The organism is Fischerella thermalis PCC 7521, assembly GCF_000317225.1.
GTDB classification, from domain to species: Bacteria; Cyanobacteriota; Cyanobacteriia; order Cyanobacteriales; family Nostocaceae; genus Fischerella; species Fischerella thermalis.
Window position 1 is genome coordinate 1 of record NZ_AJLL01000048.1, and the last position, 57,671, is coordinate 57,671.

The window sequence follows — 57,671 nt, forward strand, 5'->3', positions numbered from 1 at the left end:
CCCTCCCCTTTACAAGGGGAAGGAACTGGATCTTTTGTTTCTCCCCGAATATCGGGGGGATTAAGGGGGGTAAATCCAACTTGTTTATACACGGTAGCTTAGCTAGGGAGGATTTAAGGGGGTCTTTCAGTGATTTGTGTAAGAGATTTACTAAAATAACTAATCACTGCAATACCTATGTATTCTATTTTCGCTCTTTGATTTTGTAGCCACCACATCCAGATTTGGAGGATATGAGTTATGCAAAATTGCCAAAAAGCTTCATTTGTTTAACCGCCATGACGCCAAGAACGCTGAGGACTGTAGAGTGTGCGTCAGACTTAAGCAGTATGTAGACAAGGGTTACAGCTGATTCTCTGGTTTATGCATCAACATATCTTTATGGTAGTTTAAAGATAAGTACACATTTTGCAACAAATTACTCTGACCCTGATGACTGGAGAATAAAACCTTGGGAGTAGAACTACGCAGTTTCGTATTTCTGGATAGCTTGCAACCTCAACACGCAGCATATATGGGAACGGTAGCTCAAGGTTTTTTGCCATTACCTGGGGATACATCGCTGTGGGTGGAAATCTCGCCTGGGATTGAGATTAATCGGATTACAGATGTGGCGCTGAAAGCTGCTTCTGTTCGTCCGGGAGTACAGGTAGTTGAACGACTATACGGTTTACTGGAAGTTCATTCTGCTTCCCAAGGGGAAACACGAGCAGCTGGTCAAGCAATTTTAGCAACACTAGGAGTCACAAGAGAAGAATGTCTCAAACCGCGTGTTGTTTCTAGCCAGATTATCCGCAACATTGATGCTTACCAAACGCAATTAATTAATCGCACGCGTCGCGGACAATTGTTACTGGCAGGACAAACGCTGTATGTGTTGGAAGTTGAGCCTGCTGCTTACGCCGCCCTCGCTGCGAATGAAGCTGAGAAAGCAGCAGCGATTAATATTTTGGAAGTGCAAGCGGTGGGTAGTTTTGGACGGCTGTATTTGGGTGGACAAGAACGGGACATTCTTGCAGGTGCAGCCGGAGCATTAACGGCAATTGAAAGTGTAGCAGGTAGGATCAATCCCCTGGCAGTGCGTCAGGAATAAAGGAGACAACATGGCAAATCAAGAGCATCTGGCTTTGCTGAAAGCTGGTGCAATCACGTGGATGGAGTGGAGAGAAAAAAACCCCGATATTGAACCAGATTTGAGTGGTGTTGATCTCTATGAAGCAAATTTGGCTGAAGCTAACTTGAGTTTTGTTAATTTTAGTGTTGCTAATTTAAGTTTTGCCAAACTTACCCAGGCAAATTTGAGCTATGCCAATTTGATTGGGGTTAACTTGAGTCAAGCCAATCTCAAAAACGCTGTGCTTGCTGATGCTAATTTAATTGGGGCTGAGTTAAAAGGTGCAAACTTGAGAGGTGCTGATTTGGGTACAGCCAAGCTGCACCGCACTAATCTCTGTTTTGCCAACCTCATCGAAGCTAATTTGATAGGGGCAGATTTGAGCAAAGCAAACCTGCACGAGACGGAATTAATAGGAGCTAATCTTTATAAGGCTGATCTTTATCAAGTAAATCTCAGTAAAGCTCATTTGAGTAGTGCTTATTTGTTACGGGCTAACCTGAGTGGAGCTGACTTGCGAGGTGCTGACTTACGATGGAGTAACCTTAAAGGGGCAAATTTAGCAGGTGCTAACCTCACAGGAGCGAAGTTAGCGGGGGCTAATTTGAATGGTGCGAATCTTCAGGATGCGATTATGCCTGATTATTAGTAAGGCTTTGCGTAAACTTATAATTTTTTTTAAACGCAGAGAGAAGTTTGAGCGGAGGTTTCCTCCGTTCGCGTAGCGTCCCGGAGGGAACTTCAAAGCTTCGGTGGGGGCGCAGAGTTTTTCAAAGTACATCGGTGTTTATCGGTGTGCATCGGTGTACCCTGCGGGAAGCCGCTTGCGCGTCTACGATTTATAAAAAGACTATCTTTTATGGGCATTCCTACACCCCTTTCCAAGTACCGTGAAAACTATGGGGAATCACACTTGGTAGTTCCAGCTTACACACAGGTTCTTCATTTAACCGATGGGCGTCAAAAACCCAAACTTGACTACGATCGCAATTGCCATCATAGACAACAGTTAAAATCCAAGCTTGTTCTGGGTTGTCGGCGTCTGTAGCGTAGATGGGTTCACTAGGATAGCGATTTTCACCCAAGTCTGCTTCGGTGAGAGTTTCGGTTTTGTGATCGTAGCAGGCGATCGCATTTAATATTTCTTGGCTAATGTCTGTTTCTTGTCGAGAGATGGAAAAATAAGTGTAGCGCGAGGCTTGTCCGACGTTTTCAGGTGGGACGCTGGGGAATTCACAATGGCGATCTAATATTTTTTGAATGTTTGTTACTGCACCGGTTTGAGGATTTATGCGAACTCGCGTCAGTGTACTCTTGGCTGGTGTGTGAGTCTCACCAAACGCTACTTCTTGCAGAAACAGGTTTGTCTGAAAGTCCTGATAGCGGGCAATATCTACAACGACTTCACCGCTAGCATCTAGATAACCATTGGCAAAATGCCACTGGAACCAAGGTTCTGTTTCTCCCCGACTTACCAAGGAAAGTGTTTGACGATCAAAGATTAAAATTTGCGTTCCTACCTGGGGTTGCCATTGGATACACTCACTATAAGTATTTATCCCAAGGACAACGGGAAGAATATTCAACCGGACAGCAGGAACAAAAAAGACAAGATATGGCCCTGCTAGGACAAAATCATGTATGACAGGCAATCCTTCTAGGGGAAACTGCGCTTTTTGGATAATCTTACCTGTCCAGTCACTTTTAAAAAGATTGAGTGTGCCATTATTGCCAATGGAGACACCAAAGTTAAAAATTTCTTTGGTGTGTAAATCTACACTAGGATGAGCAGAATAGGGCAAGGCTTTGTCAAGTCCGCCCAAATTGTCTGAACCTTTGGTTTCTAGTGTTTCTAGGTCTAAGGCATAGGGATGACCACCTTCCCACAGAGCCAATAATTTATCAGGTAATGCTAGTACTGAGGTATTGGCAACATTTTTAATTGGCTTTAACCATCGATTCCAAAATGCTCCCGGTGCTGTCATACCGTAGTTGCCGTAGAGCATTTTACCTGCTACTGTTTCTTCTTTGTAACCATCTGTTTGGACGTAGCGATACACAGCAGTAGCACCCCCCCTGTCCCCTCCTTGGTAAGGGGGGGTAAGAGAAGAGGAGTTGAAGTGTACTCCCAGAATTGCACCATCTCCATCAAACCAGTGTCCCACATGAATCCCGCCCCGCTCTAGTCGTGCCGGACCATTGCGATATAATGTGCCGCGTAAACCAGGTGGGATTGTGCCAGAGATTACAGATAGGGGGGTAAGTGGGAATTCTTGGGCGGGTTTAGCGATCGCATTTGCCCAAGGTTTTTTTCTTAACTTTTCGTTAATTAAAGCCATAGAAAATTTACCGAAGAAAGAGTGTAAGGAGGTAAGGCTGTAAGGGTGTAAGGAGGTAGGAAAATAGCTTGAATTATACTCCTACATCCCTATACCCCCACACCCCTACACCCCGGATCCTATATCCCGATTCAACATATGCTTAAGCTATTTAATAACAAAATAATTGCCTTTACTGTCACTGTCTTAGTAGCTATATTAGTAGCCTGCAATTCCCAAAATCTAGTTAAAATAAACTCCCGCCAAGGGAACGTGATCTTTATCCATCCGGATGGGACAAGTGCATCTCACTGGGGAGCAGCGCGGATGCTTTACCTTGGCCCTGATGGTAGACTCAATTGGGATAAAATGTCTCACCTGGCTGTGTATTTGGGACACATGAAAAACCAACTCACTGCTACTTCTAACGCTGGTGCGGTCACTCACGCTACAGGAGTGAAAGTCAATGCTGACTCTTTCGGATTGAATGAAGCTTTGCAACCCATAGTAGCCTTTTCTGGTCAACCTCAAACGATTATGGAAGAAGCGATCGCTAAAGGCAAGGGAACGGCGATCATAAACTCTGGAATGATTCACGAACCGGGAACAGGTGCGTTTGTTGCCAAAGCAGCCAATCGTCGCGAATTTACCGAAATTACCAAGCAAATTGTTCTGTCTGGAGTCGATGTGATCATGGGTGGTGGCGAGATGTGGTATCTACCCAAAGGTACAGCCGGAAGACACGCCACTGCTGAACAAACTCAACGCCGAGATGGCATAAATTTGATCGAAGAGGCTAAAAAAAAGGGTTATACCGTGGTTTATACCCGCGATGAACTTTTGCAATTACCAGCAAATACTAAGAAAGTATTAGGTATTTTTGCTGCCGACGATACCTATAATGACGCGCCAGAAGAAGAATTGAAACAGCAGAATTTGCCCTTGTATGTACCGACAGCACCGACAGTTGCGGAAATGCTGGATGCAACTTTAAAGATAGTGTCGCAAAACTCAAATGGTTTTTTTGTGGTTGTGGAAGAAGAGGGTAGCGATAACTTTTGTAATTTTAATCACGCAGCTGGTTGCATAGAAGCAGTCAAACACGCTGATGATGCTGTGGGCGTGGCGATGAAATTTATTGAGAAAAATCCGCATACTTTGTTGGTGACAGCCGCAGATAGCGATGCTGGAGGATTGGAAGTAGTAGGAGTCACACAGAAGGATTTCCCTTTAGATAAACCTTTGCCAGAAAAAGGCGAAAACGGTTCACCTTGGGATGGAAAAGATGGAACTGCTACTTTACCGTTTGTTTCTGCACCAGACAAAGAAGGTAAACGCTTTCCGTTCGCGATCGCTTGGGCTGGTTTAGGTGATTTTACAGGTGCTATCGTAGCAAAAGCACATGGGTATAATGCTGATTTGCTACCCAATACTGTAGATAATACAGATATTTATAAGTTGATGTACCGGACATTGTTTGGTAAAAGTTAAAACTTTTGGCTTGATAATAAGACAGAAGGCAAGATAACCAGCATCCTCCCCGATCTCGCTTAGGGTTGGGGAGGGGTTTCATATTATTCATGTGTTGCATTCTTTTTTCAAACTCTTGCTTGTTTAAGACAGTTAAGCCATAGCATCAAAAGCGATCGCCCAAATTAGTTAACCTAGACAATAAGATTAAATCTACCCCAAGTCAGATGCGAGCAAGTACTTGGAAGCTTTACCTGGGGTGTGGTCAAATAAATAGATTAATACATTTAAGGAATGTTGCCACTTATGAAACGAACTATGACTTGGACAACAGCATTCTTAGCTTCTTGTACTCTCCTACTTGCAGCCTGTGGTGGTGGGAATACTGATACAAGTAATACCGGTACAAATACAGCCACCAACACCTCAACAACAAGTATATCTGGCCCCATACCCATTGGTATTGCCTTTGCCCAAACCAGCAACGTCGCATTACTTGGTCAAGAAGGGGTGGCGGGTGCAAAAATTGCTGAGAAATATTTTAATGACCAAGGAGGAATTAACGGTAAGAAAATTAAGCTGATATTTCAAGATGCAGGTGGCGATGAAGCTGGAGCAATTAACGCTTTTCAAACTTTGATTAATAAAGATAAAGTTGTCGGTATTATCGGCCCGACTTTATCACAACAAGCCTTTAGTGCTGCTCCGATTGCTGAACGGGCAAAAACACCAGTAATTGGTGCATCTACTACAGCTAAAGGTGTTCCTGAAATTGGTGATTATATTGCTCGTGTATCTGCATCAGTTTCTGTTGTTGCACCTAATTCTGTGAAAGCTGCACTGAAGCAAAATCCTAATATTAAAAAAGTAGCAGTTTTTTATGCTCAAAATGATGCTTTTAACAAATCAGAAACAGAAATTTTTCAGAAAACAGTTAAAGATCAAGGACTAGAATTAGTAACAGTCCAAAAATTTCAAACTACTGATACCGATTTTCAAGCCCAAGCTACCAACGCCCTAAATTTAAAACCAGATTTAATCATTATTTCTGGTTTAGCTGCTGATGGTGGTAACTTAGTACGGCAGTTGCGAGAATTGGGTTACAAAGGCACTATTATTGGTGGCAATGGTTTAAATTCATCAAATGTATTGTCTGTGTGTAAAGCTCTCTGTGATGGTGTTATGATTGCTCAAGCTTATAGTCCAGAACATCCAGGGGAAATTAACGCTGCATTTCGCAAAGCATACGTAGAGCAATACAAAAAAGAACCACCCCAATTTAGCGCTCAAGCTTTTACAGCAGTGCAGGTGTATGTAGAAGCTTTGAAAGCTTTAGATCAAAAAACCAAAATTAACACCCTTCCTATAGATAAACTGCGGACAGAATTAAACAAACAAATACTGGCAGGTAAATACAAAACACCTCTTGGTGAAATTTCATTTACTCCAGAAGGCGAAATTGTGCAAAAAGACTTTTATGTTGCTCAAATTAAAATGGAAAAAGATGGCAACAATGGAAAATTTGCATTTTTAAAATAAGTCACGCCTAATGTGAATTCAAACAATGGCAAAAATCTTGTTTTTAGAATCGTAGACGCGCAAGCGTCTTTCCGCAGGGTACACACATGCACACCGATAATCTATCTGTGTTCATCTGTGTTCATCGGTGTTCGTTAATTAAAACTAATTACAAACACCACAAACTTTATGTGGTTAATTCCTAGCCTCTCACTTCTAACTTGCAGTGAATATCACTCTATTTTTACAACAGTTTTTAAACGGTTTATCTATTGGCAGTGTCTACGCCATCTTTGCTTTAGGATATACCCTGGTTTACTCAATTTTGGGCATCATTAATTTAGCTCATGGTGCAATTTTTACACTAGGTGCATATTTCACCTATACACTCGTTGGTGGCAGATTTGGATTTAATGGTTTGCTAGCAAATGCAGCCTTACCTGTACAATTACCTTTTGCTTTAGCCTTGATTTTGGGAAGTATCTTGGCAGGATTAGTAGGGGTAGTGGTCGAACGCATTGCCTTTTTACCCTTGCGCCAGAGGGGTTCCGATCCTCTTTTAACCGTTGTTTCTAGCTTGGGTGTGGCAGTGGTAATTGTCAATTTAATTCAATATCTAGTTGGTGCAGAAAGTTATACTTATCCAGCAGATACTTATGGTAATCTACCACCTGCAATTAACTTCGGTACAGCAGCAAACCCAATTCCCATCCGTACTGTACAGGTGGTAATTTTTGTAGTTTCAATGGTATTTGTTGCTATCCTGACTTATTTTATTAGTCGCACAAAATATGGTAAGGCTATGCAGGCGATCGCAGAAGATGAAACTACTGCCAGTTTATTAGGAATTAACTGCGATCGCTTTATTATTTTGACGTTTTTTATCAGCAGCTTTTTAGCAGGAGTGGCGGGAACTTTAGTCGCCTCCAGTGTGAGTATAGCCGGGCCATACTTTGGCATTGGTTTTGGGTTAAGGGGTTTAGCAGTAATTGTCTTGGGTGGTTTAGGTAGTATTCCCGGTGCAGTACTGGGGGGTTTGGTAATTGGCTTAGTGGAAGCGTTCGTTCCAGCAGAATACTCTGGCTACAAAGATGCTGTTGCTTTTGGAATTCTGTTTATTATGCTTTTAGTTAGACCACAGGGTTTGTTAGGAAGGAAGTTTATTCAGAAGGTTTAAATCAGTGAACAGTGAACAAGGTATTAACAGTTTGAGTTGTGAATTGAGGTGGTGACAGTGGTTATATTTTTTAGGAGTCGAACACCGATGCACACTTATGGAACACGGATGGACACAGAGATATTTGGCGTAGGATTTGTAGTTAATTGATTATGATTATTGATCCTGAACAAGTTGCATTAGAAACGGGTTCTAATTACCCTGATGAATTTAAATCGATGGTTGCTGGAAGGATACGCCAACGGCTAGGTAATTTTGCTGGATTGAAGAACTTTGGGGTAAATTTGGTGAAGTTAGAACCAGGAAGTTCTTCTGCTTTGCGACATTGGCATTTTCGTCAAGATGAATTTATCTATGTTTTGGAAGGTGAGTTGACATTAATTACAGATGCAGGTGCAGAAGTTCTCAAACCAGGAATGGCGGCGGGATTTCCAGCAGGTGAAGCCAATGGACATCATTTGGTAAATCGTACATCAACAGTTGCAGTTTATTTGGAAGTAGGCGATCGCACTCCCAATGATGAAGTGATTTATCCTGATGATGATTTAATCACCAAAGCCAGTCCTGATGGTAAATCTAGAATTTTTGCACATAAAGATGGAACACTGTATTAAGGGATCAGGGTGTGGGGAGTAGCGAACAACTAACTACTAACTACTAACTACTAACTACTAACTACTAACAAATGGCTGATTTTATTGGTACTTATGGTGCTTTAATTGTCTCTATGGTTTTGGGGGCGCTGCTAGGACTATCCCTGTATTTGCCATTAATGGCTGGGCAATTGTCTTTAGCTAGCCCTGGATTTTATGCTTTGGGTGGATATATAGCAGCGATTCTTTCCACAACAGTTTTTACTTCTAGCGATAATCTTTTTCCGATTCCATTACTGTTGTTGGAAATGTTGATTGCTGGGATAGTTTCGGGATTGTTGGGTGTAGCAGTAGGAATTCCTGCTTTACGGTTGCGGGGAATTTATTTAGCGATCGCCACTATTGCTTTTGTAGAAGTTTTACGGGTTCTTTCCCTGAATTTGGAAATTACAGGCGGCGCTGTGGGAATTTTTGGTATTCCCCAACCTTTCCAAACACCTATTGAATATTTGTGGATTGCCCTACCATTACTAATCATTAGTATGGTGTTAATTTACCGTTTAGAACGTATTCGTGTGGGTAGGGCTTTAACTGCGATTCGTGAAGATGAATTAGCAGCAAGTGCTATGGGAATTAACCCCACCTACTATAAAGTTTTAGCTTTTACACTCGGGGCAATTTTAGCTGGAGTAGTTGGTGCAATTAGCGCTCATTTTCTCAATACCTGGAATGCGCGCCAAGGTACATTTGATGCCAGTATTATTTATCTAACTTTTGTCTTAATTGGTGGTTCGAGAACTTTTTTAGGTGCGGTAGTAGGAGGTATGTTATTTACAGCTTTACCAGAAGTTTTAAGAAGCATCGCAGATACAGGTGGTTTACCAACTTGGTTAGCACAATTTTTAAGAGATGGCAGATTAATAATCTTTGGTTTACTAATAGTTTTGGGAACCATCTTTTTCCCCCAAGGACTTGTCACTCCAGATATTTTTAAAAGACGTAAATTTAATCAGACAAAAGATATAATTCAGCAAACAAAATAAACAAATTTTTTTTCTAAAACCTTTATCAATGACCAATGACCAATGACATTATTTTAGAAGCAAAAGCCTTGACACGCCGCTTTGGTGGCTTAGTGGCAGTCAATAATGTATCTTTTCCTGTTAAAAAACATGAAATATTTGGATTAATCGGCCCCAATGGTGCTGGAAAAACCACATTATTTAATTTGATAACAGGCTTAATTCCACCCTCAAGTGGACAATTAACTTTTGATCATCAAGAAATTTCTCAACTACGTCCCCACCAAATTGCTGCTTTAGGTATTGCCCGAACTTTTCAAAATATTCGCTTATTTGGTGAACTTTCAGCCCTAGAAAATGTAATTATTGCCCGACATTTGCATATTCACAGCAATATATTTACAGGTGTAATCGGAGTACCACCAGCATCCACAGAAGAACGTAAAAGTCAGCAGAAAGCTTTGGAATTATTAGAACTAGTTGGTTTACAACAGCGCGCGGAAGAAAAAGCGAAAAATTTTGCCTATGGTGATCAGCGGCGGCTAGAAATTGCCCGTGCTTTAGCCCTAGAACCGCAAATTTTGCTCCTTGATGAACCCGCAGCCGGAATGAACCCTAGTGAGAAGCAAAAATTGAGTGAGTTTATTCGCAACCTGCGCGATCGCTTTGATTTGACGATTATTTTGATTGAACATCACGTACCCTTAGTCATGGGGTTGTGCGATCGCATTGCTGTTTTAGATTTTGGTCAATTAATTGCTTTAGGAGAACCTGCTGTGGTTAAAAATAATCCAGCGGTAATAGAGGCATATTTGGGAAATGATTAATTCATATCATCTTTGTGTCTTAGTATCTTTGTGTTTTATTAACCACCAAGACACTAAGAAGACATACCGAATGTTTGAACAACCACAGATGCACACCGATGAACACAGAGAATCAAAAAAGCTACCCAATTTTGGAAATAAAAAATCTATATGTTAATTATGGTAGTATTCAAGCACTGCAAAATATTAATTTAGTTGTCAATAATGGTGAAGTAGTCACTCTCATCGGTGCTAACGGTGCAGGTAAAACTACTATTCTTCGGGCTATATCTAAAATTATCAATCCTAAAAGTGGTGAAATTATTTATAGTGGCCGCAATATTACCCGCCGTCAACCTCATGAAGTTGTACAATTGGGTATTGCCCATTGTCCAGAAGGACGTAGAGTATTAGCGCGACAAACTGTTTATGATAATTTGCTTTTGGGTGCATATGTTCGTTCTCAGCAAGCAGAGATAAAAAACGATATTCAGCACCAATTTGAGCTGTTTCCACGTTTAGCACAAAGACGCAATCAACTAGCGGGGACTCTGAGTGGCGGTGAACAACAAATGTTAGCGATCGCCCGTGCTTTGATGAGTAGACCAAAAATTTTATTATTGGATGAACCAAGTTTAGGTCTAGCACCAGCAATAGTTAGGGAAATATTTAGTATTATTGAGAATTTACGTGCCACAGGCGTGACTATTTTATTAGTTGAACAGAACGCCAATTTAGCATTACAGATTGCAGATCGGGGATATGTTTTAGAAGCTGGTTGTATTACTCTTACTGGTGCAGCTTCCCAATTAATTACTGACGAACGAGTGAAAAAAGCTTATTTAGGATGATTTAGTAACTAAAGATTTGGGAGACTAAGACATATGGTATAGTTACCAACAAAAACCCTAAGTTTGGATATGAGCTGAACAACTAATCCCCACTTCCCCACTCTCCAATTCTCAATTCGGCAATTTGGCAAGTCACAGCTTCTTAATACTGATATTTTTTTGATTGTGCAAGAGGTGTAGTAAAAAGTCGCCCCGGCTACTAAGTCGGGGTTTTAGTCTTTCAAATGATATAAATCAATCATTGTAAACTCAGGCGTGCAGGAGTGAGTGTTGTCAAGAAATTACAGGTCAAAGTCTTTTTCCCGCGATTACAATCAAACAACAGTTTGTAATTAGGTAGATTCATTTGATGATTCCATCTGTGCAACTACCCTTATACGGTAAGCGTATTCTTGTCACCGCACCCCGCAACTACGCCGCTAGATTAACATCACAACTTATCAATCAAGGTGCTTTACCTGTGTTAATGCCAACCATAGAAACTTGTGCATTAGCAGATTTTACAGAATTAGATACTGCACTGATGCAAATAGATACATTTGATTGGATTGCTTTTAGTAGCAGAAATGGCATTGATGCATTTTTTCAACGTTTAGAAGCTTTGGGAATAAGTGTTTCGGTGCTGAAAAATTGTCGAATTTCTGCGATCGGCAAAGATGCGGAAAGATTATCTGATTTTGGCATCAAAGTAGATTTAATTCCCCAAGAACCTAGTCCCAAAGGAATTATTGCTGAACTGGCTAAAGTTCCAAATATCAACAAGCAAACTGTACTAGTACCGGTTCCAGAGGTAGTTGGGATTGCAGAACCGAATGTTATTCCTGGGTTTGTGGCTGGTTTAAAAAAATTGCGTATGAGTGTTACCCGTGTACCAACCTATACAACACGCTGTTTAGACAAAAGTTTATACGAGGTGGAGTTAAATTTAATTCGTCAAGGCAAGATAGATGTGATTGCCTTTAGTAGCACTGCTGAGATATCTGGCTTCTTGCAAATGGTCACTTCAAAAGCAGATTATCAGCAGTGTGTAATTGCTTGTTTTGGCCCCTACACAGCAGCTAATGGCAGAAAACTAGGTTTGAACGTCTCTATTGTTGCCGAAAACTACAGTTCATTCGCGGGTTTTGCAGAAGCGATCGCTAACTTCATGCTCTTGCTTTCTTCTAAGTAATAACACTAGTGACAATGTTACCATTACAGGATAAAACAGAGAAACAATACTCATATGTGTGTTACTGGAACTAATAGATTTTTCCCAGAAAACCGCAATAAAAGAGCAATAATTTTTACAAAAATTACAACCTAGAGTTGATTCAGTAAATATTATTGTCTCTGAATATATTGATATTCCGGCTTAAGCGTTTGCTTTGGCTGGGAAATTTGTGTTTAAAAACATACTTTCTTCCATCACATCTTTAAAAAGAACCATGTTTTCACTTTCACATCTACCAAATGTCTTTTCTCCCTCACCTAAAACAGCTGGTTCTAGCTTGGAATACCAACTTGAAGAGGTAGGTACATTCAGAAGTTCCGGTGCTTCTGCTTTATTACAGTCTCTGGAACAAAATTCTCATGATGTAGAAGTCTTAACAGATGCTAGTGCTGTATTCAAAAGCGCTTCATTACTCAAATCTCAAAAGTGGAAGTGTATACATACCTTCACAGGAAATTCCCAAGCTATTGCCCTCAGCCCAGATGGTAAACTCCTGGCAAGCGGTAGTTCGTTTATTAAACTGTGGAATCTGGAAACGGGACGAGTAATTTGCACCTTAAAGGGAAATACAGGTATTCTCAAGTCTGTTGCTTTCAGCCCTGATCGCAAAACACTCGCTAGTTGCGGTCTAAGTCAGACTATCGAATTGTGGGATCTAGAAACAGGACAGATAATTCGCCAATTCACTGGCAAATCCTACGGTGTTAATTCTATTAGCTTCAGTCCAGACGGACAAATTCTTGCCAGTGGCGATCGCGGTAGATCTGTTCAACTATGGAATCTCAAAACAGGAAAAACAGTTCGCACTCCCTCTGGAAATATCCCAGTCATGGAACATGGAGATTGGGTTAATTCTGTAGCCATTAGCCAAGGGGAACTAGGAGGAACTGTAGCCAGTGGTAGTCACGACAAAACTATCAAACTGTGGGGTCTCCAAACCAAAGAAGCAATTGCTACCCTCAAAGGACATTTATCCCTAGTTTATGCGGTAGCCTTTAGCCCAGATGGACAGATTCTTGCTAGTGGTAGCGCGGACGAAACTATTAAACTGTGGGATATTCAAACAAAAGAGGAAATTTGTACTCTCACTGGACATACGGATGAAGTTTATTCTCTAGCCTTTAGTCCAGATGGACAGATTCTTGCTAGTGGTAGTGCTGACGGAACTATTAAACTGTGGAATATTCAAACAAAAGAGGAAATTTGTACTCTCACTGGACATACGGATGAAGTTTATTCTCTAGCCTTTAGTCCAGATGGACAAATTCTTGCTAGTGGTAGTGCTGACGGAAGCATCAGGATTTGGTTGGTTGAATACCAAGTAGAACGAGGTGAAAAACCCAAACTATGTCAAGATAAGTAAAGAAACTGATAGCTGATGACCAAGATGATGGGATATAAGCCTCGCCCTAGAAGGGCGAGTTTTTAATTGTTCAAACATAGACACCATCACTGATCAAGTTGGTACTAACTCGCCAGGACGTAACTTAGACCACTTACCCTGTTCTCGTTTAAAACTGAGACATCCTACCACATCCCATTCCATTTCTATCACGTCGCCTCGGGGACGGATGTTGACATTGATCGATGGCTCATTTGGCTCAAAATCTGGTGTGTCAGTCAAATTGGGCTGTTGGTGTTGGTTTTCTACCGCGTGGTAGGTGACACAACGGTCTACATAATGACAATTTACACAAATGCACATAATATCAACCTACTCCAGTGCCTTTATAGTTAATCTAGCTTAAGCTAAAGCATTATTCATTAGCTGCTGGATTTATTTTTATTACATGGCGATAAATCATTTGGTTCTTTCGACCTTAGCTCCTGAAAATTGGCCTTTTAGCATAGAATCTTTACCGCAACCAGCTTATCTAGTGGGTGGTGCTGTCAGAGATGCCATTTTGGGAAGAACTCGCGAATATTTGGATTTAGATTTTGTTTTGCCAGCGAATGCTGTCAGTGTAGCGCGTCAAATCGCCAAGCAATATAAAGCTGGTTTTGTTCTCCTTGATTCCGAAAGACAAATTGCGCGGGTGGTGTTTGCTGATGCTACTGCTGACTTTGCTCAACAAGAAGGAATTAGCCTGGAAACTGACTTACATAGGCGAGACTTTACAATCAATGCGATCGCCTACAACCCCCACACCCAAGAAATCATCGATCCTCTGCAAGGTTGTGCAGATATAGAAAAGCAGTTGTTGAGGATGGTATCAGCAAAAAACTTGGAAGACGACCCCTTACGATTACTGCGGGCTTATCGTCAAGCTTCCCAACTAGACTTTACCATAGAACCAGATACGCAAGCTGCTATTCGTGGTTTGGCATCACACATAAACAGGGTTGCAGCAGAACGAGTCCGGGTAGAATTGGGCTACATGTTAGCAAATTCTCAGGGTAGCGTTTGGTTAATTAATGCAGGGAAAGACGGTTTACTGACACCTTTTTTCAAAAATGCAACAGAAGAAAACTTGCAGAAACTATCGGCGGTTGACACAGCAGCTACTCAACTCACACATTTCTGGCCACAACTCGGTGAACAACTGCAAAATCCTGTGCGCGATACCGTTAAAACTACTTGGCTAGGTATTGCTAAGCTTGCTTGTTTAGTTAACCCCAACCCAGAGATAGCAGAAATAGAACTGCAAGAACTAACTTACAGCCGCGCTGAAACCAAAGCCATCACCACCGCCCTGAAACTGTTCCCACAGTTACAAGCACCCCTGATGACATTGCGAGAACAGTATTTTTTCTTTCAGGAAGCGGGGACTGTATTTATATCTACAGCAGTCTTATCCGTAGTACACGGTCAGTCAGTAAAAGCGATCGCACCTTTAGTCAATCGCTATCTTAACCCTAATGATCTGGTCGCGCATCCTACCCCTTTAGTGAGTGGGAAGGACATAATGTTAGCACTAAACATTCCTGCTTCGCCAGTAGTAGGAAAGTTGCTAACAGAAATAGCGATCGCTCAAATTGAAGGTAAAATTTATACAGCAGCACAAGCAATAGAATTAGCAGCGCAATTAATTAATACTTAATTTCATTTGAACAACAATTTCGCCATCTTCTACTTCACCTGTTAGTACAAATCCGAAATACAATACAAAATGAAATAAATACCTATTGAGACGAATTTCGGATTTTTTTGTCGATTAACAAATTATGTGAGTCAGAGAAGATTAACTAAACCCAAATCTCAGTAAACAAGACTATTTTCTTCTTTGTGTCTTTGTGTCTTAGTGTTTCAAAAAAGATTTTTTACCACAAAGACACCAAGACGCGGACTGGGAACCCCACAAAGAAATCATAAAATTTCAATCTCATCGAGTTGATTAATCACCACATCCGCACCTGCAACATTTTCTGGTTTACCTATCCAAGTAATACCAACACAACCAGCTGCATTAGCGTTACGTGCCATTTGCATGTCACCCGCAGAATCTCCTACCATTAGTGTCACGCCAGGTTCTACTCCCAGTTTTTCACAAGCTTGTAAAAATAACACTGGATCTGGTTTACTTGGCCCTTCATCTACTCCCATTTCTAGCTGAATATAATCACTCAATTGGTGATTTTCCACAAATGTTCGGACTTCAGCAGTTGTTGCTGCTGAAAGAATGCCAAGTTTTAATCCTGCTCGTGATAAATACTGGAGGACTTCCAAGCTACCAACAAATAAAGGTGAGGGAGTTTTACCAACGTATTTTTCTGCTTCTGCTAAAGCTTGCTGTGCTAACTTCAATGACTCAAACCATCCCCGTCCAGTTTCGGCTATATATGCGGCGGCGGCTATTTCTGTTTCTCGACGACTTGCGACTGATACCAAACCTGCTGGATCGAGAGTGTCACCATTCACACCAAACGCCATTAACAATGGTTCCCCGATTCCGGGAAATTGTGCGTCTATGATTCTTGCTGCTTTTTGAGCAAGCGATCGCAAGAACACTTCTGAGTCTTCGAGAGTACCATTTTTATCAAATAAAATAGCTTGGATATCGGAGAATGTGAAGTTTTTACACTTAATAGTTACCAAAAGACTACTCCTAATTTGTTGTTTGTTATTGGTTGTTTGTTGGTTGGACAAAAGACCTATTAACTGATACAAAAAAAGAGGGAAAATCAATCCCTCTTTGCCCGATAACTTTTTATCTTTATAACATCGTTGCTAATAACTACGACGAGAAATACATTACTCTTCAATAGCGGCGGGAATTTCTTCTTCAATAGCGGCGGGAATTTCTTCTTCAACAGCAGCTACAGGAACTTCAACAGCTTCATTAGGTGCAGCAGTATTACCCTGCTGTTTAGCTAATAGTTGTTCGCGATATTTAGCAGCCATTTCTTCGGCTTTGTCATAAACTAGATCGCGGTTCTTAATCATATCACCCGGTTCGGGTTCCAGTTGCTTTGTAGACAAAGATATCCGACCCCGTTCAGCATCTAAGTCAATGATCATAACTTTCACTTCATCATTGACGTTAAAAACGCTGTGAGGTGTATCAATATGTTCGTGGGATATCTCAGAAATATGCAATAGACCACTGACGCCGCCAATATCAATAAAGGCGCCATAAGGCTTAATACCACGCACAGTACCGATTACTACCTCACCAACTTCGAGGCGATTCATCTTACGCTCAACCAAAGCACGGCGGTGAGATAATACCAAGCGGTTACGTTCTTCGTCTACCTCTAAAAACTTCAGTGGTAGTTCTTCACCTACTAAATCTTCTTTGGGCTTGCGAGTGCTGATATGAGAACCGGGAATAAACCCACGTAATCCCTCGATCCTCACTAAAGCTCCACCACGGTTGGTAGCAAATACACCAGAACGAACAGTAGCATCTTCTGCTTGCAACTGCCGCACTCGCTCCCAGGCTCGCATATACTCTATACGACGAATGGAAAGAGTTAATTGTCCCTCTTCATTTTCATCGCTGAGTATGTAAAATTCCCGTGTTTCGTTTGATTGTAAAACTTCTTCCGGGCTGTCTACCCGGTTGATAGACATTTCTTGTATCGGTATATATGCTGCGGTTTTGGCACCTATGTCAATCAGAGCGCCGCGTGGCTCTATACTGAAAACCGTACCGGGTACAATATCACCAGGGCTAAAATGATAATCGTATTTGTCCAGTAAAGCTGCGAATTCTTCGTGAGTAAACCCAATCTCGGTAATAGCGGTTGATTTCTGATTGACCATGCTGATTGTTTCCTGGTTTTTAGTCTCCGTAATCGTTTTGCCACAAGCGCGATGTATGTGCAAGGGTGACATAGGATGTCTACACCTACATCCTTAACCATCCTAGCGCAGAAAAGCTGACTTAGCGCACATTAGTTCACAGATAGCAAATTATATCAGATATCAAATGTTTTTATGTAAAAGTTGGGGAAGAAGGGGGAACTCACCGGTCCCCGGTCGGGGATTAGGGGGCGAAGGAGGACTAGGGAGAATTATTTTGTATCGAGATTTTCCTTCTTCCCTTTCCCTGTTTCCTGTTCCCCTATTGTCAAAATAGTTCTAAATAAATAACCGCCGCTACTGAATAAGTAACAGCGGTTATTTGTTTCTAAGGATCGATATCAAAAATTTGGCAACAAAAAATTAATCCTCTTTCTTTTCAATGCGAGGAGGTTCGCGGAATGCGATCGCAAAGAAAAGAGTTCCAATTGCCAAAGTCAAAATTAAGATATATGCCACGCTTTCCATATCACAAGCCCCTGCATATCTAGAAATTTGACATTCTCATAGCACCATACCTATGAGATTCTTGCTTCACTGGGAGTCAATTGACTGTACCCTTTACAAGCATCCACCGTGTGTCTCACGGCAGTAATTTATAGTATACACTCAGGTAGGGATTAGGAAATTACCTAGTCCCTAATCCCTAATCTTCTCAAGCTTTAGACAGCTTCCTTCTTGCGGGTGGACAAGTCACCCACTTTCGCAAACACACCAAATTCGACTTGTTCTTCCAAATCTGGGTCGATACCAGCAAACACGTCTCGGTAAATTGTCCGAGCGCCATGCCAGATATGACCGAAGAAGAACAATAATGCAAAGCAGGCATGTCCGAAGGTAAACCAACCTCTGGGACTGGTGCGGAATACACCATCAGAGTTTAAGGTTTCTCTGTCAAATTCAAAGACTTCGCCCAATTGAGCTTTACGGGCCCACTTCTTCACATCAGCAGGGTCTGTGAAAGTTTGACCATCTAAGTTACCACCGTAGAAGGAAACTGTCACACCAGTTTGCTCAAAGCTGTTTTGAGATTCTGCCCGACGGAAGGGAATGTCAGCGCGGACGATACCATCTTTATCAGTCAGAATTACAGGGAAGGTTTCAAAGAAATTAGGCAAACGACGTACTTCTAATTCCCGACCTTCAGCATCTTTGAATACTGGATGACCATCCCAAGACTGAGCAATCCCATCACCCTTCACCATTGGGCCTGTACGGAATAAACCACCTTTAGCGGGGCTATTACCGACATAATCGTAGAATGCCAATTTTTCAGGGATTTGTGACCAGGCTTCTGAGAGATTAGCACCAGAAGCAAGGCTTGCCTGTACGCGACGCTGAATCTCTTGCTTAAAGTAACCTTGATCCCACTGATAACGAGTAGGGCCAAATAATTCGATTGGAGTAGTGGCACTACCGTACCACATGGTTCCAGCAACGACAAAAGCAGCAAAGAATACAGCAGCAATACTACTAGAAAGTACGGTTTCTATATTACCCATCCGCAGAGCTTTGTAGAGCCTTTCGGGTGGTCGTACTGACAAGTGGAATAAACCAGCAATAATGCCTACGATCCCGGCGGCAATATGGTGAGCTACAACACCACCAGGATTAAACGGATTAAAGCCATCTGGCCCCCACTCCGGCGCAACTGGTGCGATGTGACCAGTCAAGCCGTAGGCATCGGAAACCCACATTCCAGGCCCCCACAATCCTGTGAGGTGGAAAGCACCAAAACCGAAGCAAAGAAGACCAGATAAGAACAAGTGAATACCAAACATTTTTGGCAGGTCAAGAGCAGGTTCGCCTGTACGGGGATCTTGAAACAGTTCTAAGTCCCAGTAAACCCAGTGCCAAACAGCAGCTAGGAATAATAGACCAGACAGAACAATATGAGCGGCGGCTACACCTTCAAATGACCAAAAACCAGGGTCGTAGTTGGCAGCGCCAGTTACGTTCCAGCCACCCCAAGAGCCTACGACACCCAAGCGTGCCATGAATGGCAGCACAAACATACCTTGACGCCACATGGGATTGAGAACTGGGTCACTGGGGTCATAAATAGCCAGTTCGTATAGAGCCATTGAACCAGCCCAGCCGGCCACCAACGCTGTGTGCATCAAGTGTACAGAAATCAGTCGTCCTGGATCATTCAGAACGACTGTGTGTACTCGGTACCAAGGTAGTCCCATCGACTACGCTCCTCCTCGATGAGTTTGTTTACAAAGCAATTTTTCTGTGTTTTTTTTATTGCCAGAGCTTGAATTTTCCACAGCTTGGTCTTAAAAGTCAGACAGCGTGGTTACTTAAGCAATCAACAACATTTGGGGGCGTTTGATCCCAAGGTCGCGATCGCCAAGCAAAAATGAGAATGTTTAAAAAAGTGTAACTATTGATGGAGCTGTTTGCAAGGGTATAAAGGCATTTAGGGTTAGTAACTGGTTAGTGGATAGTAGTTATTTGTTGGTTGTTGGTTGTTGGTTATAATTTGTAACAAAAAATTAACACTTCAAAAATATCTTGGATATAACCACAAAGGCTAAGGGCAAAAGGAAAATTCCATCCCCTTACCCTTTTACCTTTTCCCCCTAATAATTACTGCACCACTGATTCATGACTTTGTAGCTGACATCTAGCTGAAGCAGTCTCCAAGCGCTCTATTACTTGCTCTGCACTCATTAACCGCCTCAGTATAACTTGACCGATCGCTTGACTAGATACACCTGTTTGGGGTGATGTGATTGGCTTCACTTCTACGGTGATCACAGCATCTTCTACTCGGTAGAGCCACATGACTTCGCCTTCTTCTAACAGACAAATATTCATACGTTGAATATCTGGTTGGCGTCGCCATGCAGTTATCTGCCAAAGTCCTTCAGATGCCCAAACTCTACCAATTGTCCATCCTTCAGATAAAAAGAAGTACTTCACACTTTTTGTCTCGCTGTTAGATTCTTCAAGATTAGTTATTAGCAATACCGTGAAAACCTCAGTTATATATGTATAAATTGAGGTTTGTACATTATAGCTATTGGATCAAAAAAGAGTGGAAACTACAAAGAGGACACATAAATCTGACATGCAAAGTCATAGAGTTTGGAGCAAGGAGTAAAGTTGATTAAAAGTTCCTACTCCCTCTGTGCCCCTTTGCCTGTTACTTCCTCCTCAATCATTTCTACATTTGCGAAGATGCACGATCAAGCTGTTCTACTAAGACCTAACAAACCTCTTCTTCTATCAAATCCGAATTTAAGACTAGCTTTTGTTATTTTGTAATTTTAATTAAATTAAACATTGTCTTTTATTAAGAGATGTTAAGCAATGTGTTTTTTATCTAATTTTAAAAAAGCTAATAAAATTCAAAATTAGGCAATAGGGAATAGGGAATAAGGAATAGTGAAAATATTTGTGTACTTAATTAAGTAGCTATCATCAACTGTACATATCAATAACGAATGGAAAAACTTTCTTCCCTTCTCTTGTGATCTTTTTCAAGTTAGTCAATCATGGGACAATCCCGCAACCAAGTATGAAAATTTAACTGCTCCTACAACCCCTATACCCTTACACTCCCACACCCATTTTCCAGTGTGATTGTGCGTGATGATAATGGAAGTTCACATCCAAAAAGCCAAACCGTAACATTATTTTGGAAGTTATGTAGTAAAATTACAAACCATTCATACCAAAATTTCATATTATCCATAATTATGCATTGGTCTTTTTTGTCTGCTAGACGATGGGTGCAGATAACACAAGTACTTACTGTTTGTTTGTGTTTATTTGTAGTTGTAAGTTGTAGTACTAATCCACAGACAACCACATTAACATCTGGTGATGGTCGTATTACTGTTGGTACAACACTAAAACCACGTACTCTAGATCCAGCTGATGCCTATGAATTGGCATCACTATCACTGGTTTATAACATGAGCGATCGCCTCTACACTTATGAACCAGGAAGCACAGAAATTAAACCGCAGTTAGCTACCGCCTTCCCAAAAGTCAGCCCAGATGGTTTGACTTATACCATCCCCCTACGTCAAGGAGTGGTATTTCACGATGGAACTCCCTTTAACGCCGAAGCCATGGCTTTTACTATACGCCGCTTTATCGAAAATAAGGGTAAACCTGCTTTCTTGCTGGGAGATGTGGTAGAGTCGGCAAAAGCTACAAGCGAATACGAATTAACAATAAAGCTGAAAAAGCCATTTGCAGCATTCCCATCATTGCTGGCTTTTGCTGGTGTTTGTCCTGTATCGCCAAAAGCTTATGAAATTGGCGAAGGAAAATTTACCCCAAATATTTTTATTGGTACTGGCCCTTACAAATTAGCAAAATTCGGCCCTGACTCATTGCAGTTTGATGTATTTGACAAATATTGGGGAGAAAAACCATTAAATCAAGGTATTAATGTCCAAATTCTTAGCAGTGGTGTGAATTTATATAACGCCTTCCGTAAAAAAGCTGTGGATGTGGCTGGCTTAAGTATGGATCCAGATCAAGTTCGCAGTTTGGAAGCGAGTGCAAAAAAAGGGTTTTGGCAAGCGATTCCTAATCAAGGTAATGTGGTCAGTTATCTGGCTATCAACCGCAATCAAAAGCCAGTAGATAATCCAGCAGTCAGAAGTGCGATCGCGGCAATGATTAATCGACCAATAATATACGAGCGAGTCTTGTATGGTCAAGCAGAAGCACTTTATAGTTTAATCCCCAAAGCATTCAGTGATTATCAACCAGTTTTTCAACAGCAATATGGTGATGGAAATATTCAAAAAGCCAAAGAATTGCTGCTCAAAGCTGGCTTTTCCCAAGATAATCCAGCTAAAGTCGAAATTTGGTATCCCTCTGGTTCTCCAACTCGGAGTTTAGCAGCAATAGTCATCAAAGCTCTTGCTAAAAAAACAATGGATGGTATTCTTCAATTTGAAATTAATACTGTAGAGTCTACCACTGCTTTTAAAAACATTGCCAAGGGCTTATATCCAACATTTTTACTTGATTGGTATCCTGATTTTTTGGACGCAGATAATTATATTCAGCCATTTCTATCTTGTAATCAAGGTTCACCAGAAAAGGGATGTGAAGATGGGGGAAGCCAATCTCAAGGTTCTTTTTACTATAATCCCCAGATGAATCAATTGATTGACAAACAACGTCAAGAACAAAATCTCGAAGCACGCAAGCAAATATTTGCAGAAATCCAAAATATTTTGGTACGAGATATCCCTTACATTCCCCTATGGCAAAGTAAAGATTATGTATTTGCTCAAACAGGTATAAGTGGTGTACAACTAGATCCCACTCAAATTTTGATATACAGGAATCTCAAAAAATAAAACATTGGTAATTGGTAATTGGTAATTGGTAATTGAGGATGGTATGGGGAGACCTGATTTTGAAGAGTTGCAGGTTTATAAATTAGCAGAAAAGCTGGCTAATAAAATCTGGGAAATTGTTATTAGATGGGACGATTTTGCTAAAGATACTATTGGCAAGCAAATTGTGCGTGCTGTCGATAGTATTGGAGCTAATATAGCAGAAGGTAGGGGTCGTTATAATTATCAAGACAATAAACGTTTTGTCAAAATGGCCAGGGGTTCTATGAATGAAACAATTCACTGGATGAGACTAGCGTATGCTCGTAATCTACTAAAAAGTGAACAAGTAGACATCATTAAACCAATTATTGATGAATTATCTCCCAAGCTAAATGCCTACTTAAATTCCATTGGTAACAGTGATAAATAATAAGTAATATCTAATGTTTAATAAATAATAAAATTACCCATTACCCATTACCAATTACCCATTACCCATTACCCATTACCCATTACCCATTACCCATTACCCATTACCCATTACCCATTACCAAAATTATTATGTCCCGTTCCAAAGCATTAACATATTACATCACAGCCCGTTTATTGTTGGCTCCGCTTCAGTTATTAACGATCATTACTATCGTATTTCTTTTACTAAGAGCAACACCTGGAGATCCTGTTGATGCAATTTTGGGTGCGCGGGCTCCAGAAAGTGCTAAGGAAGAAATGCGAAAACAGCTAGGTTTAAATTTACCTTTGTGGTTACAGTACTTCAAGTACATAGGCGACTTACTGCGCTTCGATATGGGTAAATCTATTTCTAGTCGCGGACAACAAGTTTGGGATATTATTTGGCAATATTTTCCAGCGACAGCAGAATTAGCAATATATAGTATTGCGATCGCTTTAATTGTTGGGATTGCAGTTGGTGTGATTTCTGCTTCCCGTCCTGGTACAGCTTTGGATTTAGGAGGAAGATTATTTGGAATTATTACCTATGCACTGCCAATATTTTGGGCAGGAATGATATTACAATTAATTTTTGCTGTTCAGTTCGATTTATTACCTTTAGGAACCCGCTACCCTGCAACTATTTCTGCACCGGATACTATTACCGGATTGTATAGCATAGATAGTCTTTTAAAAGGTAATTTCACGCAATTCTTGACTGCTGTACAATATCTCATTCTTCCTTGTTTTACCTTGGGAATTTTGCTGAGTGGCATTTTTGAGCGTATTGTACGTGTAAATTTAAAGCAAACGATGAAAGCAGATTATGTAGAAGCCGCCAGAGCAAGAGGTATTCCTGAGAAGACAATTTTATTTTCTCATGCTTTTAAAAATGCTTTGATCCCAGTTATTACTGTCTTGGGATTAACTTTTGCTTCTCTATTAGGTGGAGCAATTTTGACAGAAGTAACTTTTTCTTGGCCAGGTTTAGCAAATAGATTATATCAAGGAATTTCAGAGCGAGATTACCCTGTAGTCCAAGGAATCATGGTATTTTTTGGAGCAATAGTTGTGGGTGCAAGCATTTTAATTGACATTTTAAATGCCTACGTAGATCCACGCATTCGATATTAGTTTGTCTTTATTGCAATCAAAAGCCAGCGGCTTTTCTTCCACTGGCAAATATAAAGCAAAAGGTGAAAGCGTATTATGCTTATTTTTTTGAAAATTTAAGCATAATGAACTAAAGTCGAGCATTACAGGAAATGACTATTTTGTCAATTGAGATGCAACTTTCATACAACACCATGCAACATAGTTGTGACCTATCAATATTCGTTTATTTTGACACTTATTTTTGATTTTATTCAGGGATTACAATTTTGTTGCATATGAGTTGCAGTTTAGTATCTCATTGGCATAAAATGCGTATCAATACAAGTTAGAAGAAAGAAACTTGAAAAATGTAATAAATTAGTTTTTTTGAAGCTTGTATAAGCAATTTATTTTTTGGTTCAAAAGCTTGGGATAGTTTAAATATTTTAGACCTAATAAATACTAATTTTGTGTAGACAATTATTCATTTATTTTTGATAGGTTATGCTGATTTTGCTTAATGATGCAGATTGCAAGAGTGAGGCGAAATTGCTGCACTGATAAACAATTGAAGCAAGAGAAAGATTGTTATTGCGTCAACTTTTTGTCCTTTGCATTGTCACTTATCCTAGCAGAATTAATGCTTTGAAATCACTGTGTCAATAAAGTAATCAAGGCTAAATACGAGGATTTTTTATTTTTCTGCTGAAAGCGATTAAAGAATTTTAATGAGTTTGAGGTAAACCAATGAACGAGTTAGCGATCGCTATTTTTGGAGTTTTGGTAGTTTTTGTGGTTCTTCAGACATTTTATGTACTGGCTTTTATATCATCATTCTACTTGCCAAGCTTGAAAACTATCAAAGACGAGTTGTTACCTAAAGCGGCAGTTATCCTTTCCTTACGAGGTGCCGATCCATTCTTAAGCGATTGTGTGCGTGCCTTGCTCCACCAAAACTATCCACAATACAACTTGCACATCATCGTTGATAGTCAGCAAGATCCAGCCTGGAATATAGTTAACAAAACGATCCAGCAAGAGAGAGCAACACATGTTCAAGTCAGCCCTTTAATTACTCGGCACAACACTTGTAGTCTCAAAGGCAGTGCATTGGTGCAAGCTATCGATGTACTAGACGATTCTTATGAAGTAGTGGCTTTTATAGATGCTGATGTCATCGCCCATCCGAACTGGCTGCGTGAACTAGTTGTACCCCTAATAGATGAGCGGGTAGGAGCCACTACAGGAAATCGTTGGTATATGCCGCAAACTGGACAGTGGGGTTCGCTGGTTCGATATCTATGGAACACAGTAGCCGTGGTTTTTATGTGTATCCACCAAGCCCCTTGGGGAGGCTCAATGGCAATGAGGCTTTCTGTTTTGCAGCGAGCGCGCCTGTTGGAGATATGGAAACAAAGCGTTTCCGTCGATGTCCCCATCCATAAAGCGTTACAAGCAATGAACTTAAAAGTAAAATTTGTACCCACAGTTATAATGCCCAATCGCGAGGAATGCAATTTAGCTCGATGCTTGTGCTTTATTACACGCCAATTACTAGTTGCACGGCTATACAATCCTCAGTGGCCACTCATTGTCACGCAAGTATTCACGTCCACATTAGCTATTGTACTGACAATAGCGTTACTACTGATTGCGTTAATTAACAGCAATATGGGTACTGCAATTGGGATAACAGGTGGGCTCATCTGCTACATCTTAGCAATGGCTGTGCAACTAGTATTGGTGGAGCATGTTGTGCGGCGAGTGGTTCGGGCGCGGGGTGAATCGATGACACGATTTTCAGCCCAAATGATGGCAAAAACTCTGGTGGCAATTCCATTGACACAGTTAGTTTATGCAGTCACGGTGGTATCGGCGATATTGATGCGAAAAGTAGAATGGCGCGGCATTATGTATCAGATCAAAGGGCCTTGGAACATTCGATTAATTGAATACCGACCTTATCAACTTTCAAGCCAGTCAGTTGGCAGTAATGCTTCACTTTAACAAAATTTAGACAACTCTAAAACTCACCTTACTAACCTGAGTTGCTCTACTTGTAGGCTCTGCAATTTAAATCTTTATCAAATCCCGCTTTAATCACTCAATGCTAAAACTTCAGTTCACTAATTTAACAAAAATCTAATCATGAATTCGACAACTATCAACTTAGGTACTATTCAAGAGACCCTGCTGATTACACTATGGGCACGGGCGGTTGAGATGAAGCAACTCGATCCCATCCTAACTGATCCAAAAGCTGCCGAACTCTTGACTCAAATTGACTATGACTTCCAGAAATTCTTCCAGGAGAAAAGCTCTCAAACTGCGGTGTGTATTCGAGGCAAAGCATTTGACAAGATAGTTAGCGAGTTTCTGCAAAAGTATCCCCAAACTCCTGTTGTAGAAATTGGCGCGGGTTTAAATACCCGATTTGAGCGATTAGATAATGGCAGCCTGCGCTGGTTTGATTTAGATTTACCAGATGCAATGACAGTAAGAAAAAGCTTTTTTGAGGAAAGCGATCGCCGTCAGTTCATCTCAGCTTCAGTGTTGGAAACAGGGTGGATAGAGTCAGTCAAAGCTTCAACAGATGGGCCAATCTTGTTCATTGCCGAAGGAGTGCTACTTTTTTTTTCTGAGCAACAGGTCAAGACTCTGTTTGCTACATTAGCAGAACAATTTCCGGGTTCTTGGATTGTGTTTGATGCAATTTCCCGACTCTTGCTAGCAGTTCGACACAGATTTGATGCAGTCAAACATACGAGTGCTAAATTCCAGTGGGGAATTTGGAACATTCAGGAAATAGAGACTTGGGACTCTAGATATCAGTTGTGTCGATCACTATATATTCCAGGAGACTTTAACCAATACTTGACGAGATTTCCCTGGATGGAATATGTATTGATGAAGCTATTTCCTGGCTTCCAACGTATGTCTGGAGTTCATCTAGTTAAATTAAGCTCAAAGAACAAAGGCAAAGGGCAGTCCCAAGCATGAAAAAAACTCACAAGAGATACCCCTCTCCAAACCCACGGAGAGGGGTGTCCTTTATCCTAAAGGCTGAACTTTTTGCTGTTGATAACGTTCTTTAAACATCTTTTGCTGTAGTTTATGATCCACAATTGGAGCAGGATAACCAACAGCCTGACGTTCTAAAGGTGTAATTTTACCAGTAACTAAATACTCGGTATCAAACGAACGCAACTCAGGAACCCATTGCCGAATATATTCAGCTTCTGGATCAAACTTTTGTGCTTGACTGGCGGGGTTAAAAATACGTACTGGTTTGGGATCCATACCACTAGAAGCACTCCATTGCCAACCACCATTATTTGCAGATAAATCACCATCAATTAGTTTCTGCATGAAGTATCTTTCCCCCATTTGGGGATTAATGAGCAAATCTTTAGTCAAGAAACTGGCAACAATCATCCGACAACGATTGTGCATCCAGCCAATTTCATTCATCTGACGCATTGCTGCATCAACGATAGGATAACCAGTTTTACCCTCACACCAAGCTTGGAAATGTTCGTGGTTAATCTCCCAAGGAAAATTTTTGAAGGCGTCGCGGTAAGCACCCGCTGCTAATTCGGGAAAATTGTACATAGCGTGTTGATAAAATTCCCGCCATGCTAATTCTTGTTGCCAAGTACGGATATTGCTTTGTGTTTCTTCGCTGCGACTGTTTTCCCAGACTTGTTGTGTAGCTTGCCAAACTCTGCGAATGCCGATCGCACCAAATTTTAATGCTGCACTCAAGCGAGATGTACCGTCAACTGCTGGGAAATTTCGCTGTTCTTGATATTCGTTAATCGCGCGATCGCAAAATTCTTCTAAGCGTTCTTGTGCTGCTTGTTCTCCTGGGGCAATAATTAATTCTCCATCCCAGACAAATCCTAAATCTTTAGCTGAGGGTAGTGCAATAACTCCAGCACTTTTAGCAATTTCTTTTTCTTTTTCTGTTAAACCCTCAGCATTTTCTAGAGTTGCTACTGGTTCTGCCTTTGGTTTGCTAATCCAATTTTTCCAAAAGGGTGTGTAAACAGTGTAGGGTTGATTGGAACCAGTGCGAATATCTTCTGGTGCGTGCAATACTTGATCCCAGTTATTTTCCAGGAACTCAATACCTTTTTCTTTGAGTGCAGATATTATAGTGCGATCGCGTTCTTGAGAATAGGGTTCTACATCCCAATTCCAGAATACAGCCTTTGCACCTAATGCCACCGCCAGTGCTGGAATTGCTTGTGTCGGATGAGCGTGGAGTATCAATAACTGGCTACCAGCTTGTGCATATCGTTTTTGTAGTGCTTGCAAACAACCAATCATATAAGTCACTCGCACAGGGGCGACATCATCCCGTTCCAGAATATTTGGATCAAGGCAAAATACACCGACAACTTTTGCACTACGTTGTCGTGCGGTGGCAAGCCCGGTATTATCAGAAATGCGTAAATCGCGACGATGCCAAAACAGAATTAAGTCAGACATTCACTCATCTAAATAGTTCGCCTGTACTAGATTAGACCTAATAGTGCTAATTAGCATCAGTCTGCGGAAAAATTCTGCTGTTTGTGGAAGGGGAGGGTTAGGGTGGGGTAAATTTTCCACCTCTGTGCTGCCAAGGTATAAAGTAGGGGTGGGTGATTCATAAACTTGAGGAAAAATCTGTATGGCAACTTACCAACCAAATCCGGAAGCGATCGCAACTGAAGAACTGATCAATGAATTGGTCACAGATACCGCAACGATCAACCATGTAGAAGTAATTGAAAACGTGATTGATTCGCTGGAACAAAATGACAGTGCTATGGTTAGCCAGTCTCCAGAGGGTAATTATCTCTGGAAATTTACTTATGGCAGTGTAGAAGTTTTTGTCCAGCTTACTGGGACAACAGATGAGGATACGATCACAGTGTGGTCTCCCGTACTAAAGCTACCTGCTAAAGATGAACCTAAACTAATGCGGCAATTATTGGAAATGAACTGCTCTAGTACTTTTGAGTCTCGTTTTGGCATTATTGAAAATCAAGTAGTTGTACTGGCTACGCGCACATTAGCAGAGTTGTCTGCTAGCGAAGTCTCACGCCTGATCACTGTTGTGGCAACAATCGCCGATACTAACGACGAAACTTTACACTCAGAATTTAGTATAGCTTAAGTAATTATATGGGGATTTGCTGTATAAATGCATAACAAGCAGATTTGGCGACTAATTCCTTTACTAGAAGCCAGTGGCAATATGCAGATGGCTATTGATCATTGGTTATTAGAAAAGCACTTATCGGGACAGCATCCCCCTTCTTTGCGATTTTATACATGGTCGCCAGTCGCTATTTCCCTTGGCTATCATCAACACAAGTATCCTCAACATTGGCAGAATTTAACTTGGCAAGGTCAAAAAGTAGATTTGGTAAGGCGTCCCACTGGCGGACGGGCAGTTTTGCACCAAGGTGATTTAACTTACGCTGTCGTCACATCTGGACTCAGTGGTAATCGCATTGAAGCGTACCAAAAAATTTGTGAGTTTTTAATTCAAGGATGGCGTCAGCTTGGCATAGATTTACACTACGGTAGCGCTGGTCGGGGTTACATCCACAACCCAAACTGTTTCGGTACTACTACTGGTGCAGATTTAATCACAAAAGATGGTTATAAACTCATTGGTAGCGCCCAGTTACGACGTGGTAAGGCTATCTTGCAACATGGTTCAATGCGTTTGCAACCAGATGTAGAATTATTTGCCGAAGTATTTGGCAGTGAGTCATTTAGTTGTCTGCAAATTCCGCAAAATTTGAGCATGGAAAAGATTATTGCAGTTTTGCTCACTACTGCTAGTGATTGCTTTGATATGCAGTTTTCTGTGCAACCACTTTCTGAAGATGAATGGCAAGCCATTTTGGCGCTAAGTCAACCAACAGAATAATTCCTATTCAAGCTTATTCCATATCCTTTCTAACATTTCAATTTGCTTTTTCCTTTCAATACCAATCTGTTCCTCAGTATTAGAGATCATCTTTTGTTGATTTTTCAAGTTTTCAAATTCTTTGAGGATCTGAGTCATTTGCTGTTCACGCTGCTTTTTATACCTATTGGACTGATATTTTCCTAAAATAAAACCCAAGATTAAAGAACTAATGAAAACTACTGCAAACAAGCCGATATTGTCATTTGTTTGCTTAACAGAGGTTCCTTGATTAGGCTTTTCTGTTGCAGAAGGGACTGTAACAGAAACAGCTTGTATATTTTTAGCGGCTTTTGCAATCAGCATAATTACAGCATTATTTTCAGTTATCAGTTATCAGTTTGCAAATTCTATTACTTACTGTTAACTGTTCTACTCACCTCTTAATTTTAGGCGTTGCTGAATCAAAATATGAATTTACGGCGTTGCAGAGAAAGCGGGATGATTTTATTTTCTCTTTTAATTGAAAAACTCAATTGTTGGCGTTCTTGGCATCTACCCTACGGGAAGCCGCTTGAGCGCGTCTATGGCGGTTCATTACACCCTGCGGGAAGCCGCTACGCGTCTACATCCCCATTTTATGCAACGCCGAATTTACAATTTACGGGTGTGACCAGACGTAGCAAATAGTTGTAGTGAGCCAAAGTACTAAAGTTTGAGTGTTGGGATTAGCAACCTCAGTTCAATGATTCAACCGCGATCGCGTTCCAAATCATCAATCACTTTTTCCATGTACCATTCTTCTGACATTCCAGGATAGTATCTCTTGGCTTGATCAATTAACCTCTGGGCTATTTCCCAATATCCTCCGACCAGTCTCAATAAGCGTTGCCGTAGCATGTTATACTGAGTTTGCTTAGATTCAATGCTTGGAGACTGGATTTTTTTGAGACTTTCAACGACGTGTTCGTAATTTTTCCAGTCTTCTTTTTCACAAAATATACTTGCTGCTTGCTGATAATCTGCTATGGCACGTTGCATTTCTTCCATGTGGGCATAAGCAAGACCGCGATTGTAATAGGCTTGAGGATCATCAGGGTTAATTTGTAGAGCTTTAGTATAGTCAGTTACCGCACTGACATAATTACCCATTGCTCGGTAAACATTACCTCTGGCAATATAAAGCAGGGCATCCTCAGGTTTTATTTGCAGTGCTTGGTTAAAATCTGTGATCGCTCCTTGATGATCTCCTAGCTGAAAACGCGTCCTTCCTCGGTTGCGATAGACAATCGCATCTTGAAAATTGAGTTGTAGCGCTTGGTTAAAATCTGCGATCGCTTCACGATAGTTTCCCTGTTTATAACGTACCACCCCACGACAGCAATAAGCTTGTGCATCTTGCGGATCGACTTGCAACACCCAGTTTAAATCTTCTAAAGCTTGGCGAGTATCCCCCTTTTCTGCCTTTTCCAACAACTGAGTGAAATATTCCTGTGGCGACATAATCGGTTTAGTTGGGGTAGGGCGTTGCTGAACCACAGTCAGATTTTGTTTAGGTTGCAGTTGTTTAATTTTTTCCAAACACAGACGACAGTTATCTTTATCCTTTTGCTGTAGATATAAATCCGCAGCTAACTTAAAGTTAGCGATCGCATCATGGACACGGCCCATTTTGCGGTATATAATCCCCCGTAAATTATAAGCCGCAGCATGATTGCGATTGAGACGAATAACCTGGTTCGCATCTGCAAGCGCCCCCGGGAAATTTTTCAGCGCCACTCTTGCCAAAGCGCGACAATAATAAGCCTCAACACTTTCAGTATTTAGTTGTAGAGCTTCCGTATAATCAGAAACAGCCAAGAGAATTTCGCCAGAATCATAGTATGCTAAACCCCGTTGGCAGAAAGCATCAGCAAAGTGAGGGTTGATCTCAATAGCACGAGTAAATTCCGCGATCGCTCCAGCATAATCTTTTTGCTTTGCTCTAGCCAATCCCCTATTGTAAAAATCATCATTCATATAACTACTAACTACTAGCTAATGACTACCGACTACCTTTACTATTACCCAACTTTATACCCTGGTATTTTACTCAGACGCTATAAACGCTTTTTTGCTGATATTGAACTTGCTTCTGGAGAGGTAGTGACAGCACATTGTCCAAATACAGGACCAATGACAGGAGTGTGTATCCCTGGTAATGCAGTGCAGCTTTCTAAAAGTGAGAATCCTAACCGTAAATTAGCCTACACCTGGGAATTAATTCAAGTGCATGATAATGAACCAACTTGGGTAGGCGTTAATACAAGTTTGCCTAATCGCGTTATTAAATTAGCATTAGAAAAAAATCTTTTCCCCCAGTTGGGTAAATATAGTCAAATTCGTGGTGAAGTCATCTACGGACAAGATAAAAAAAGCCGAGTAGATTTTTTTCTATCTGCAACCGCAACAGTAACCCAACAAGCAAATTCATTACTAATCGACGTAGATAAAACAATTTTATCTGAAGCATCATCACGAGAAGACAGTAAATTGCTAATCACAGATTATCATCGTCCGATTTATTTAGAAGTAAAAAACACTACTTGGGCCCAGGACAAACTCGCCCTATTTCCCGACACAGAAACAACAAGAGGACAAAAACATCTGCGAGAATTAATGGCACTCCTTCCCCAAAATCGGGCAGTGATGCTTTACTTCATTAATCGGGGAGATTGTGAAGATTTTGCCCCTGGTGATAGCGCCGATCCAGTATATGGAAAATTGTTACGGCAAGCAATATCCTTAGGTTTAGAAGTTCTACCTTGTCGTTTTGAAATCTCACCTATAGGTATCCGCTATTTAGGTTTAGCGAAACTTAAATTATCTTTTACGTCGAACTCACCTAACATTAAGATCTAAAAGAATACCAATAATCTATCTGTGATCATCTGTGTGCATCGGTGTACCCTGCACCGATGCCCTCCGCGTACTCTACCTTGAAGCCGATGAGCGCGTCTACGATTTAAAAAAATTTTTGTCACAGTTTTAACTCATATCAAACATTAATACTAATGGTTATAAAACAACTACACCCCCACACCCATTTTCAAGTCAGTACTATTTCCGATTGTCAATCTGTGCTCTTTGCAAGCTACCAGAAAAATCTACATAAACTGTCTTCCATTCTGTGAAAACATCCAAGGTGGTAGTTCCGGCTTCTCGGTGTCCGTTACCTGTTTGTTTGACGCCGCCAAAGGGCAAATGTACCTCTGCACCGATGGTAGGGCCATTGATGTAGGTGATTCCCGCTTCGATATCGCGCATGGCTGTAAAGGCACGGTTGATATCACGGGTATAAATTGAGGAAGAAAGACCGTATTTGGTGTTGTTGAGGATTGATATCGCCTCCTCAAAGCTATTAACTTTTATTAATGCTACTACTGGCCCAAATATTTCTTCTTGAGCAACTCGCATTTGCGGCGTTACTTCGTCAAGGATTGTTGGTTGAAAGAAGTAGCCGTTTTCTAGTTCCCCTTCTGTTGCTATTTTTCCACCTATTAATACCTTTGCTCCTTCTGCACGAGCAATATCTAGATATTGGCTGATTCGTTGCAGTTGTCTTTCGTTGATGATTGGTCCGACTTGTGTGTTTGGATCACTACCAGCACCCAGACGTAATTTGCTGGTACGCTCTTTGAGCATAGCAGTAAATTTTTCTTTGATGTCTTGATGCAGAATCAGACGACTAGTAGCAGTGCAGCGTTGACCGGCTGTACCAAATGCTCCCCAAACTGCGCCATCTAGGGCTAGTTCTAAGTCTGCATCTTCCATGACTATTTGAGCATTCTTACCACCCATTTCTAGACAGACGCGTTTGTGAGTCTGTCCACAGATGGAACCAACCTCTGCACCTGTTTCAGAAGAACCTGTAAAAGACACCAAATCTACATGAGGATGAGCAACTAGAGCTTTTCCAACCTCTTCACCCACGCCATGTACTAGGTTCATGACTCCTGGTGGTAAACCTGCCTCGGCAAAAATTTCCACTAGTTTTGTAGCACAGGCGGGGGTATCTTCTGCTGGTTTAAAAATAACAGTGTTACCGCAGACTAAAGCTGGCATGGCTTTCCAGCAGGGAATAGCGATAGGAAAGTTCCAGGGAGTAATGAGGGCGCAGACTCCGATGGGCATCCGTACTGTCATAGCGAATTTGTTGGGCATTTCTGATGGTGTGGTTTGTCCAAACAAGCGTCGCCCTTCGGCTGCGCTATAAAAAGCACAGTCAATACCTTCTTGTACATCTCCCCGTGCTTCTGCTATGGGTTTACCCATTTCCCGACAGATTAACTGTGCCAGTTCTTCTTTGTACTTACTTAAAAGTTCCCCGACTTTAAAAACATATTCTGCTCTGGCTGGGGCGGGAACTAACCGCCAAATTTGGTAAGCTTGACGGGCAGCAACCACTGCTGCTTCTACGTCAGTGCCAGTAGAACGGGGAAAAGTAGCAATGACTTCACGCTTGTTAGCAGGATTGCGGCTTTCTAAAGTAGCTCCCGCAACAGCGGTTAGCCATTGACCATTAATATAATTACGACAAGTTTGTGGAGTGCTCATTCGATTTTGGATTCTGGATTTTAGATTAGTTCTACAGATGAATCTGGGAGGTTTTACCCTTTTCTATACCCCCACGGGCAATTGCCCACAACGAGGAGATGAAAAATTAACGTAGACTTAGACTTGCACCTACTTTTTCGTCCGCTAAGAAATTTATTTCTTGGCTCAAAGCTCAAGTAATATCAAGTTCAGCTAATTGCTTACAATATAATGCTTCGGTGTTGGTCATTGGTTTTTCCCATTACCCTTCGGGTTCGCTACTTTGCCATCCCGGCATAAGCAAAGACGGCAAGTAGTCTCACCGATTACCCATTACCTATTACCAGCCCACGGGACAGTATAAGTATTTAAGGGAACATGATGATAGGTTTGCTGTTAAGTTAATCCCCAATACCCATTTTCAAGATAGTCATTCACGCTCCTGTTTTGGCATAAACCTTGCTATGAAAATTCTTACCCCCTTTTGCCCTCTGCCATCTGCCTTCTTTTCAAGACGACTTTACAAGAGATTCTACTGAAAGCGCGAAGATTACGGACGTAGTTATGGACAATCAGTTTCTATAATTAATAAAACGAAAGGGAGAAATCCACGAGGCAATAAATGAAACTCAAAAATCTGTCACTGATAGTCACAGCAGCAGCAGCCCTCAGTTTTACAGTCATGCCCCAGCGCTCTGTGCAAGCAGAAAGCGCTCCAAAAGTTCCATTACAACTTGCACAAGCAAACCAACAACTACAACCACCCCGTATACAATTATCACAGCAACAACAACAAAAGATAGCTCAAATTCGTGCTAACGCTCGTAATAGTATTGAGAAGGTGCTTACACAGAAGCAGCGTGATCAAATCAAGACTGCGATGCAATCAGGTCAGCCTCCTCAACAAGCTTTTGCTGCATTAGATTTTACCCCACAACAAAAAACCCAATTGCAGCAAATTTTGGTGTCTTCACAACAGCAAATGGAAGCTGTTTTAACTCCCCAACAAAAGAAACAACTAGACCAATATCGGGAGAATGTAAGACGCCAGCAGCAACAACAAAGGTAGTAACTGAGACTATTTCTTAAGCAATTGTTAGCTGTTTGTTTTTCTATAGCCCGCTTGTGCGGGCTTTGTTTTTATGCTTGTCTTTGCCTGTTACCATCTTTAATTGCATCATTATTAGCTTGGTCATACCACTAAAAACTGTAGCAAAATCTGCGGCTAACGCATTACGTGTGAGGTGGGGACAGTATCGTTCAATTATCAGTAATTAGTTGGCAGTGAGCGAATTTTACACTCACTGTTAAGTGTTAAATCTTAAGTGTTCACTGATTCTGAAGCATCAATAACTAACTACTAACCACCGCTATACAATCAATCTCTACCAACACATCCTTAGGTAAACGTGATACCTGTACACAGGCCCGTGCTGGTGCTGTCGCCTCATCAAAATACTTTGCATAGACGGCATTCACCGCCGCAAAATCATTCATATCAGTTAAAAATACAGTTGTTCTCACCACATCAGCAAAACTAGTCCCTCCAGCTAATAAAATCGCTTCTAAATTAGCCATTACCTGCTCGGTTTGTTTTTTGACATCTCCTTCACCGACAATAGCACCAGTATTTGGATCAAGTGCAATCTGTCCAGCCACAAATATCATCTTTCCAGCAGCAGCGATCGCCTGATTATACGGGCCTACTGGTGCTGGTGCTTTCTCTGTACGAATAATCTCTCTACTCATAATTCTTCTGTTGATAGTTGGTTGTTGATAGTTGGTTGTTAGTAGTTATTTAATACTTACTCCTCACACCCCTCATACTCCCCATCACCCCATTGCCCCATCTCCCCAATCCCTACCTCGGACGTATCCTATAATGCCGATACTGCCAATAATCTCGCAAAATTATATCGTGATCAAAACACAAATTCTCCGGTACACGCCAAGATTCAAAAATTTCTATGCCTTTGGCATCATCTCCCGCCTTTGGTTCTCCTTTTGCCGTTGCTAAAAACACTATACTGATCGTGTGTTTGCGGCGATCGCGTGCCGGATCAGAATAAACATGAAATTGCTCAATCAACTCTACCTCTAAACCAGTTTCTTCCAAGGCTTCACGCCGTGCTGCTGTTTCCACAGTTTCCCCATAATCAACAAAACCACCAGGTATGGCCCAGCCTAATGGCGGATTATGTCTCTCAATTAACACTATTGGTCGATGAGGTCGGTCAAGCAATTCGATGATGATATCAACAGTCGGAACAGGGTTTTGATAACTCATAAAACATCAATTGTGACAGCAAATCTGGTCTTCCAGATAACTGAAAGTCAACAACTGTTCCATGCTAAATTCAGTGGATATCTTTGCTCTCTATAGTTCAGGATATTTATGCCTTTTCCTAGATCCAGTGGTATTTTGCTACATCCAACCAGTTTTCCCGGTCGCTATGGTATCGGAGATTTGGGTTTGGAGGCGTATAAGTTCGTAGATTTTTTGGCTCGCAGTGGGCAGCAATTGTGGCAAATATTACCCTTGGGGCCTACGGGCTTTGGCAATTCACCTTATATGTGTTTTTCTGCTATGGCAGGCAATCCCCTGCTGATTAGTCCGGATGTATTAAAAGATCAAGGCTTGTTAAGTGAAGATGATCTGCGCGATATTCCAGATTTTCCGTTGGATCATATAGACTTTGAGCAAGTGATTGCTTGGAAAATACCTGTGTTACGGAAAGCTTGTGAAAACTTTAAACACAAGGCTAGTCCAATACAGCAGAAAGAGTTTGAGGGTTTTTGTCGGGGTAAAGCAAATTGGCTAGAAGACTACACCCTGTTTATGGCCTTGCTTGATACGCAAGGAACAACAACCTGGACTGAGTGGCCTGAAGAGCTGCGCAAGCGCAAACCAGAGGTACTAGAACATTGGCGTCTGCAATTGACAGACGAGATATTTTTCCATAAATTTCTACAGTTCGAGTTTTTTCGACAGTGGTCTGAGCTTAAACTCTACGCTAACGAACAAAATATTCAGATTATTGGCGATATTCCCATTTACGTTGCCCATAATAGTGCAGATGTCTGGGCCCATCCAGAGAACTTTATGCTCGATCCCGAAACGGGAGAAGCTACTGAAGTCGCAGGGGTTCCACCAGATTATTTCTCAGCAACGGGTCAACTCTGGGGAAATCCAATTTACAACTGGAATTACTTACAATCAACTCGTTTTCATTGGTGGGTCAGACGTGTACGTGAAAACCTCGCTCATGCAGATTTAATTCGGATTGATCATTTCCGAGGTTTAGAATCTTATTGGTCGGTTCCAGCAGGAGAGGAAACGGCGATCAATGGCAAATGGGTAAAGGCACCAGGCTATGCTTTGTTTGAGACAATTCGTGAAGAGTTAGGCACCCTACCGATTATTGCTGAAGACTTAGGCTACATCGATCAGCCAGTGTTGGATCTCAGAGATCATTTTGGATTTCCAGGAATGAAGATTCTCCATTTTGCCTTTGGTAGCGATGCTAACAATGCTTACTTGCCATTTAATGTAGTTCCTAACAGCGTAATCTATACTGGAACCCACGATAACAATACAACCATTGGCTGGTATTATCAAGATGCTTCTGATTATGAACGCGATCGCGTCCAAAAATACCTTGGCTGTAATGGTCCCCACGGCATTGCCTGGGATTTCATCCGATTGGCAATGAGTTCTGTTGCCCATCAGGCAATTATTCCCCTCCAAGATGTCTTCAATTTGGGTTCTGATGCTCGCATGAATACCCCTAGTAAAGCTGATGGCAATTGGGATTGGCGCTATCGAAGTGAAGCCTTAACTGAGGAATACAGCAACCGTCTTAGGGAGATGGTTATGATTTATGGGCGTTATAAGGGGTAATACCGTTTCACTATAAGTCTGATACATTTCGCAAGCAAGGAGACAAGGAGGACAAGGAGAAGAATTTGTATCAATTATTTTGTGAATGTGAAATGGTATAAGACAAATACTGCCCTTTTGGAATCGTTTTGGTTAGTTAGGGTGGGTATAACCCACCTAATTTCAACTAGACGACGAGTCAGAGCGATCGCCATTTCTTCTCCTAGTCTCTAGTCTCTAGTCCCTAGTCTCTTTAAATATGCGAACAATTGCGGAAATTAACGAAAAAATCAGCCGCAAACGCGCGGTGGTGTTAACTGCTGAAGAATTAAAAACCAGAGTTGCAGAAGTTGGCGTGACAAAAGTTACCAAGGAGGTCGATGTAATCACTACCGGCACTTTTGAGCCAATGGAATCTAGTGGTGCAATTATTAACCTGGGACATACTGATCCGCCAATCAAAATTCGTCGCTGTTGGTTGGATGGTGTGCCAGTCTATTCAGGTTTTGGTGCTGTAGATTTATACTTGGGTGCAAGTTCTGCTGTAGAGGTGATGGAGGGGGAAGAAGTCCGAGAACGAGGCGGCGGTCATGTAATTGAAGATTTGATTGCTGGTAAACCTGTACACGTACGCGCTCAAGGACAAGTTACAGATTGTTACCCCAGGGCTACTTTTGAAACAACAATTACCCGTGACACTATTAATCAGTTTTATTTATTTAATCCGAGAAATCTTTATCAAAATTTTATTGTAGGAGTGAATGGAGGCGATCGCCCACTTTTTACTTATTTAGGTCCCCTACAGCCGCGTTTGAGTAATGCAGTGTATTCTAACCCTGGTGCTATTTCCCCTCTGTTCAACGATCCTGATCTGCAACTAGTCGGTATTGGTACACGAATTTTCTTGGGTGGGGGTATTGGCTATGTAGCATGGGAAGGAACACAGCATTTCCCCTTACAAAAACGCTTGCCCAATCGCACACCTATTGGTCCGGCTGCAACTTTAGCCTTAATTGGTGATGCCAAGCAAATGGATACTCGTTGGGTACGGGGTTGTTACTTCAAACATTATGGTCCTTCTTTAATGTTGGGTGTAGGCGTACCATTTCCCGTGTTAAATGAGGAAGTAGTAGCCAAATGTGCAGTTAGTGACAAAGACTTAGTTGCACCCATAGTAGACTTTTCCATTCCCCGGCGAGTACGCCCCACCTTTGGCTTGGTCAGTTACGCTCAACTCAAAACCGGACGCATAATCATTGAAGGCAAAACAGTACGTGTTGCGCCCGTTGTGAGCATACTCTTCTCTCGACAAGTCGCCCAAGAGTTAAAACAATGGATTCAAGCAGGTACCTTTACTCTTACCGAACCAGTCGCCCAAATCTCAATGGAACGCTCTTTTCTTCCCCAAGATCGGTGGACAGAATTTTAACAAGAGATGGGGAGATAGGGAGATGGGGTGTAATTTTCTCCCCATCTCCCCACCGCCCCACCACCCCATCTGTTTACTCCTGCGTTGGTTTCGGTCGTTTCACAGGCTTGGGAACAGAACCTTTGGGTATAGGTCTGGGAGGTGGCGATGCTGATGGAGATTCGCCCACTTTTTTAACTGGACGTGGTGAACCTTCTCCGTTTCGTCTTGGGGGATAGGGCTTTCTACCGCTGGGACGGCGGCTTCCCCCGCCTTTAGCTCCACGTTTGAACTGTGGTTTACTGCTACGTTTTCTGGGTAATTCTGCGATAAATGTCGCCTTTTCTACAACCAAAGATTCACCTTGTCGCTGGACTTGCAAGTCCCAAAACTTTCCTACTGCTTTGGTTTCTAGCTTGCCCTTGAGTTTCAATTTGAAATACTTGGGTTTATCATTTGGCTTACGGGCAGATTGCTTAATCTTGATTACCAAGTTCTCTGTGTCGTATGACTGGTAAACTATTTCGCCACGAACAGAAAAACCACCGTCTGAAATTTCTGATGATGGTGTCGGTTCTGGTGAGGTATTTTGGGGTGTTTTCTCTAAATTCTCGGGTGAATCAGGATTTGCTGTTTCCTCCTCTGATAAGGTCAACTGTTGCTGCTGTTCGGTTATGGAACTTTTAGCCAGTTTTTCTGGCTCCCATACCCCTACAATTTGAAGATGCAATTGGTCATTTTCTTGACGTGTGCGCGGATAAACAACCCACAGATGCTCTTGCTCTAAATCGAGGTGGTTTTTGACTAAACTCATGATTCGGCCAAGTAGCACGGTATCTAATTTAGTGCCATCTGGGGTCAACATTACACCTTGGGTAAATTGTTCACTGCTAGCAATGTAACGACCTCGGACTAAGCCAATCGCTCGATACTGCATCGGTTCGCTGGGAGGTGGAATCGGTTGCTGTCGATTCCCTAAGTTCCCATCATTAGCAGTTTCGCTTGGCATTACAGACGAAGTCTCACTTTGAGATGCTTCGGCTGCTACTACATCAGTAGTAGTTGCTTCTTGACTAGGTTTAGCTTCATCAGAAGCTGTGGAATTTGACGATTCAGGGGACGGCATTAAGTCGGAATTCATAAAAACTCCTTGCGGCGGAGACACATCCCATTGTGGGATTTTATTAACGCAACAGGGAAGAGCGTTTGTGCGGCTGCTCAAAGTATATTTACTTTTAAAACAACCACCATCGTTTGCCCTGTTATGATACTGAAAGACGCGATTTTTCGCATACATACTAAATGTGTAATTTAGCGTCTTTACACTAGTTTCGGAAGCATACCATAGCTACAATTTAGGCGTCTCCTCTTAAAGTCATCTCTTGCTTAAGCATCACAAATGGCTATTTGTTATAAAGTTCACAGTTTGTTAGCGGTATTCCGCAAACTTTTCCAATTTTTTAATTTTCTCAATTTGTGTAAACAATAGTTTTATTAGAGTTAAGGACGGTTTTGTGTCTCAGCCGCGTAATCGTTGGTTAGTCAAAGTAGTTTTAGTGTTGGCAGTGATAGCTTTTGTTGGGGTGTCTATGGTTCCCATCATAGCCGCATTTAATGATACGCAACAGCCCAGCTCAAATTCCGCTAGCGGCAGAGGAAATTCGTCTTCCTCAGATCAAAAAGCAAAATTGGAAGATGCAGCAAGAGGTTATGAACAAGTTTTACAGCGAGAACCGGAAAATCAAACAGCACTGCGAGGCTTGTTAGAAACTCGTTTGCAATTACTAAGTCTGGGTGCGGGTAACATTAAAGCAGTAATTGAACCTCTAGAAAAATTAGCGAAGCTCAATCCGGAACAAACTAGGTATGGCGTGCTGTTGGCACAAGCCAAACAACAAATCGGCGACAAGGAAGGTGCTGCACAGGCTTATCGCTCTATTTTGGAAACCAAGCCAGGAAATCTTGAGGCTTTGCAAGGAATGGTAGCTTTGTTGCTCAACCAAAAGCGCCCGGAAGCAGCAATTGGGTTATTACAAGATACCCTTGCTAAATCCGGTCAAGCAAATAAAATTGAACCCGGTAGTGTGGATACTGTTGCTGTGCAAGTGATGTTGGGTAATGTTTACGCTAGCCAAAAACGCTATCCTCAAGCCTTATCTTTGTATGATCAGGCAGTTAATATAGCTCCTGATGATTTTCGACCTGTTTTGGCAAAAGCGATGGTTATCAAAGAGCAAGGAAAAGCTGATGAAGCAAAACCTTTATTTGATAAAGCCGCAGCTTTAGCACCAGCTCAGTACAAAGACGAAATCAATAAAAGAAGTTCTGAGTCTGTGACTCCCACTCCTGCTGCGACGTCAGCACCAACACCCTAGATAAGAGGAAAAGACAAGGAAGACAACTCCCGTGTCCTCCCTTGTCTCCCCGTTCCCCAACTTTCACGCTCCTTCTACAGCAGCGACGATACCAAATAAAATAAATAGGAATCCGCCTGCTATGGTGAGTGTTCGTTCCGAAATTCGTCCTGCTAACATTCTTCCACCAATCACAGCGATCGCTGCACAAATGGCATGTCCTAAAATTGCACCTATTGTTACCCCCACAGGATTATTTGCTGCTGCTAGAGTAATGGTGGCAAATTGTGTGCGATCGCCCCACTCTGCCATAAATGTCAATACAAAAGCTTCTAGTAAAATTGCCCAAATACTTTTTTGATTTTTCAGTTGCTTTTCTGCCTCAGCTACTGCCGTTTTTGCTTCTTCTACAATTTCAGTATCGCAGGTTGCGGCAGACATTTTACTACCTTCATACAACAGCTTAATACCGAAGGCAATAAACAAAACAATTTCAGCATAATATATGTAAAGCTTTGGCAGCAAGGACACTGCCTGTCCAACTCCTACGGACAGTATTGTCATCGCCGCTAAAGCTGCTACAACACCCGCAAATACAAGCCGCCGCGAATGCTGCATAGACAAAATTACGGCGATAAAAAAGGTTTTATCACCTAACTCAGAAACTGTAATGAGTAATAAACCTGCGGTGAAAGCTGTTAGCACTCTCTTAAGCTCCAGACGAATCGTTTACCCGTGTGTGAAGCTCAATGAGACTAGCGAAACCTCACTGAACTTCACACTTTATTTTTTGTGTGAACTCAGTGAAGGTCTCGCTTCCAACTAGCTTATTGCTTGATTGTCATCTAAACCAGGCTCATCACCAGTATGTTGATTTAGATGGGCTGGCTAATGTTTTGCCAGCAGCTACTCCCCTTCTTTATTTATGAGTAATTATACATCTATCTCAGGTTGTAGTAAAGGAATTTTTTAATGATTGAGGATGCAGGAACACGAAGGATATGTGAGTTATCTTTCCCCCTTGTCTCCCTTCTCCTGCTAGCGTTAAACTCACAAAGCTGGTAGTCTGAATTGTCGAGGTTACTTTTGAGTCAAAGTTCTCAGATTATTTAATTATGACTATTACCATCGCTCTCAATTCTGACTCCATTAATAGCTTGGATCTATCTCCTGTAGCAACGGTAATTGAGCAATTACTGCAACAAGGGGTGATCGCATCCTATGAACAACAGTTACGCTTTGACATTAATTATTCCCAACAAGAGGACGATCCGCGAGAATTTCCAGAAATTCCAGAAGTGCGGCTGTGGTTTGTTCGCCTCGACGCCCGTTATCCTTGGTTACCATTTTTACTAGACTGGAAAACAGGAGAATTCGCTCGTTACACAGCTATGCTAGTACCGCATCAATTTAGTTCCAAAGAGGGAATTCAGTATAATCCTGAGGCTTTAGAAATCTTTTTGATGCATAAGATTTTTATTTTAAGTGACTGGCTAAAACAACACAACATACCTAGTAAATCACGTCTACAATCAATGGCTCAAATGCTAGGATATGAGCTAGACGAGAGTTTTTTAACAATGTTTTAATTACAAAGACGGGATTGCAAAACAACTTCCTGAGAGAGAGTTATTTATCAAGTAAAAAACTAAAGTTAAAAATCAAAATTGATATTGATAGAATTCAAATTAATTAATTCTACATATTAAATCTAGAGCAGCACTGAAAGCATATTCCACAGCTTTAGATTTGCTAGGTAAGGATGATTGCCATAGAAGATAATCGTTATGCTCTATAATTAAATTTGCAATTTCGCCAATTCTAATATTTTTCAATACATCATATTGACGTAATTCAAAATCAGTGATGGTGCTACCTGTTTCCAAAACTTCTCGTCCTAGTTGAATAAATTTATTTATAACTGTGTTCATATATTTTTTGCCGATATTTTCTGCAAACAGAGATGAAGAATTCAACGCCTTAAATTCTTCCAAAAGCAGATTAGCTATTGCTTTACCGGTGATATTATCCCAATCCGAAGGAAGAATAACATCTAAATATTCACTTTCATAAAATTTATATTTAAGATACTCATAAATACCTACAGCATCTTGAACTAATTTTTGACCAGCTAACAATTTTTGTAAATAATTAATACTTGTATCTATAAATTTATCTCGAAATACCTTTTCTTCACTTTCTGCACATTCGTACACTAGATAAGTCCAAATTCCTGATTGCACTTCATCAGTATTGAGTGCTTGGTAAAAAGTAATTGTTCCATCTTCTTCACACTCAAAATAAGTACTTTCTGTATCCATCAGTTTACTTTCATACTTACTTCCGCATAAGCAGAGCATTTTTCTCAAAATACCAGTAATATGATGGGGCTGGCTTTGCACTTGAATGTAACGTTTGGCACTACTAGTAAAACCATGTAATTGAATCGTCATTTGTTTTCCCTTTGAAAATTTCATGACTTTCTTGGTGGATTTTTTGCTAGTTAGCAAGATTCAAAGTCAAGCAACACAGTTAATAGTGCATTAGATGCATCCAAAAGCTAATCACACTAGGCAACTTTGGCAACTATAACCGTTAAATAGCTGGGGATTTTCTGTTTTGCTGAACTCAAGTGACAAAAACTGATAATAGAAATTGATATTTGTTCTAGTCTAAATCTTTATTGTTGATGAATGAATTTCTTTACATTTAAGATACCTCATATAGTCTCTTGATAAAAATGAACTGCTTTTAAGAGTTTTTTATTAAGCAGTTAAGCAGTTAATAACTACTCATATTTAAACTCTTATACCGTAAACTTTAAGACAATGTAAGTATTTTAAAACACTTTTATTCAAGTAATTTCACTTACAAGAATGCAAAAATAGCTAAATACATGTATTACAAAAGTCACTTTTGTAATAGTAGAGTAGGGTAGACAATATGAAACCTCCTTTTTGCTTGTAAATTTATTTCTAGAAGCAGAAAGGAGGTTCAAATCCCCACAACGATCAGGCAAAATGGGATTAATATCAAGATGTCACCCCGTCCTATTGAAATACCTCTGTCCTTATTTAAAGAGAAGAGTCAGGTTTCCTCTGGGAATTAAGGGCAAAAGGTGAAATTTTTCATCAGGACAACCCTTCAGGGAACCGCACTCTGTGCATCTACTCAAGAGTGTACTTTTGACTTTACCCCAAGCAGTACTAACCACCCCAGATTTTTTCCAAAATAGTTTTGGGCGAAATATCTGCTATTTTGCCTGTAGAGGATTTGATTGCAATAATCTTCTCGCTTTTGGGCAATAACTTCGCTGGATCTGTCGAACCAAACAAGGCAATAGTGTAAGTCTGAACAGCAACAGCAAGCTGCATAGCCGCACTATCTGTACACAACAACAAATTGGCTCCTGCAATCATTGCCGCTAACTTGCCCATATTATCTGGGGAAGTAATTTTTATGTCGGGTATGGACTGCTTGAGCTGAGCGACAAACTCTTGTTGGCCTGGTTCTTGAACTACCATCACAGGTATATCTGGTTGCTTCTGCTGGCAATCTTGGATAATGTCCAGCCAATTCTCAGCAGGATATGTCCTATCTTGACCTTGATTTGCTGGCAACTCATTCACACCATTGTGAATCAAAATATAACCAGTTTCTTTAACTCCCAACCTTAGCTGCTCTTTGTCTGCCCAATCAATATCTAATTTAGGTACATTCACAGCTAACTGTGGACAAGGGGATTTAATGCCCAACTCTTGCAGCAAAGTGTGATACACATCAGCAGCGTATTGTTCTTGCTTGAGAGGTACGGTGTTAGTGAGAAAAGCTGCTCCCTTGCCTTTGTAACCAATACGTGTGGGGATTCCAGTCAACCATAGTAAAAGACCCATTAACAAGCTTTGTGTCAAGGCAATAGCAACATCGTATTCGCGATCGCGAAGTATGCCTACTAAGTTAGCCCAATCAGCTAAGCTGTTACGGTCTTTATAATCAAACATCAGTACATCGTTCACTGACTTGCTCACCCGGTAAGCAGCCTTTGACCGGGGTTCCACAACGACATCTATCTGAGCGTCAGGATAATTACGCTTCAGGTCGTCTAGTGTCGGAAAGAATAAAATTTGGTCGCTTATTCCACCAGGGACAAGGGCTACTATTCGCATAATATTTAATGTACGCCTACTCGCTCCCTATTTTAGGGGAAGATAGGGACTAAGTAAGAATAATGAATACTGAATGCTGAATGCTGAAAATTTCATAATTTATAATTCACCATTCACAATTTATTGTTCATCATTTTTTAAAGATTAAGGGACTCTGTGCATTTATTAATTCCAGCTGCCGGAACCGGACGAAGAATGGGGAGTCATCGCAATAAACTCCTCTTACAAGTGCGATCGCAACCAATTATTGCTTGGACGCTGTTAGCTGCACAAGCATCAGATCAGATTAGTTGGATAGGAATTATCTCTCAACCCCATGATTGGCAAGACTTTAAGGAAATTATTGCTGATTTACAGTTAACTAAACCTGTGAAATTAATTAAGGGTGGTTCCAGCCGCCAAGAATCTGTTTACAATGGCTTGCTTTCCTTACCAGCTAATGCTGAACAAGTTTTGATTCATGATGGAGCTAGATGTCTAGCTACACCAGATTTACTCAACAGATGTGCTGAAGCAATTTGTCATTGTCTTGGTTTAATAGCCGCTGTGCCAGTCAAAGACACTATCAAAGTCGTAGATGAAAATGGCATAATTCAGAGTACACCAGAACGAAGCCAGCTGTGGGCAGCACAAACTCCCCAAGGTTTTGATGTTAAGCTGCTCAAAGAGTGTCACAGCCAAGGTGTAGCTCACGGTTGGGAAGTCACAGACGATGCCGCTTTGTTTGAAAAATGCGGCTATCAAGTGCAAATTGTCCAAGGAGAGGAAACAAACTTGAAGGTAACAACTCCACAAGATTTAGCGATCGCTGAATTTATCCTCAACACTAGATTTGATCAGAAGTAGGGTCGGGGATCGGGAGATGGGGAGATGGGGAGATGGGGTGGTGGGGAGTGTGAGGAGTGGCAAATAACAACTAACCACTAACCAGCACATTGACTTTTGTTTTAAATTGTGCTATTAGAGTCCTTACACTTATTCTTTCCTTGTTCGGTTGTCAATTGTCAGTTGTCCTTTGCTGTTGACTATTGACTATTGGCTATTGACTAGTGACTATTGATCAATGAATGCAGCGACAAAAATAGAAGCAATTCTTTATTTGAAGGGCAAACCCCTATCAATCAGCGAAATTGCTGAGTATGCCGCGTGCGATCGCGCTACTGCCGAAGAAGGTATTATTGACCTGATTGACGACTATGCTCGTCGAGACACTGCCCTAGAAGTCGTAGAAACTCCAAACGGCTACTGCCTACAACTGCGGTCTGATTTTCAAGATTTAGTACAAACTCTGATACCAGTAGAATTGGGGGTGGGTGCATTGCGAACTCTAGCAGCGATCGCCTTGAATAGTCCTATGCTCCAAACTGACCTAATTAACCTGCGTGGCTCAGGAGCATATCAACACGTGCAAGAATTAGTTGAGCTTGGTTTTGTTAAGAAACGCCGAGATAGCGACTCTCGCTCCTACTCATTACAAGTAACACCCAAATTTCATCAGTATTTCCAAATCGAACAACTTCCCTCACCATTTTCTAGTTCACAACAGCAGCGACAATTGGAGCTAAAACTAGAAGCAGCCTCGGAGACAGAGTAGGTTGGGGTGATGAGGGGCTAGGGATCCCCACTTTGTGGGATTAGGGGCGGTGGGGAGTGTGAGGGGTAGTGAACAACCGCCAACCACCAACCACTAACCACTAACTATCAACAATCAACTACCAACTCTTACTGCTACTCCTAGCTGAGGAAATATGTCTTAACTCTATACAATGGTTTAGAGTAGAATTAGCAACTCCGCTAAACTTAAATTGCCAATGGTGTTTGATCCTGACTTTTTGAATGACAATTTTGAAGAACACCCTCGTCAGCATCTGAGTGACAATTTTGAGGAACACTCTAATCAGTTGCTCAAATACTTGCAACATCAGCCCCCGGAAGTTTTGGCCAGCGTCGCTCAGTCCGTTAGCCCCGAAATCAAGCAAATCATTTCGCAAAATGTCCAGGGGCTAGTTGGGATGCTGCCTGCTGAAAACTTCAACGTCCAAATTACAACAGATCGAGATAATCTTGCTGGTCTTTTAGCATCAGCAATGATGACCGGCTATTTCCTGCGCCAGATGGAACAACGGATGCATTTAGATCATTTGGCTAATAATCATTAGTCAAGAGTCAATTGCCAATGGTCAGTAGTAAAAAACTCTTGGCTCTAGACTTTAGACTCTGGACTAATGGCTATTTTTGGGGATAGGCTCCTAACTGTACTGGAAAAGTTTGAATTTTGCCGTCACGGTTAACTTCAATTTGCAGAGTGTCTCCAACACTGCTAGATTCAACCAATTTTTGTACTTGAGCAGCAGTTTTGACTGGTTTGCCGTTAAATTTTTGGATTACATCTCCAGAGCGCAGTCCTGCTCGCTGTGCAGGTGATTTGTCTAGAACTCCCTTGATGGCAATACCAGTATTTTGCTGGATGTTGAGACGGTTTTCTTGATTGATTTGCTGTTTTTTGGTAGGAGAAAGGTCTACCATTTCGATCCCTAAAAAGGGATGTTCCACACGCCCCTTGGTGAAAAGTTCATTAGCAATACGCGCAGCGGTTTCTATCGGAATGGCAAAACCGAGTCCTTGAGCATCAGCACGAATTGCAGTATTTACTCCAATTACCTCGCCTTGGGAATTTAATAAAGGGCCCCCAGAGTTACCAGGATTAATGGCGGCGTCGGTTTGGATAAAGCTAACTCGTTTATCTGGTACGCCAACTTGGGAACTGGTGCGATCTGTGGCGCTGATGATGCCGATAGTAACAGTATTATCTAAACCTAAAGGATTTCCAATCGCGATCGCCCACTGTCCGGGGATCAAATTTTGTGAATTACCCAATTTCACGTTAGGTAATTGCTTGGCAGGAATTTTCACCACTGCTACATCTGTCATGGGATCAACTCCCATTACCTTGCCTTCAAAAGTTCTGCCATCTTTGAGGGTAACTTGTACTGTATCTGTGTTTGCTACTACATGAGCGTTGGTCAGAATCTCTCCATTCTTACTTAGGATAAAACCAGAACCCGTACCACGCTCAATTCTCTCCTGTGGAATTGGTTCTTCATCTTCGCCAAAAAATCGGCGTAAGAGAGGATTTTTAAAAGCTTCTGAGATAGGATTTGCTACTTTGCGTGTCGCATTAATTCGCACGACTGCTGGTCCTGTTTTTTGAACGGCAGCAGCAATAAAATTAACACTCTCACCCCCTGTTACTTCTATGCTTTTTCCCCAAGCATTGGTAACTACTGTTTCTGACGGCGCGCCCATTGTCACATTCCTCAGCTCCTGAAATGTACGCCTCTGTGTCAGGAGAAAGGGACTGGCTAGCAACACTGCACTACCGCCGAATACGCCGCCGCCCACAACTAATGAAAAATAAACGGCCAGTTGTTTCTTTGATAACTTCATAATCACTATACTCAAGGACAGCAATGCAGATGCTAATTTCTAAGTGTAGTCAAGCAACAGCCAAGTGGACAGATTAATTTTGATCATTAAAGCGGTGAAATTGTAGATTTTTGTTAATCGTTGGTGGTTGTTAGTTGCTGGTTAATACCAATCAACAATCAACTATTAACAATCAACAACCAACTAACTATAAAATTTAGCTAGAATCGCAAGAATGCTCCCACCATACCCGAACTGTTGACGTTGAGTACTTTAATTTCGCTCCACTTAACATACATGACTGTTCGCGATCGCCTACTTCTAAGAATTTTCTCTAGCTTAATCTCTGCTTTGGGACTCATATCCACACGCCCAAATCCTGTACTAGCACAGGTAGCTAAATGCCCAACTCCAGCTCTGGAACGTTTCCAGCGCCATCGAGTTGCCCCTGGCGAAACCTTGCAGAGCATCGCCCAGCTCTACAATTTAGCTCCTGATACTATTATCACCATGAATCCGACTTTAAAAAACGGTAGAGTGAGTGCGGGTAATAATATTCTCATCCCTCCCTACGATGGGATTGTGGTGGAAGTAGCTCGTGGTGAAACTTGGCGAGAATTAGCACAAAGGTACAAGGTTCGTGCTGATGCTCTTTTTGAGTTGAATGGCTGTAAACCACCATCTCAAATCGCATTTATCCCTACACCAAATCAAGCATTAAGTCGTGCGAATGTCTCCACATCCCCAAGTTCTAGTGGAAACTCCCCTGCTGTGCAAATAAACGGCTATCCCTTACCATCAGCAGTTCAAGTGGGATTTCCCTATGGTTGGCAGCTTAACCCAAATAACGGTGAAGTCTTCTTTCACAGTGGTATTGATTTGTTAGCTGCTATCGGAACACCTGTAAAAGCGATCGCACCAGGGACAGTAGTTTTTGCAGGCGATCGTGGTACGTACGGTAACTTAGTAATAATCAATCATGGTAACGGATTGCAAAGCCGTTATGCCCAGTTAGAAAGTATCAAAGTTGGCGTTGGTCAGCAAGTTAAACAGGGAGACTTGCTAGGAACCGTCGGCAAAACAGGACAACCAACTATAACTCAGCCCCATCTCCATTTTGAAATACGTTCTAACTCTTCTTTGGGTTGGGTTGCTAAAGACCCAGCAGAACATTTGAAGTCATCACAATAGCTTTTTAACCCAGGGAATAATAGATATTTTCTCTGCGTTACTCTGCGTTAGAAAAAGCTGATTAACTGGGTAGACTTAACTATTTTCATTCCTGCATCAGCAAATCGTTCAAACGCCTTATCTGCTGCTTCTGTGTAATCCACCACACCCGGAACCACAACAGCAGAGGTACAATCTTCCAGCAGATAAACTTTTTTCGCCAATTTCATATCTACCTGCCGAATTTCTGTTAACAAATCATCGATTGTCCAGGCGACACAGTGACTTTTTGCTTGTCCAGCTATAATCACAGCATCAAAGTTTAATAACTGCTGAATTAACTTTTTATTAGTTTGAGCAATAGGACGAGAATCAAAATCTTCCAAAACTTCTGGACTTAAAACAGAATAGTTTTCTGTTAAAGGATTATTACCCTTAATCTCAAATTGCGTTTGACTATTACGCGCAATACAGTGGAAAAAAATTGCTTCTTCCACAGCAGAAACCAAAGCATGACCAATACCACCCAAAATAGAATGATAAGGCCATACTGTTAAGGGATATTTACCATTTTGAGTTAACTGTTTAACGTAGTGGTAAGCGTATTTTTCTAAAAACTCATAATCAAATCCTAGACTAAAAGCGACATTAGGATTTACATGCCAAATTCTTTGTTCAATATCTGCTGGTGTAATGTTAGTTCCAGCAGGAATTGGATGTTCACCAGCAGCATTCATCCAAAAAATAGGATGAAAAATTTGCATCGCTGTATGGGTATCTAGAGTTGGTATAATTTTTGTAATTATTCCCAAGTTACGATAAATGAATTCACACAAACGAACATTATCATCTACTGCACCATTACCAGATTTTCCTCCAACAAATAATTCAAATTCGGGGATGCAAAAAGTGTTCTGCACATCGATTAGAAGTAAGCAAATCCGAGTTTTATCTTCAGATGCGGGTTTGATTTCGTGTTGTTTTGTCCATGTTTGTGCAGCTGCGGCGCGTTGTTGGTAAGGGACACGCCAGACTGCGCCCACTGTTTCGGGGTTGAAGTGTGGGGGTATGGGTAGTTGGGTGGATGTTTGATTATTCATACAAAAATTACAATTCGCAGCTAAAATTCGGGTTTTTGCTACCATCTTCATCTAATTAATACGTATTATTTCGCTTAAGAATGTAGTTTTCAGTACCATACACGTATTAATTGTATACTTATCAAAGACAGTAGCAATTAAGTTGCACCTTGAGAAAATGAATTAGTGTTGGGGATAAAAGCAGGGTGGATAAGTAACAATTATTGTTACTACTTATGACATTTATAAATCAGTATTGGTAATTGAGAAATCAAGCGATCGCTATTTTGCCAAAACAATGCAGAACACATATTTTTAACATTGAAAAAAATCGTCAATATCTACTTTTTTCTTTCATTATTTCCCGATAGCATTTTTTTGCTAATTCTTTGCCCAAAAAAGCACTAACTATGGCAATCTGGGAAACAGAGCGTTTTCAAATCCGATATTTTCGCTACCGCAAAATTACCTAAAAGATTATGCAAACTCTGCCTACACCCATTACTGCAAATACTTTATCCAGTCAACCTACTTTTGACACAACTATTAAAAGACGGAAAACCCGTCCAGTGAAAGTAGGAAATGTCACCATTGGGGGAGGTCATCCGGTAGTGGTGCAATCTATGATCAACGAGGATACTCTTGATGTTGATGGTTCTGTTGCCGCAATTCGGCGTCTACATGAGATAGGCTGTGAAATTGTCCGTGTTACAGTACCAAGTATGGCTCATGCCAAAGCTTTGGCAGAAATTAAACAAAAATTAATTAAAACCTATCAAGATGTGCCAATTGTTGCTGATGTGCATCACAATGGCATGAAGATAGCTTTAGAAGTTGCTAAGCACATAGAGAAAGTACGGATAAATCCAGGACTGTATGTATTTGAAAAACCGAATCCAAACAGAACCGAATACACTAAAGTCGAATTTGACGAAATTGGTGAAAAAATCCGTGAAACTCTAGAACCATTAGTAATTTCTTTGCGCGATCAAGGCAAAGCCATGCGGATTGGGGTAAATCATGGTTCTCTAGCTGAAAGAATGCTATTTACTTACGGTGACACACCAGAAGGGATGGTACAATCTGCCATAGAATTTATCCGGATTTGTGAATCTTTAGACTTCCGCAACCTAGTGATTTCCCTGAAAGCTTCGCGAGTACCAGTGATGATCGCTGCCTATCGTCTTATGGTACAGCGAATGGACGAGTTGGGTATGGATTACCCCTTGCACTTGGGTGTAACAGAAGCTGGAGACGGTGAATACGGAAGAATTAAATCCACAGCTGGTATTGCTACTTTGTTAGCTGATGGCATTGGCGATACAATTCGGGTGTCGCTGACTGAATCTCCAGAAAAAGAAATTCCTGTTTGCTACAGTATTCTGCAAGCCTTAGGATTGCGGAAAACAATGGTCGAGTACGTCGCTTGTCCTTCCTGCGGACGTACTTTATTTAACCTAGAAGAAGTATTGCATAAAGTCCGTGAAGCTACCAAGCATCTCACTGGACTTGACATCGCAGTCATGGGTTGCATTGTCAATGGTCCTGGAGAGATGGCAGATGCTGACTATGGTTATGTCGGTAAGACTCCAGGTTATATTTCTCTGTATCGTGGCAGAGAAGAAATCAAAAAAGTCCCAGAAGAACATGGTGTAGAGGAGTTAATCAATTTGATCAAAGCAGATGGACGTTGGGTAGAACCGTGAAGAAGTCAGGGATCTGAGGATCAAGGGAGAACAGGAGGACACGGGAGATAAGGAAATATTACACTCCTTACACTCCTCACACTCCACCCTACGGGAAGCCGCTACGCATCTACACACTTCCCCCATCTCCCCACCTCCCCAATCCCTAATAACTTTGTAGAAATAACAAGATATGTTCATTCTGTACAGTATTTGCCTGTGTTAGATTGAGCATACTGACATATAAAATTTTGTCCCTAGCCACGCAGCTGTCATTATGGTAATTACAAGAAATGGACTTGTTTTGGGTGCTACGGCGGTGACGCTATCCACAATCGCAGTTACAAGCCTTGGCATTCACTCGCAAGGACAAGCTCTTTTTAAAGAAAGTCCTAAGGAACTAGTAGATGAAGTTTGGCAAATTATTAATAAACAATACGTAGACGGTACTTTTAATCAGGTAGATTGGAAAGCTGTTCGGAGTGAGTACCTGAATAAGTCCTACACAAACAAGGAGGAAGCATATAAGTCCATCCGGGAAATGCTGAAGAAGCTAGATGATCCATATACCCGGTTTATGGATCCAGAGGAATTCAAAAATATGCAAGTTGATACCTCTGGTGAATTGACGGGTATTGGTATCCAGATAGGTTTGGATGAAAAAACCAAAAAGTTAACTGTAATTGCTCCTATTGAGGACACACCTGCATTTAAGGCAGGGATTCTGGCAAAAGACACCATTATCTACATCAACGGTAAAAGCACAGAGGGCATGGATACTAATGAAGCAGTATCCCTAATCCGAGGTGAACCAGGTACTAAAGTTAACTTAACGATCCTGCGTGAAGGTCAAAGAAAAGAGTTTACAATAACAAGAGCGCGGATTGAAATCCATCCGGTAGAATTTTCTGAAAAGCAAACGCCTGCCGGTAATATTGGCTATATCCGCTTGAAGCAGTTCAGTGCCAATGCTGCAAAAGAAATGCGGGATGCAATCAGGAATTTAGAAAGCAAGCAGGTAGCCGGATACGTCTTAGATCTACGTAATAATCCAGGTGGTCTGCTGTACTCTAGTGTAGAAATTGCCCGTATGTGGATGGATAGAGGCACGATTGTTTCCACCATCGACCGTCGGGGTGAGGCAGAACGAGAAATGGCCAACGGACGGGCCTTAACGAACAAACCCTTGGTGGTATTGGTAGATAAAGGTAGTGCCAGTGCTAGTGAAATTCTTTCAGGCGCATTGCAGGACAACAAGCGTGCAGTCGTAGTGGGTAGTCAGACTTTTGGTAAGGGTCTAGTACAATCTGTACGCCCCTTGGATGATGGTTCAGGATTAGCAGTCACGATCGCTAAATACCATACACCCCTGGGTAGAGATATCAACAAACATGGAATTGACCCAAACATAGTAGTGGACTTAAGTGATAAGCAGCGACAAGACTTGTGGATCAAAGAACGAGAAAAAGTCGCTACTCAAGCAGATCCGCAGTTTGCTAAAGCAGTGGAAGTGTTAGGTAAAGAAATTGCAGCTAAAGGCACAAATGCACAAAGAAATTAGAAAGTGGTTTAACTTTTGCCTTTAGACTGGTTGGCATTTACCCGCGCGAATCAGTCCTACACGACGAGCGATTGCTTCCCCTGGCGATTCAAAGGGTCCCCACTTTTCCATAACCTCTGGATTGTCATCCCCAGCAACTTTATTGCTAGGGATGATTTCGCAGTTGCCAGCAGGACGCTTGACAATATAGAAATTTTGTGTATTGCTCATTTGTGTAACCAGATATTTCCTTGCTGAAGAAATTTTAAAGCTTTGGGGCATCAATTGGACTTGATAAGTAAATAGTTAATAGTAGCAAGCACTACAGTAATGCTCTCGATTCATAAACTTGCTTGAATAAAAGACATTAACATTTTAAATTTTAATGTTGGCATTGCCCGTAAGCTTACCCATCGCTAGAGAGCGGATTTTCAGTAGCCGTGAAGTTAACTTTGCGGGCGGTCATTTTTCTCGATTACTTCGTTTCTTGTGGGAGTAAAATTGGTACCGTGCCTTTTTCAGCACCAATCACCACAATCTTAGAGTTAGAGGATTGTGCTAATTTTTCAGTAGCTTCTATGGCTCGTAATTGCAGTACAGAATTGTTAAGTCCATCAGAAATAATTTTTTGGGAATCAGCTATACCCCTAGCTTCGATGCGTTTGCGTTCTGCTTCTTGACGTTCTTTTTCTAAAATAAATTTCATGCGCTGATTTTCTTGTTCTGCTTTGAGTTTTTCTTGAATTGCTGCTTGTAAGCTGTCAGGCATTTTGACATTTCTTAACAAAGCTTCTTCTACAATGAAACCCAAAGGAAGTAACTGTTGAGTCAGCTGTTGATTGAGTTGCTGGACAATTTCTTGACGTTTAGTAGAATAAATAGCTGCTGCTGGGTAGTTAGCTGTAATAGCGCGGATTGTCGAGCGAAATCGAGAAATAACTAATTGTGTTTCGTCTGTACCAATATTTTTATATACTGTTGCTGCTTTTTGAGGGTCAAGCTTGTATTGCAGACTTACATCAAGATTGAGACTCAACCCTTCCTGAGATGTGACATCGACATTTTCTTTGATATCTTTGAAGCGTGTTGAAAAATTGATTACCTTAGCAAAAGGATTCATCAAATGCACACCTGGATTAAATGTGTCATCGGGGACTTGACCAAATAAATTGGCGACTCCAACATTACCTGGTGGTATGATGACTAAAAGTCTGGCAATAGAAGCTAGTAGAGTGATCGCACCGATTAAAACACTTACTGAGCGAATTGTCCAGCGCGATCGTTCATTAGATATTTTACCAGAGTTTAAATAGATAAAAATTGCAATCAGGCTTGTTAAGAGAGAAAATATAAAACCCATAGATATTACCTGTAGAGTCAAGAAGTAATCAATACTTAACCACTACAGTATATGCACTAGGTAATGCTTGATATTAGAACAAAATCACATTTTGTCAAAAATTTTTAATCCTGACATTTCCCAACATGAGATGATATTTACTTTGCAGTCTGCAAAGTGTATCAGCTAGGGAATCCATCCATGAGTCAAATCATTTGGATAGCAAGACACGCTAACCGTCTTGATTTTGTTAACCCTGATTGGTTTCTTACCGCCGAACGACGTTACGATCCGCCTTTGTCTGAAGATGGCTTTATCCAAGCAAAGCAGCTAGCTAATCGCCTCAAACGAGAAAAAATTGCCCATATTTTTGCTTCGCCTTTCTTGCGAACAGTACAAACTGCAAACGCTGTTGCAGAAGTTCTAGATTTACCAATTAAACTAGAAACAGGTTTGAGTGAATGGCTTAATCCTGCTTGGATGACAGAGGAACCACAAAGACTGTCCACTTCTGCCTTGAGTGAATTATTCCCTAGAATAGATATTAGCTACACACCCCGGATTGCAGCTAAATACCCAGAAACTCAACAACAAGTGCGGGCGCGTTCTGGACAAACTGCTAGATGTCTGGCCATGGAATACTCTCCAGACAATATTTTGCTGGTGGGACATGGTGCATCCGTACTAGGGGCAGCTATGGGACTTGTTGGGGAAATTGCTGTAACAGAAGTTAAAGCAAGTTTGTGTAGTTTAGTAAAAGTTGTGCGTCAACATCCTGAATGGTTTCTCGAACTAAAGGGAGATACTTCTCACTTAACTCAAGTAGAGGAATTTGTTCGGTTTAATTAGAGATATTAAGGATTATAGCTAAACCAATTTCGCTTGCTGACTGTTAGTGGATAGTGGTTAGTGGTTGATAGTCGTATATGGACAAACAGTCAACAA

Annotated in this window: 54 protein-coding genes; 33 read left to right on the forward strand and 21 right to left on the reverse strand. The window is 41.3% G+C overall.

The genetic code is table 11. The annotated features are described in order from the left end of the window. Positions 1-451 precede the first annotated feature (451 nt). Together ccmP and UYK_RS0110785 are read left to right on the forward strand one after the other, a co-directional pair. Positions 452-1,093 carry a beta-carboxysome protein CcmP gene (gene ccmP / locus UYK_RS0110780; RefSeq protein ID WP_009459503.1) on the forward strand — a complete coding sequence of 214 codons (642 nt, stop codon included), beginning with the start codon at positions 452-454 and terminating at the stop codon, positions 1,091-1,093. A 10-nt stretch (positions 1,094-1,103) separates the two neighbouring features. Further along, entirely contained in the window at positions 1,104-1,763 is a 660-nt protein-coding gene (locus tag UYK_RS0110785; RefSeq protein WP_009459502.1) for a pentapeptide repeat-containing protein, read from the forward strand. Between the two features lie 220 nt (positions 1,764-1,983). Here the strand turns inward: UYK_RS0110785 and UYK_RS0110790 are convergent, their stop codons facing one another. Beyond that, the gene (locus UYK_RS0110790) at positions 1,984-3,453 is read right to left on the reverse strand and encodes a carotenoid oxygenase family protein (RefSeq protein ID WP_009459501.1); all 1,470 of its coding nucleotides are present in this window, start codon (positions 3,451-3,453) and stop codon (positions 1,984-1,986) included. Between the two features lie 138 nt (positions 3,454-3,591). Between UYK_RS0110790 and UYK_RS0110795 the strand changes: the two genes are divergently transcribed. The 9 genes from UYK_RS0110795 (at position 3,592) to UYK_RS0110835 (ending at position 13,445) form a co-directional block, all read left to right on the forward strand. Then, the gene (locus UYK_RS0110795) at positions 3,592-4,923 is read left to right on the forward strand and encodes an alkaline phosphatase (protein ID WP_009459500.1); all 1,332 of its coding nucleotides are present in this window, start codon (positions 3,592-3,594) and stop codon (positions 4,921-4,923) included. A 285-nt stretch (positions 4,924-5,208) separates the two neighbouring features. Beyond that, a complete protein-coding gene (locus UYK_RS0110800; RefSeq protein ID WP_009459499.1) occupies positions 5,209-6,441 on the forward strand; it encodes an ABC transporter substrate-binding protein in 1,233 nt (410 codons plus the stop codon). 205 nt (positions 6,442-6,646) lie between these two features. Then, positions 6,647-7,597 carry a branched-chain amino acid ABC transporter permease gene (locus tag UYK_RS0110805; protein ID WP_009459498.1) on the forward strand — a complete coding sequence of 317 codons (951 nt, stop codon included), beginning with the start codon at positions 6,647-6,649 and terminating at the stop codon, positions 7,595-7,597. A 152-nt stretch (positions 7,598-7,749) separates the two neighbouring features. Next, positions 7,750-8,211 carry a cupin domain-containing protein gene (locus UYK_RS0110810; RefSeq protein ID WP_009459497.1) on the forward strand — a complete coding sequence of 154 codons (462 nt, stop codon included), beginning with the start codon at positions 7,750-7,752 and terminating at the stop codon, positions 8,209-8,211. A gap of 71 nt (positions 8,212-8,282) precedes the next feature. After that, positions 8,283-9,233: a branched-chain amino acid ABC transporter permease gene (locus UYK_RS0110815; protein ID WP_009459496.1), complete on the forward strand. Its 951-nt coding sequence runs from the start codon at positions 8,283-8,285 to the stop codon at positions 9,231-9,233. A 35-nt stretch (positions 9,234-9,268) separates the two neighbouring features. Further along, positions 9,269-10,039, forward strand: a complete 771-nt coding sequence (locus tag UYK_RS0110820; RefSeq protein ID WP_009459495.1) for an ABC transporter ATP-binding protein — start codon at positions 9,269-9,271, stop codon at positions 10,037-10,039. 98 nt (positions 10,040-10,137) lie between these two features. Further along, entirely contained in the window at positions 10,138-10,869 is a 732-nt protein-coding gene (locus UYK_RS0110825; RefSeq protein WP_009459494.1) for an ABC transporter ATP-binding protein, read from the forward strand. Positions 10,870-11,218: 349 nt separating this feature from the next. Continuing rightward, positions 11,219-12,040, forward strand: coding sequence for a uroporphyrinogen-III synthase (locus UYK_RS0110830; RefSeq protein ID WP_016871394.1), 822 nt, complete (start codon positions 11,219-11,221; stop codon positions 12,038-12,040). Between the two features lie 256 nt (positions 12,041-12,296). Continuing rightward, on the forward strand, positions 12,297-13,445 hold the full coding sequence (locus UYK_RS0110835; protein WP_016871395.1) for a WD40 repeat domain-containing protein: 1,149 nt from the start codon (positions 12,297-12,299) through the stop codon (positions 13,443-13,445). Between the two features lie 93 nt (positions 13,446-13,538). Here the strand turns inward: UYK_RS0110835 and UYK_RS0110840 are convergent, their stop codons facing one another. Continuing rightward, positions 13,539-13,787 (reverse strand): Ycf34 family protein, encoded by a 249-nt coding sequence (locus tag UYK_RS0110840; protein WP_009459491.1) that lies wholly within the window; start codon positions 13,785-13,787, stop codon positions 13,539-13,541. Between the two features lie 85 nt (positions 13,788-13,872). Between UYK_RS0110840 and UYK_RS0110845 the strand changes: the two genes are divergently transcribed. Then, positions 13,873-15,123: a tRNA nucleotidyltransferase/poly(A) polymerase-related protein gene (locus UYK_RS0110845; protein ID WP_009459490.1), complete on the forward strand. Its 1,251-nt coding sequence runs from the start codon at positions 13,873-13,875 to the stop codon at positions 15,121-15,123. Positions 15,124-15,389: 266 nt separating this feature from the next. On the opposite strand, the gene UYK_RS0110850 is transcribed toward UYK_RS0110845, so the two are convergent. The 5 genes from UYK_RS0110850 to UYK_RS0110865 all read right to left on the reverse strand — a co-directional run bounded on the left by UYK_RS0110850 (position 15,390) and on the right by UYK_RS0110865 (position 20,258). Continuing rightward, positions 15,390-16,118 carry an HAD family hydrolase gene (locus tag UYK_RS0110850; RefSeq protein WP_009459489.1) on the reverse strand — a complete coding sequence of 243 codons (729 nt, stop codon included), beginning with the start codon at positions 16,116-16,118 and terminating at the stop codon, positions 15,390-15,392. A gap of 156 nt (positions 16,119-16,274) precedes the next feature. Continuing rightward, positions 16,275-17,288 (reverse strand): 30S ribosomal protein S1, encoded by a 1,014-nt coding sequence (locus UYK_RS0110855; RefSeq protein WP_009459488.1) that lies wholly within the window; start codon positions 17,286-17,288, stop codon positions 16,275-16,277. A 402-nt stretch (positions 17,289-17,690) separates the two neighbouring features. After that, positions 17,691-17,795 (reverse strand): photosystem II reaction center protein T, encoded by a 105-nt coding sequence (locus UYK_RS25010; RefSeq protein ID WP_009459487.1) that lies wholly within the window; start codon positions 17,793-17,795, stop codon positions 17,691-17,693. Between the two features lie 194 nt (positions 17,796-17,989). After that, positions 17,990-19,519: a photosystem II chlorophyll-binding protein CP47 gene (psbB, locus tag UYK_RS0110860; protein ID WP_009459486.1), complete on the reverse strand. Its 1,530-nt coding sequence runs from the start codon at positions 19,517-19,519 to the stop codon at positions 17,990-17,992. Positions 19,520-19,922: 403 nt separating this feature from the next. Beyond that, positions 19,923-20,258 (reverse strand): hypothetical protein, encoded by a 336-nt coding sequence (locus UYK_RS0110865; protein WP_016871397.1) that lies wholly within the window; start codon positions 20,256-20,258, stop codon positions 19,923-19,925. A 779-nt stretch (positions 20,259-21,037) separates the two neighbouring features. Between UYK_RS0110865 and UYK_RS0110870 the strand changes: the two genes are divergently transcribed. The 5 genes from UYK_RS0110870 (at position 21,038) to UYK_RS0110890 (ending at position 27,196) form a co-directional block, all read left to right on the forward strand. Further along, on the forward strand, positions 21,038-22,666 hold the full coding sequence (locus UYK_RS0110870; protein WP_016871398.1) for an ABC transporter substrate-binding protein: 1,629 nt from the start codon (positions 21,038-21,040) through the stop codon (positions 22,664-22,666). Positions 22,667-22,709: 43 nt separating this feature from the next. Next, a complete protein-coding gene (locus UYK_RS0110875; RefSeq protein WP_009459481.1) occupies positions 22,710-23,078 on the forward strand; it encodes a four helix bundle protein in 369 nt (122 codons plus the stop codon). A 131-nt stretch (positions 23,079-23,209) separates the two neighbouring features. After that, the gene (locus tag UYK_RS0110880; protein WP_009459479.1) at positions 23,210-24,235 is read left to right on the forward strand and encodes an ABC transporter permease; all 1,026 of its coding nucleotides are present in this window, start codon (positions 23,210-23,212) and stop codon (positions 24,233-24,235) included. A gap of 708 nt (positions 24,236-24,943) precedes the next feature. Then, positions 24,944-26,203 carry a glycosyltransferase family 2 protein gene (locus tag UYK_RS0110885; protein WP_009459477.1) on the forward strand — a complete coding sequence of 420 codons (1,260 nt, stop codon included), beginning with the start codon at positions 24,944-24,946 and terminating at the stop codon, positions 26,201-26,203. 141 nt (positions 26,204-26,344) lie between these two features. After that, entirely contained in the window at positions 26,345-27,196 is an 852-nt protein-coding gene (locus tag UYK_RS0110890; RefSeq protein WP_009459476.1) for a class I SAM-dependent methyltransferase, read from the forward strand. A gap of 51 nt (positions 27,197-27,247) precedes the next feature. Here the strand turns inward: UYK_RS0110890 and UYK_RS0110895 are convergent, their stop codons facing one another. Next, positions 27,248-28,690, reverse strand: a complete 1,443-nt coding sequence (locus tag UYK_RS0110895) for a deoxyribodipyrimidine photo-lyase, 8-HDF type (RefSeq protein WP_009459473.1) — start codon at positions 28,688-28,690, stop codon at positions 27,248-27,250. Positions 28,691-28,871: 181 nt separating this feature from the next. Between UYK_RS0110895 and UYK_RS0110900 the strand changes: the two genes are divergently transcribed. Further along, a complete protein-coding gene (locus tag UYK_RS0110900) occupies positions 28,872-29,360 on the forward strand; it encodes a YbjN domain-containing protein (protein WP_009459471.1) in 489 nt (162 codons plus the stop codon). 27 nt (positions 29,361-29,387) lie between these two features. Next, positions 29,388-30,125, forward strand: a complete 738-nt coding sequence (locus UYK_RS0110905) for a lipoate--protein ligase family protein (protein ID WP_009459458.1) — start codon at positions 29,388-29,390, stop codon at positions 30,123-30,125. A 3-nt stretch (positions 30,126-30,128) separates the two neighbouring features. Here the strand turns inward: UYK_RS0110905 and UYK_RS0110910 are convergent, their stop codons facing one another. After that, positions 30,129-30,470, reverse strand: coding sequence for a hypothetical protein (locus UYK_RS0110910; protein ID WP_009459457.1), 342 nt, complete (start codon positions 30,468-30,470; stop codon positions 30,129-30,131). A 105-nt stretch (positions 30,471-30,575) separates the two neighbouring features. On the opposite strand from UYK_RS0110910, the gene UYK_RS26970 reads away from it, so the two are divergent. Continuing rightward, positions 30,576-30,794 (forward strand): hypothetical protein, encoded by a 219-nt coding sequence (locus tag UYK_RS26970; protein WP_208431875.1) that lies wholly within the window; start codon positions 30,576-30,578, stop codon positions 30,792-30,794. Positions 30,795-30,854: 60 nt separating this feature from the next. Here the strand turns inward: UYK_RS26970 and UYK_RS0110915 are convergent, their stop codons facing one another. Further along, positions 30,855-32,123 carry a tetratricopeptide repeat protein gene (locus UYK_RS0110915; RefSeq protein ID WP_009459456.1) on the reverse strand — a complete coding sequence of 423 codons (1,269 nt, stop codon included), beginning with the start codon at positions 32,121-32,123 and terminating at the stop codon, positions 30,855-30,857. Between the two features lie 21 nt (positions 32,124-32,144). On the opposite strand from UYK_RS0110915, the gene sfsA reads away from it, so the two are divergent. Then, positions 32,145-33,005 carry a DNA/RNA nuclease SfsA gene (sfsA, locus tag UYK_RS0110920; RefSeq protein WP_009459455.1) on the forward strand — a complete coding sequence of 287 codons (861 nt, stop codon included), beginning with the start codon at positions 32,145-32,147 and terminating at the stop codon, positions 33,003-33,005. 198 nt (positions 33,006-33,203) lie between these two features. On the opposite strand, the gene UYK_RS0110925 is transcribed toward sfsA, so the two are convergent. Then, positions 33,204-34,700: an aldehyde dehydrogenase family protein gene (locus UYK_RS0110925; protein ID WP_009459454.1), complete on the reverse strand. Its 1,497-nt coding sequence runs from the start codon at positions 34,698-34,700 to the stop codon at positions 33,204-33,206. A gap of 601 nt (positions 34,701-35,301) precedes the next feature. Here UYK_RS0110925 and UYK_RS0110930 point away from each other — a divergent pair. Beyond that, positions 35,302-35,748 carry a hypothetical protein gene (locus tag UYK_RS0110930; RefSeq protein WP_016871399.1) on the forward strand — a complete coding sequence of 149 codons (447 nt, stop codon included), beginning with the start codon at positions 35,302-35,304 and terminating at the stop codon, positions 35,746-35,748. Between the two features lie 284 nt (positions 35,749-36,032). Here the strand turns inward: UYK_RS0110930 and UYK_RS0110935 are convergent, their stop codons facing one another. Beyond that, entirely contained in the window at positions 36,033-36,428 is a 396-nt protein-coding gene (locus tag UYK_RS0110935; protein ID WP_009459452.1) for a RidA family protein, read from the reverse strand. Between the two features lie 112 nt (positions 36,429-36,540). Next, the gene (locus tag UYK_RS0110940; protein ID WP_009459450.1) at positions 36,541-36,966 is read right to left on the reverse strand and encodes an NUDIX domain-containing protein; all 426 of its coding nucleotides are present in this window, start codon (positions 36,964-36,966) and stop codon (positions 36,541-36,543) included. Positions 36,967-37,074: 108 nt separating this feature from the next. Here UYK_RS0110940 and malQ point away from each other — a divergent pair, with 108 nt between their 5' ends. Continuing rightward, positions 37,075-38,580: a 4-alpha-glucanotransferase gene (gene malQ, locus UYK_RS0110945; protein WP_009459448.1), complete on the forward strand. Its 1,506-nt coding sequence runs from the start codon at positions 37,075-37,077 to the stop codon at positions 38,578-38,580. Between the two features lie 238 nt (positions 38,581-38,818). Beyond that, the gene (locus UYK_RS0110950) at positions 38,819-39,988 is read left to right on the forward strand and encodes a homocysteine biosynthesis protein (protein ID WP_009459447.1); all 1,170 of its coding nucleotides are present in this window, start codon (positions 38,819-38,821) and stop codon (positions 39,986-39,988) included. 73 nt (positions 39,989-40,061) lie between these two features. Here the strand turns inward: UYK_RS0110950 and UYK_RS0110955 are convergent, their stop codons facing one another. Further along, positions 40,062-41,108, reverse strand: a complete 1,047-nt coding sequence (locus UYK_RS0110955; RefSeq protein WP_026086437.1) for a hypothetical protein — start codon at positions 41,106-41,108, stop codon at positions 40,062-40,064. A 373-nt stretch (positions 41,109-41,481) separates the two neighbouring features. Here UYK_RS0110955 and UYK_RS0110960 point away from each other — a divergent pair, with 373 nt between their 5' ends. Next, the gene (locus UYK_RS0110960; protein ID WP_009459442.1) at positions 41,482-42,342 is read left to right on the forward strand and encodes a tetratricopeptide repeat protein; all 861 of its coding nucleotides are present in this window, start codon (positions 41,482-41,484) and stop codon (positions 42,340-42,342) included. 63 nt (positions 42,343-42,405) lie between these two features. On the opposite strand, the gene UYK_RS0110965 is transcribed toward UYK_RS0110960, so the two are convergent. Beyond that, positions 42,406-43,026 carry a TMEM165/GDT1 family protein gene (locus UYK_RS0110965; protein ID WP_009459440.1) on the reverse strand — a complete coding sequence of 207 codons (621 nt, stop codon included), beginning with the start codon at positions 43,024-43,026 and terminating at the stop codon, positions 42,406-42,408. Positions 43,027-43,436: 410 nt separating this feature from the next. Here UYK_RS0110965 and UYK_RS0110970 point away from each other — a divergent pair, with 410 nt between their 5' ends. Beyond that, positions 43,437-43,910: a CRR6 family NdhI maturation factor gene (locus tag UYK_RS0110970; RefSeq protein WP_016871401.1), complete on the forward strand. Its 474-nt coding sequence runs from the start codon at positions 43,437-43,439 to the stop codon at positions 43,908-43,910. A 99-nt stretch (positions 43,911-44,009) separates the two neighbouring features. On the opposite strand, the gene UYK_RS0110975 is transcribed toward UYK_RS0110970, so the two are convergent. Together UYK_RS0110975 and UYK_RS0110980 are read right to left on the reverse strand one after the other, a co-directional pair. Continuing rightward, the gene (locus tag UYK_RS0110975) at positions 44,010-44,774 is read right to left on the reverse strand and encodes a hypothetical protein (protein WP_009459436.1); all 765 of its coding nucleotides are present in this window, start codon (positions 44,772-44,774) and stop codon (positions 44,010-44,012) included. Between the two features lie 753 nt (positions 44,775-45,527). Beyond that, complete coding sequence (locus UYK_RS0110980; RefSeq protein ID WP_009459435.1) at positions 45,528-46,487, reverse strand: glycosyltransferase family 9 protein; 960 nt, start codon at positions 46,485-46,487, stop codon at positions 45,528-45,530. A gap of 156 nt (positions 46,488-46,643) precedes the next feature. On the opposite strand from UYK_RS0110980, the gene ispD reads away from it, so the two are divergent. The 3 genes from ispD (at position 46,644) to UYK_RS0110995 (ending at position 48,646) form a co-directional block, all read left to right on the forward strand. Next, positions 46,644-47,333 carry a 2-C-methyl-D-erythritol 4-phosphate cytidylyltransferase gene (ispD, locus tag UYK_RS0110985; RefSeq protein WP_009459434.1) on the forward strand — a complete coding sequence of 230 codons (690 nt, stop codon included), beginning with the start codon at positions 46,644-46,646 and terminating at the stop codon, positions 47,331-47,333. Between the two features lie 217 nt (positions 47,334-47,550). Next, positions 47,551-48,081 carry an SMC-Scp complex subunit ScpB gene (scpB, locus tag UYK_RS0110990; RefSeq protein WP_009459433.1) on the forward strand — a complete coding sequence of 177 codons (531 nt, stop codon included), beginning with the start codon at positions 47,551-47,553 and terminating at the stop codon, positions 48,079-48,081. A gap of 217 nt (positions 48,082-48,298) precedes the next feature. Further along, complete coding sequence (locus UYK_RS0110995) at positions 48,299-48,646, forward strand: DUF760 domain-containing protein (protein WP_009459432.1); 348 nt, start codon at positions 48,299-48,301, stop codon at positions 48,644-48,646. A gap of 70 nt (positions 48,647-48,716) precedes the next feature. On the opposite strand, the gene UYK_RS0111000 is transcribed toward UYK_RS0110995, so the two are convergent. Beyond that, the gene (locus tag UYK_RS0111000) at positions 48,717-49,934 is read right to left on the reverse strand and encodes an HhoA/HhoB/HtrA family serine endopeptidase (RefSeq protein WP_009459431.1); all 1,218 of its coding nucleotides are present in this window, start codon (positions 49,932-49,934) and stop codon (positions 48,717-48,719) included. 276 nt (positions 49,935-50,210) lie between these two features. Here UYK_RS0111000 and UYK_RS0111005 point away from each other — a divergent pair, with 276 nt between their 5' ends. Continuing rightward, the gene (locus UYK_RS0111005) at positions 50,211-51,104 is read left to right on the forward strand and encodes a LysM peptidoglycan-binding domain-containing M23 family metallopeptidase (protein ID WP_009459430.1); all 894 of its coding nucleotides are present in this window, start codon (positions 50,211-50,213) and stop codon (positions 51,102-51,104) included. A gap of 47 nt (positions 51,105-51,151) precedes the next feature. Here UYK_RS0111005 and UYK_RS0111010 read toward each other — a convergent pair whose 3' ends face one another. Continuing rightward, entirely contained in the window at positions 51,152-52,183 is a 1,032-nt protein-coding gene (locus tag UYK_RS0111010) for a cysteine hydrolase family protein (RefSeq protein ID WP_026086438.1), read from the reverse strand. Positions 52,184-52,641: 458 nt separating this feature from the next. Here UYK_RS0111010 and ispG point away from each other — a divergent pair, with 458 nt between their 5' ends. Then, positions 52,642-53,868, forward strand: coding sequence for a (E)-4-hydroxy-3-methylbut-2-enyl-diphosphate synthase (ispG, locus tag UYK_RS0111015; protein ID WP_009459428.1), 1,227 nt, complete (start codon positions 52,642-52,644; stop codon positions 53,866-53,868). 256 nt (positions 53,869-54,124) lie between these two features. Beyond that, complete coding sequence (gene ctpC, locus UYK_RS0111020; RefSeq protein ID WP_009459427.1) at positions 54,125-55,408, forward strand: carboxyl-terminal processing protease CtpC; 1,284 nt, start codon at positions 54,125-54,127, stop codon at positions 55,406-55,408. A gap of 21 nt (positions 55,409-55,429) precedes the next feature. Here the strand turns inward: ctpC and UYK_RS0111025 are convergent, their stop codons facing one another. Next, the gene (locus UYK_RS0111025) at positions 55,430-55,618 is read right to left on the reverse strand and encodes a hypothetical protein (protein WP_026086439.1); all 189 of its coding nucleotides are present in this window, start codon (positions 55,616-55,618) and stop codon (positions 55,430-55,432) included. Positions 55,619-55,862: 244 nt separating this feature from the next. Continuing rightward, positions 55,863-56,747 carry a prohibitin family protein gene (locus UYK_RS0111030; protein WP_009459425.1) on the reverse strand — a complete coding sequence of 295 codons (885 nt, stop codon included), beginning with the start codon at positions 56,745-56,747 and terminating at the stop codon, positions 55,863-55,865. A 180-nt stretch (positions 56,748-56,927) separates the two neighbouring features. On the opposite strand from UYK_RS0111030, the gene UYK_RS0111035 reads away from it, so the two are divergent. After that, complete coding sequence (locus tag UYK_RS0111035; protein WP_009459424.1) at positions 56,928-57,575, forward strand: histidine phosphatase family protein; 648 nt, start codon at positions 56,928-56,930, stop codon at positions 57,573-57,575. The last annotated feature ends 96 nt before the right edge of the window (positions 57,576-57,671 follow it).

What these genes read in the sequence shown, in the direction of transcription:
- UYK_RS0110840 (WP_009459491.1), bottom strand. Translation starts at nt 13,787, where the DNA reads ATGTGCATTTGTGTAAATTGTCATTATGTAGACCGTTGTGTCACCTAC.
- UYK_RS0110870 (WP_016871398.1), top strand. Translation starts at nt 21,038, where the DNA reads ATGCATTGGTCTTTTTTGTCTGCTAGACGATGGGTGCAGATAACACAA.
- UYK_RS0110810 (WP_009459497.1), top strand. Translation starts at nt 7,750, where the DNA reads ATGATTATTGATCCTGAACAAGTTGCATTAGAAACGGGTTCTAATTAC.
- UYK_RS0110955 (WP_026086437.1), bottom strand. Translation starts at nt 41,108, where the DNA reads ATGAATTCCGACTTAATGCCGTCCCCTGAATCGTCAAATTCCACAGCT.
- UYK_RS0110910 (WP_009459457.1), bottom strand. Translation starts at nt 30,470, where the DNA reads ATGCTGATTGCAAAAGCCGCTAAAAATATACAAGCTGTTTCTGTTACA.
- UYK_RS0110845 (WP_009459490.1), top strand. Translation starts at nt 13,873, where the DNA reads ATGGCGATAAATCATTTGGTTCTTTCGACCTTAGCTCCTGAAAATTGG.
- UYK_RS0111035 (WP_009459424.1), top strand. Translation starts at nt 56,928, where the DNA reads ATGAGTCAAATCATTTGGATAGCAAGACACGCTAACCGTCTTGATTTT.
- UYK_RS0110875 (WP_009459481.1), top strand. Translation starts at nt 22,710, where the DNA reads ATGGGGAGACCTGATTTTGAAGAGTTGCAGGTTTATAAATTAGCAGAA.
- UYK_RS26970 (WP_208431875.1), top strand. Translation starts at nt 30,576, where the DNA reads ATGAATTTACGGCGTTGCAGAGAAAGCGGGATGATTTTATTTTCTCTT.
- UYK_RS0111030 (WP_009459425.1), bottom strand. Translation starts at nt 56,747, where the DNA reads ATGGGTTTTATATTTTCTCTCTTAACAAGCCTGATTGCAATTTTTATC.
- UYK_RS0111010 (WP_026086438.1), bottom strand. Translation starts at nt 52,183, where the DNA reads ATGAATAATCAAACATCCACCCAACTACCCATACCCCCACACTTCAAC.
- UYK_RS0110835 (WP_016871395.1), top strand. Translation starts at nt 12,297, where the DNA reads ATGTTTTCACTTTCACATCTACCAAATGTCTTTTCTCCCTCACCTAAA.
- UYK_RS0110930 (WP_016871399.1), top strand. Translation starts at nt 35,302, where the DNA reads ATGAAACTCAAAAATCTGTCACTGATAGTCACAGCAGCAGCAGCCCTC.
- ispG (WP_009459428.1), top strand. Translation starts at nt 52,642, where the DNA reads ATGCAAACTCTGCCTACACCCATTACTGCAAATACTTTATCCAGTCAA.
- malQ (WP_009459448.1), top strand. Translation starts at nt 37,075, where the DNA reads ATGCCTTTTCCTAGATCCAGTGGTATTTTGCTACATCCAACCAGTTTT.
- UYK_RS0110815 (WP_009459496.1), top strand. Translation starts at nt 8,283, where the DNA reads ATGGCTGATTTTATTGGTACTTATGGTGCTTTAATTGTCTCTATGGTT.
- UYK_RS0110825 (WP_009459494.1), top strand. Translation starts at nt 10,138, where the DNA reads ATGAACACAGAGAATCAAAAAAGCTACCCAATTTTGGAAATAAAAAAT.
- UYK_RS0110890 (WP_009459476.1), top strand. Translation starts at nt 26,345, where the DNA reads ATGAATTCGACAACTATCAACTTAGGTACTATTCAAGAGACCCTGCTG.
- UYK_RS0110940 (WP_009459450.1), bottom strand. Translation starts at nt 36,966, where the DNA reads ATGAGTTATCAAAACCCTGTTCCGACTGTTGATATCATCATCGAATTG.
- UYK_RS0110995 (WP_009459432.1), top strand. Translation starts at nt 48,299, where the DNA reads ATGGTGTTTGATCCTGACTTTTTGAATGACAATTTTGAAGAACACCCT.
- UYK_RS0110935 (WP_009459452.1), bottom strand. Translation starts at nt 36,428, where the DNA reads ATGAGTAGAGAGATTATTCGTACAGAGAAAGCACCAGCACCAGTAGGC.
- scpB (WP_009459433.1), top strand. Translation starts at nt 47,551, where the DNA reads ATGAATGCAGCGACAAAAATAGAAGCAATTCTTTATTTGAAGGGCAAA.
- UYK_RS0111025 (WP_026086439.1), bottom strand. Translation starts at nt 55,618, where the DNA reads ATGAGCAATACACAAAATTTCTATATTGTCAAGCGTCCTGCTGGCAAC.
- UYK_RS0110915 (WP_009459456.1), bottom strand. Translation starts at nt 32,123, where the DNA reads ATGAATGATGATTTTTACAATAGGGGATTGGCTAGAGCAAAGCAAAAA.
- UYK_RS0110905 (WP_009459458.1), top strand. Translation starts at nt 29,388, where the DNA reads ATGCATAACAAGCAGATTTGGCGACTAATTCCTTTACTAGAAGCCAGT.
- UYK_RS0110900 (WP_009459471.1), top strand. Translation starts at nt 28,872, where the DNA reads ATGGCAACTTACCAACCAAATCCGGAAGCGATCGCAACTGAAGAACTG.
- ctpC (WP_009459427.1), top strand. Translation starts at nt 54,125, where the DNA reads ATGGTAATTACAAGAAATGGACTTGTTTTGGGTGCTACGGCGGTGACG.
- UYK_RS0110970 (WP_016871401.1), top strand. Translation starts at nt 43,437, where the DNA reads ATGACTATTACCATCGCTCTCAATTCTGACTCCATTAATAGCTTGGAT.
- UYK_RS0111005 (WP_009459430.1), top strand. Translation starts at nt 50,211, where the DNA reads ATGACTGTTCGCGATCGCCTACTTCTAAGAATTTTCTCTAGCTTAATC.
- UYK_RS0110950 (WP_009459447.1), top strand. Translation starts at nt 38,819, where the DNA reads ATGCGAACAATTGCGGAAATTAACGAAAAAATCAGCCGCAAACGCGCG.
- UYK_RS25010 (WP_009459487.1), bottom strand. Translation starts at nt 17,795, where the DNA reads ATGGAAAGCGTGGCATATATCTTAATTTTGACTTTGGCAATTGGAACT.
- psbB (WP_009459486.1), bottom strand. Translation starts at nt 19,519, where the DNA reads ATGGGACTACCTTGGTACCGAGTACACACAGTCGTTCTGAATGATCCA.
- UYK_RS0110925 (WP_009459454.1), bottom strand. Translation starts at nt 34,700, where the DNA reads ATGAGCACTCCACAAACTTGTCGTAATTATATTAATGGTCAATGGCTA.
- UYK_RS0110830 (WP_016871394.1), top strand. Translation starts at nt 11,219, where the DNA reads ATGATTCCATCTGTGCAACTACCCTTATACGGTAAGCGTATTCTTGTC.
- sfsA (WP_009459455.1), top strand. Translation starts at nt 32,145, where the DNA reads ATGACTACCGACTACCTTTACTATTACCCAACTTTATACCCTGGTATT.
- UYK_RS0110785 (WP_009459502.1), top strand. Translation starts at nt 1,104, where the DNA reads ATGGCAAATCAAGAGCATCTGGCTTTGCTGAAAGCTGGTGCAATCACG.
- UYK_RS0110895 (WP_009459473.1), bottom strand. Translation starts at nt 28,690, where the DNA reads ATGTCTGACTTAATTCTGTTTTGGCATCGTCGCGATTTACGCATTTCT.
- UYK_RS0110795 (WP_009459500.1), top strand. Translation starts at nt 3,592, where the DNA reads ATGCTTAAGCTATTTAATAACAAAATAATTGCCTTTACTGTCACTGTC.
- UYK_RS0110800 (WP_009459499.1), top strand. Translation starts at nt 5,209, where the DNA reads ATGAAACGAACTATGACTTGGACAACAGCATTCTTAGCTTCTTGTACT.
- UYK_RS0110820 (WP_009459495.1), top strand. Translation starts at nt 9,269, where the DNA reads ATGACCAATGACATTATTTTAGAAGCAAAAGCCTTGACACGCCGCTTT.
- UYK_RS0110880 (WP_009459479.1), top strand. Translation starts at nt 23,210, where the DNA reads ATGTCCCGTTCCAAAGCATTAACATATTACATCACAGCCCGTTTATTG.
- UYK_RS0110885 (WP_009459477.1), top strand. Translation starts at nt 24,944, where the DNA reads ATGAACGAGTTAGCGATCGCTATTTTTGGAGTTTTGGTAGTTTTTGTG.
- UYK_RS0110855 (WP_009459488.1), bottom strand. Translation starts at nt 17,288, where the DNA reads ATGGTCAATCAGAAATCAACCGCTATTACCGAGATTGGGTTTACTCAC.
- UYK_RS0110980 (WP_009459435.1), bottom strand. Translation starts at nt 46,487, where the DNA reads ATGCGAATAGTAGCCCTTGTCCCTGGTGGAATAAGCGACCAAATTTTA.
- UYK_RS0111000 (WP_009459431.1), bottom strand. Translation starts at nt 49,934, where the DNA reads ATGAAGTTATCAAAGAAACAACTGGCCGTTTATTTTTCATTAGTTGTG.
- UYK_RS0110790 (WP_009459501.1), bottom strand. Translation starts at nt 3,453, where the DNA reads ATGGCTTTAATTAACGAAAAGTTAAGAAAAAAACCTTGGGCAAATGCG.
- UYK_RS0110975 (WP_009459436.1), bottom strand. Translation starts at nt 44,774, where the DNA reads ATGACGATTCAATTACATGGTTTTACTAGTAGTGCCAAACGTTACATT.